The organism is Hoylesella buccalis ATCC 35310, from assembly GCF_000177075.1.
In the GTDB taxonomy this organism is placed as follows: domain Bacteria; phylum Bacteroidota; class Bacteroidia; order Bacteroidales; family Bacteroidaceae; genus Prevotella; species Prevotella buccalis.
The window spans coordinates 1-57671 of the sequence record NZ_ADEG01000042.1 but is presented as its reverse complement, the minus strand read 5'-3'; the positions used below and the strand labels follow the sequence as shown (position 1 = coordinate 57671).

Annotated in this window: 34 protein-coding genes, 1 pseudogene and 1 riboswitch (1 of these 36 running past the window's edge); of the genes and pseudogenes, 31 read left to right on the top strand and 4 right to left on the bottom strand. The window is 46.1% G+C overall.

The window, feature by feature from the left end:
* Positions 1-580, bottom strand: partial view of a site-specific integrase gene (locus tag HMPREF0650_RS04615; RefSeq protein ID WP_004348708.1) — the 5' portion only. 650 nt of this gene lie to the left of the window's left edge; 580 of the gene's 1230 nt are visible here — the first part of the coding sequence; the start codon lies at positions 578-580; its stop codon lies off the left edge, out of view.
* Positions 581-1124: 544 nt separating this feature from the next.
* Here HMPREF0650_RS04615 and HMPREF0650_RS13035 point away from each other — a divergent pair.
* The 7 genes from HMPREF0650_RS13035 to HMPREF0650_RS04585 all read left to right on the top strand — a co-directional run bounded on the left by HMPREF0650_RS13035 (position 1125) and on the right by HMPREF0650_RS04585 (position 10319).
* Positions 1125-1262 carry a hypothetical protein gene (locus tag HMPREF0650_RS13035; RefSeq protein ID WP_155813575.1) on the top strand — a complete coding sequence of 46 codons (138 nt, stop codon included), beginning with the start codon at positions 1125-1127 and terminating at the stop codon, positions 1260-1262.
* Positions 1263-1587: 325 nt separating this feature from the next.
* Entirely contained in the window at positions 1588-3081 is a 1494-nt protein-coding gene (locus tag HMPREF0650_RS04610; RefSeq protein WP_004348707.1) for a DUF2059 domain-containing protein, read from the top strand.
* Between the two features lie 67 nt (positions 3082-3148).
* On the top strand, positions 3149-3595 hold the full coding sequence (locus HMPREF0650_RS04605; protein WP_004348706.1) for a hypothetical protein: 447 nt from the start codon (positions 3149-3151) through the stop codon (positions 3593-3595).
* Between the two features lie 105 nt (positions 3596-3700).
* Positions 3701-5185: a hypothetical protein gene (locus HMPREF0650_RS04600; RefSeq protein ID WP_211205574.1), complete on the top strand. Its 1485-nt coding sequence runs from the start codon at positions 3701-3703 to the stop codon at positions 5183-5185.
* Positions 5186-5215: 30 nt separating this feature from the next.
* The gene (locus HMPREF0650_RS04595; protein ID WP_004348704.1) at positions 5216-8686 is read left to right on the top strand and encodes a hypothetical protein; all 3471 of its coding nucleotides are present in this window, start codon (positions 5216-5218) and stop codon (positions 8684-8686) included.
* Positions 8687-8708: 22 nt separating this feature from the next.
* Positions 8709-9281, top strand: coding sequence for a hypothetical protein (locus HMPREF0650_RS04590; RefSeq protein ID WP_004348702.1), 573 nt, complete (start codon positions 8709-8711; stop codon positions 9279-9281).
* 201 nt (positions 9282-9482) lie between these two features.
* Positions 9483-10319 carry a zinc ribbon domain-containing protein gene (locus HMPREF0650_RS04585; RefSeq protein WP_155813574.1) on the top strand — a complete coding sequence of 279 codons (837 nt, stop codon included), beginning with the start codon at positions 9483-9485 and terminating at the stop codon, positions 10317-10319.
* Between the two features lie 398 nt (positions 10320-10717).
* Here the strand turns inward: HMPREF0650_RS04585 and HMPREF0650_RS04580 are convergent, their stop codons facing one another.
* From HMPREF0650_RS04580 to HMPREF0650_RS04570, 3 genes are all read right to left on the bottom strand, one after another.
* Positions 10718-11662 carry an OmpA family protein gene (locus HMPREF0650_RS04580; protein ID WP_155813573.1) on the bottom strand — a complete coding sequence of 315 codons (945 nt, stop codon included), beginning with the start codon at positions 11660-11662 and terminating at the stop codon, positions 10718-10720.
* 11 nt (positions 11663-11673) lie between these two features.
* The gene (locus HMPREF0650_RS04575; protein WP_245543456.1) at positions 11674-14055 is read right to left on the bottom strand and encodes an outer membrane beta-barrel protein; all 2382 of its coding nucleotides are present in this window, start codon (positions 14053-14055) and stop codon (positions 11674-11676) included.
* 843 nt (positions 14056-14898) lie between these two features.
* Positions 14899-15636 (bottom strand): nitroreductase family protein, encoded by a 738-nt coding sequence (locus HMPREF0650_RS04570; protein ID WP_004348698.1) that lies wholly within the window; start codon positions 15634-15636, stop codon positions 14899-14901.
* 207 nt (positions 15637-15843) lie between these two features.
* Between HMPREF0650_RS04570 and HMPREF0650_RS04565 the strand changes: the two genes are divergently transcribed.
* The 24 genes and pseudogenes from HMPREF0650_RS04565 (at position 15844) to HMPREF0650_RS04445 (ending at position 56725) form a co-directional block, all read left to right on the top strand.
* Complete coding sequence (locus HMPREF0650_RS04565) at positions 15844-18429, top strand: adenosylcobalamin-dependent ribonucleoside-diphosphate reductase (RefSeq protein ID WP_004348697.1); 2586 nt, start codon at positions 15844-15846, stop codon at positions 18427-18429.
* A gap of 9 nt (positions 18430-18438) precedes the next feature.
* The gene (folB, locus tag HMPREF0650_RS04560; protein ID WP_004348695.1) at positions 18439-18819 is read left to right on the top strand and encodes a dihydroneopterin aldolase; all 381 of its coding nucleotides are present in this window, start codon (positions 18439-18441) and stop codon (positions 18817-18819) included.
* Between the two features lie 44 nt (positions 18820-18863).
* On the top strand, positions 18864-20249 hold the full coding sequence (locus HMPREF0650_RS04555) for an N-acetylmuramoyl-L-alanine amidase family protein (protein WP_004348694.1): 1386 nt from the start codon (positions 18864-18866) through the stop codon (positions 20247-20249).
* A gap of 26 nt (positions 20250-20275) precedes the next feature.
* Positions 20276-21178: an MlaD family protein gene (locus HMPREF0650_RS04550; RefSeq protein ID WP_004348693.1), complete on the top strand. Its 903-nt coding sequence runs from the start codon at positions 20276-20278 to the stop codon at positions 21176-21178.
* Between the two features lie 427 nt (positions 21179-21605).
* Entirely contained in the window at positions 21606-23018 is a 1413-nt protein-coding gene (gene dnaA, locus HMPREF0650_RS04545; protein WP_004348692.1) for a chromosomal replication initiator protein DnaA, read from the top strand.
* 194 nt (positions 23019-23212) lie between these two features.
* A riboswitch (TPP riboswitch) is annotated at positions 23213-23311 on the top strand.
* A 79-nt stretch (positions 23312-23390) separates the two neighbouring features.
* The gene (locus HMPREF0650_RS04540) at positions 23391-25697 is read left to right on the top strand and encodes a TonB-dependent receptor (RefSeq protein ID WP_004348691.1); all 2307 of its coding nucleotides are present in this window, start codon (positions 23391-23393) and stop codon (positions 25695-25697) included.
* A gap of 267 nt (positions 25698-25964) precedes the next feature.
* The gene (pnuC, locus tag HMPREF0650_RS04535; protein WP_004348690.1) at positions 25965-26549 is read left to right on the top strand and encodes a nicotinamide riboside transporter PnuC; all 585 of its coding nucleotides are present in this window, start codon (positions 25965-25967) and stop codon (positions 26547-26549) included.
* Positions 26546-27205: a thiamine diphosphokinase gene (locus HMPREF0650_RS04530; protein WP_004348689.1), complete on the top strand. Its 660-nt coding sequence runs from the start codon at positions 26546-26548 to the stop codon at positions 27203-27205. Before pnuC ends, HMPREF0650_RS04530 begins: the two co-directional genes overlap by 4 nt.
* An 844-nt stretch (positions 27206-28049) precedes the next feature.
* Entirely contained in the window at positions 28050-29930 is a 1881-nt protein-coding gene (locus HMPREF0650_RS04520) for an FAD-dependent oxidoreductase (RefSeq protein ID WP_040562471.1), read from the top strand.
* An 18-nt stretch (positions 29931-29948) separates the two neighbouring features.
* Entirely contained in the window at positions 29949-31142 is a 1194-nt protein-coding gene (locus tag HMPREF0650_RS04515; protein ID WP_004348685.1) for a n-acyl-d-glucosamine 2-epimerase, read from the top strand.
* Between the two features lie 8 nt (positions 31143-31150).
* Positions 31151-32221 (top strand): DUF4434 domain-containing protein, encoded by a 1071-nt coding sequence (locus HMPREF0650_RS04510; RefSeq protein WP_004348684.1) that lies wholly within the window; start codon positions 31151-31153, stop codon positions 32219-32221.
* Between the two features lie 29 nt (positions 32222-32250).
* Positions 32251-35391, top strand: a complete 3141-nt coding sequence (locus HMPREF0650_RS04505) for a SusC/RagA family TonB-linked outer membrane protein (protein ID WP_040562457.1) — start codon at positions 32251-32253, stop codon at positions 35389-35391.
* A 13-nt stretch (positions 35392-35404) separates the two neighbouring features.
* Positions 35405-37033 (top strand): RagB/SusD family nutrient uptake outer membrane protein, encoded by a 1629-nt coding sequence (locus HMPREF0650_RS04500; RefSeq protein WP_040562455.1) that lies wholly within the window; start codon positions 35405-35407, stop codon positions 37031-37033.
* Positions 37034-37055: 22 nt separating this feature from the next.
* Positions 37056-38729 (top strand): DUF5018 family protein, encoded by a 1674-nt coding sequence (locus HMPREF0650_RS04495; protein WP_004348680.1) that lies wholly within the window; start codon positions 37056-37058, stop codon positions 38727-38729.
* Positions 38730-38881: 152 nt separating this feature from the next.
* Complete coding sequence (locus HMPREF0650_RS04490; RefSeq protein ID WP_004348679.1) at positions 38882-40264, top strand: alpha amylase family protein; 1383 nt, start codon at positions 38882-38884, stop codon at positions 40262-40264.
* A 20-nt stretch (positions 40265-40284) separates the two neighbouring features.
* Positions 40285-42966 (top strand): calcineurin-like phosphoesterase C-terminal domain-containing protein, encoded by a 2682-nt coding sequence (locus tag HMPREF0650_RS04485; RefSeq protein WP_040562453.1) that lies wholly within the window; start codon positions 40285-40287, stop codon positions 42964-42966.
* Positions 42963-44387, top strand: a pseudogene (locus HMPREF0650_RS04480) (sialate O-acetylesterase); the annotation flags it as partial. The gene HMPREF0650_RS04485 and the pseudogene HMPREF0650_RS04480, both read left to right, overlap by 4 nt.
* Positions 44388-44463: 76 nt before the next feature.
* Positions 44464-45558, top strand: coding sequence for a DUF4434 domain-containing protein (locus HMPREF0650_RS04475; RefSeq protein ID WP_004348674.1), 1095 nt, complete (start codon positions 44464-44466; stop codon positions 45556-45558).
* Positions 45559-45576: 18 nt separating this feature from the next.
* A complete protein-coding gene (locus HMPREF0650_RS04470; RefSeq protein ID WP_004348673.1) occupies positions 45577-46974 on the top strand; it encodes a sugar porter family MFS transporter in 1398 nt (465 codons plus the stop codon).
* A gap of 55 nt (positions 46975-47029) precedes the next feature.
* Complete coding sequence (locus tag HMPREF0650_RS04465; RefSeq protein ID WP_050774840.1) at positions 47030-49024, top strand: beta-N-acetylhexosaminidase; 1995 nt, start codon at positions 47030-47032, stop codon at positions 49022-49024.
* 952 nt (positions 49025-49976) lie between these two features.
* On the top strand, positions 49977-51179 hold the full coding sequence (locus HMPREF0650_RS04460; protein ID WP_004348669.1) for an ROK family transcriptional regulator: 1203 nt from the start codon (positions 49977-49979) through the stop codon (positions 51177-51179).
* Between the two features lie 151 nt (positions 51180-51330).
* On the top strand, positions 51331-52899 hold the full coding sequence (locus HMPREF0650_RS04455) for a helicase HerA-like domain-containing protein (protein WP_004348667.1): 1569 nt from the start codon (positions 51331-51333) through the stop codon (positions 52897-52899).
* Positions 52900-53159: 260 nt separating this feature from the next.
* On the top strand, positions 53160-55226 hold the full coding sequence (locus HMPREF0650_RS04450) for a TonB-dependent receptor (protein WP_004348664.1): 2067 nt from the start codon (positions 53160-53162) through the stop codon (positions 55224-55226).
* Between the two features lie 752 nt (positions 55227-55978).
* Positions 55979-56725, top strand: coding sequence for a hypothetical protein (locus tag HMPREF0650_RS04445; protein WP_004348662.1), 747 nt, complete (start codon positions 55979-55981; stop codon positions 56723-56725).
* Positions 56726-57671 lie beyond the last annotated feature (946 nt).

The window sequence follows — 57671 nt, the reverse complement described above, 5'->3', positions numbered from 1 at the left end:
TTTTCAAATGGGTGGCAACATTGTAGAATGAGCTTTCCTGAAATCCACACTCCCCCAAGAAGTACTGCTGAAACTCATGGATGAAGTTCTCTGTTAGTTGTGAGAAGGCTAAATCAGAAACCTTATACTTCTTTTGGATGAACTCCTGCAAGTGGATTCTCGTGGAGTGATAGCTGGCTATTGACTCTTTTCTGATGTCTACACCGATATGACTTTCTTTCTCTTTGATGAGCATATCAAGCCTTTCGATGAGCATGCACCGTGTCTGCACACTTCCTTGAAACTGTTCCTTCACATCGGTTGCGTCAAATGGACAACCTCTTGCAAGCAAAGACTGATAGGCTGACTGGATGGACAGCAGCAAGTTCTCCAACCTGCCATTCACTTCCACCGCCTCACGACTTTTTCCGTCCATTCTGCTCTCACGGGGATTCCACAAGTCAGGATTGCAGGAGAGCTTGCAACTGAACTGCGCGATAGAACGTCCGATGGTTATCCGCCCCATAATCGGTGCCTTGCCCGACTTGTCCAGTCCGCTCTTTTTGAGGTAGAGCAACACCTTCATTTTTTCTGTTTTCATACGCTTTGATATTTTGTGGCAAAAATACCAATTTCAAAGCGTTCATCACTTATGCAGAAAACTGCCGACCGTAGCAACAGCCACACGAGCGAAAATAATTCAGTTACCGAACATTGCTCCATCGTTACCTATGACGAATTCGGGTAACGCTCTGGTAACTGAACTTCTGCCTAAATCTGCATATTATAACTCTTTTTGAAAAGAGCACTTCTATGCAAATTATTCCGTTTTCTGCTCATTATCAGTCTGTTTACACCAACTTCGATATTTCTTCATTTTCATTGATTAGTTGCAAGGTAAAAGCATGCATATTGAACTCCTAACTCAATGCTTTTAACGAAAAAAGAAGTTGAAAATAGGCCATAAACGACATGGGAAAAGTGTAATACGTTGTTTATCAGCCGCATACAAAAGAATCAAGTGCTTGGCATATTTGCTGCAAGATGCATCGTTGTTCGCAAATACGCCAGCTATGAAGAGGTTCGATGTCAAGAAAATTCATCATCATTGACGGTTGTGAGTTGCTCATCTCCAACAACGTTTCATGATGATGAATCCTATGTGCGCCGTGTCTTTTCAAACAGGCTTTGATGAAAGTTTACCTACATTCGGGATGGCATACCATGGCGACATGACCTATGTAGAGTCAACCAAGGGCTTGGGAACGGCAAAAAAGACTTAATTTATTTGTCGTTCCCACCGCTTTACATTATCTTTGCAAGGGATAGGCTTCGCTTCAACAAAGTAAGTGAATTTCCTTTGTCTTCGGCTCGCACTATCTTTGCATAAGATAGGCTTCGCCTTAACAAAGTAAGTAAACTTCCTTTGTATTCGGCTCGCACTATCTTTGCAAAAGATAGAGAGCGAAACGAAAACAAAGACAGTCAATTAGCTTCGTTGCATGGTTGGCTGTGCGGTTGGCTATCTGATGTATCAAAATCGTTCATGCTTATCGGCTCAGCGGTAGGGCATTGCAACTATCTCGGCCCATAAAACGTCTTAATGGAATGAAAAAAATATTTGGAAACCCTTTTTTAGTCGCTTTGATGCTCATTGCCTTCTTTGCGAGCAGCTGTGGCAACAGGGCTAAAAAAGATTTGAATCATCTGCTCATGGAGCTGGCGGGAACAGATCATACCATCGACCACGATGACTGGATGACCCTTGAAAACTATTTGGATGGGCAGAAAGCAAACTTCCCAGAGTTCTATGATGGGGGAAAACTTGACGCAGATGAGGTGCGCGAATACATTGAAGAATTTTTCAATCATCGCCGTGATGCCAAGAAAATCGACTTCTCGGGCATGGCGGTTGAGCCGCTCAAAGTGAATTTTTACCTTGAGCGTTCGGGCTCGATGATCGCTTACGACTCGCCAGCCGGTGACGGTTCGTTCAAGGCAGCCATTGTTCAGATGCTGAACAACCTGCCGGGAAACAACGCAGATCATAAGATTTATGTGGTTAACAACTCGATAAACGCCTATCCCAAGGGGGTCGACCAGTTTGTGAAAGACAGCAACATCTTCGAGGCTACCAAAGGAATTGGTGACCCGAGCTTCACTGATTTCGGTGCCATCTTCGACAAAATCCTCAACAATACCAAGGATGATGAGCTGAGTATCTTGGTGACCGACATGATTTATTCTACCAAGGACATGTCGGGTGTCAATCCACAGAAGGTGTTTGCTGAAGCGCAAGGCATGACCAACTCGGTTTTCAAGAGTGAGGTGAAGAAGAAGTCAATGCTCATTGTGAAGATGATGGGTTCGTATAACGGCCTGTATTATCCATACGATTCACCCGGCAAAGGGCTGGCTTACAATGGCAAACGACCCTATTACATCGTGATAGTGGGCAACAATGAGAACATTGCCCGACTGACGCAAGACGAGAACTATGAGGCATTTGCCCAGCTGTCTCGACTGCGGGGCTATGAGAACATGTATCTCTTTGAAACAGATGACGTGTACGAACCTTATTATTCTTTGCTGTTGAGTCATCCCCAGATACGCGGAAGGTTCCAACCCGAACGCGGACAGGGTACACAGGTGACGAAGTTGGAAGGCCTTAAGCAGGATCGCAACAGTGGAGATATCAGACTGGTGTTGGCGGTAGACCTGAGCAAGATGCTCATTGCGGACGAATATCTCACGGACGTGAACAACTATGTGGTTGACGCTGACGATGCGGTTACTATCAAAGAGATTCGTCCTATCACCAAGTCGGACGTCACGCCGGCTGAAAGAAAATACATCCAATCGGCCACCCATCTGTTCGTGTTGTCTGCGAACGAGCTGAAACATGATCAGGAAGTTGAAATCAAGTTGCTCAACAGGCTGCCTCAATGGATTGAGGCTTCGTCGAATGACAACGACACCAAGGTGGACGGCAGCACTACCTTCGGGTTGAAATATCTGCTGCAAGGCATTTACAACAGCTACCGGAAGAATTCGGATGGGGAGCCTTATTATTTTGAAATGGAATTGAAGTTTAGCAAATAGCATGCCTCGCACGAGTGCTAACCGGCTTGGTTGCAGCCTTTGTGCGGCATGACGATAGAACCACGTTATGAAAAAAAATACGATATTGTTGCTGGCAGGCGTCGTGATTACCCTGCTGTTCATCATTTTTGCCACATCTTTGTTTGAGTCACTGTTCTATGAAAGAGAGTTCTCTAATGAGATGTATTCGGCCAACCTTTATTTCATTGTAGCCATTGTGACAGCTTTGATAGCCTGGGTTTTCGCTGGTATATACTATTATGTCATCAACTCGGTGAGCTTCTCCCGGTGGTATCATTGGCTCATCGTGCTGATTGCTGCCATGATTGTGGCACCTGTCATCAACTACACCTATCCCAGTGGTGTCTTTTCGGCCGATGGACTCGATTTCAGTGCGCAGCTCTTCAGCTTCTGTTTGGTTGACGTTGCAGTGACAGCCGTGCTGTTTGTCATTGCCAGTTTCTCCATTCGTTGGTGGTCATCCAACTGCCGACACACGCCAATCCCAGAGTAGGGTGGTGAACATTGCATTATCAAGAATCATCAGAACATTACCATAGTGAGACTATTTTTATTTTTAGTGGGCGGAACAGGTTCGCGTGTCATGCGACCACTCATCATGCAGTTTGCTGCTGGCATTCATCCTTTGGACGAAGCGGGACAGCCCATGCCGCTCGAAGTGGTGCCTATCATCGTGGATCCCCACAAGGCCAACGAGGACCTCAAGCGCACCAGCAACCTGTTGCGGTGGTATAAGCAGATACGACAAGCACTGTATGGCGACCGTGTGGACGTGACCAAAGGCTTCTTTTCGGTCAAGATATCTACCCTGAGTGACATCTTGCCCAATGGCAGCAACCTGAGTGACACGTTCCTCTTCAACATGGGTTCCATCGCATCGAAGAAGTTCAGCGATTTCATCTCTTATTCCACGTTGGATACAGGCAATCAAGCCCTGTGCTCAATGATGTTTTCCAAGGATCAACTTGATACCAAGATGGACATCGGTTTTGTGGGATCACCCAACATAGGGTCGGTCGCATTGAACCAGTTTAAGGATTCGGAAGAGTTCAAGCAGTTCTCCAATGTGTTTCAAAAGAACGACCGCATCTTTGTCGTCAGCAGTATTTTTGGCGGAACGGGAGCCGCCGGCTATCCCATCATCGTGAAGAACATTCGTAATGCCGGCAATAACATCCAAATCAACAACCGTGGCGATTTGCGCGATGCCAGGATTGGTGCGCTCACCGTGTTGCCTTATTTCAACATCCAACAAGATGAGAACAGTCCGATTTCGCGGGCCGATTTCATTTCAAAAACCAAGTCGGCCTTGTTCTATTATCATGACAACCTTACGGGAATTCGGCAGAATGGGGTAGACTTGCCCATGTCGAAAGTAAACGCTTGCTATTATCTGGGTGACGAAATACCCAGCAATCCTTACTTCAACGACCCGGGTGGCAACGGACAGCGCAACGATGCACATGTCGTGGAATATGTGGGTGCGCTGGCAGTTCTTGATTTTCTTCAGATTCCTGACGACCAGTTGCTCACGGATAACGGCAACGCCGTGAACCCCATCTATAAAGAATATGGGTTGGCCAACGATAAGATGACCCTGTCACTGAAAGACTTTGGTACGTCAACACGCCTGCATGTGAACAAACAGTTGGCGAAGTTTCACTTGGCATATCTGTACATCACCCATCAATTGAAGAGCGATGTGGGACGCGGTTACACTGAGGACAAACCAGAAATAACCAGCGGTTTCCTCTCCACAAGTTTCTTCCACACCCTGACAAGCGATTTCTATGTGGCTTATCTTACCTGGTTGAAGGAACTGAAACTCAATCAGCGCAGCTTCGAACCCTTCCATCTGACAACCGACAAGCTGTCTGATGCGTTGAACGGCATTGCGCCCAAGAGCGGCTTGTTCAAGTCAACCATCGATTATAAGTCTTTGCTTTCTTCCCTCAACAAAATGAGTCAGCAGGCTGTCAAGACGCAGAAATACGGCACCGACCGTGTGGCTTACAAGCTGATGAACCTGTTGGATGAGACGCTGGACAAGCTGGTTGAAGAGAAATACAACTCAGTGGTTTAGCATCGTTGAACGTAAATACAAAGTCAATTCATGTCAAAGATATTATCCTATAATAAGAAAACATCCGGCGAAGATTGGATTCCGTTGAGCAGTCAATACAACGCTGACGAGATAGAGATGATCGCTGATCCCAATGCGGGATTGTCACAACAGCCTCGTACGGCCATTCCTTCACCGTTCGCGCAGATGGATTTGGTGAAGAACGCTTTCAAACGACTGTCCATGAATGCCCGTCTGCAAGGCGAAGCGATGGACGAGAAGTTGGTTTCCAATGCGCTGGACATTGCCCAATTGTTCTTTAATTACGCTGAATTGCGCAATCAATTGCAGATTGTGGAATGGAACCGAGCCACCGAGTTGGAGAAGTTGAAAGACTCACCACAGCATCGTTTGTTGGGCGAAACCATCGAGATGTTCTTGCATCAAGACCAAGAAGCCTTCAATTTCGACCAGTTGGATCGCTTGTATTTCTTGGTTTATGGCAACCAGGTCATTGGTTCTACCTCGCCAATCACGCTCTTCATGGCATCACCCAATGCGCAAGAAGGGCTCTGCGACATCCCCGTAGAGCAGAATGTGCAGCTCTTTAGCCTGTGGCGCCCGCTGTATATGCGCAGCGAACGTTTCGTCAAGTACATCTATGCCTTGTTCACAGCCTACCCAGAGTTGAAGCGTCGTTGCGGTGAGGTGAACAGTTACCTCATCGCCAATCTGCCTTTGTTGCCCGCTGCGCTGCAGAATGATATCCTGAAAGAGATAGGAAATCCTGCCGCTATGGATCTGGCTAACGCTGACCGGGCACACTCTTTCCTCGAAACCAACTTCATGCAGATGGAAGAAGGCGTACAAGCGTTGGGCGTTCCGTTCTACGGTGCCCGTCCTGAAGACGTTCAGGCGGCCATTGCAGCCAGTGACTTTAGGATGAAACCCTCACGACCTGTCGATGGCATCGTGCCGCTGGTGTTGCAGAATCATCTCAATGCAACACAGACAGACACCTTCACTTATATCACCGGAACATGGGATGACAACACTGTAATCAAACCGGAAGATTACGCAGTAGAGCCGGAAAAGCGTATCTTACCTGCCACCACGCATCAGTATCCGTGGCTGACTGACGATGATTTTTTCCAACCTGCGTTGATTAAACTCGATTATACCCTCGACCGTGATTGCTTCTTTGACGGCAATCTCACCAATGCAACGCGCGATGCCGATGACCACAATTTCATCTTACCCTTGAAACCTCTTTACTTCAAGTATTTCAACGTCAGTGACTTGTGGGGCACCATCAATGGCCGACCGCGTTTCGAAATGACGCATGGCATGCGGGGAAATGTCGAAACATTGACCGCTACGTTGCGCATTCCCGTGCAGAAAGAGCGTCATTACATCACGCTACAGCGCACCTATGTGTCGAGTCGAAATGTTGATTTGGCTTATGACAGGACAAACGACCACGGCTATTTCGTCACCGTACCGTTCGCATTGAGCATTTTCCCGTTCATGCGAACGCCGGGATTGAAACAATATAACGTGCAATTGGTTGACCGTGCGCTGGGTATGTTGGAGAACTTCCGCATTGATTTGTCATTCTATCATGACGGCTATCGCAATGGGATGAACCCTGATGACGTGGTCGTGCGCGACCGATCTTTAAAGGCTGAGAAGCGAGTTGGTTCCAAATATTATCGCTTGCAGGATGATTTCGACTACCTCAACGTCACCCTTACTGACGATCATGGCAACCTGGCGGCCGAAGGAGTGCTGTGTCCTCGATGGCCGGCGCACGTCCAAGGCAACGAGGCCTTTACGTTCTCAGTCGATTTTGGTACGACCAATACGCACGTTGAGTCGATGAAAAACGGCGACATGCCCGAGCCTTTGGGTGTCAGTGCCTCTGCTCGCGAACGGCTGTTGGCCACTTCGTATAACGGAGAGAGCATTCTGTATGACGTGATTATGAAGCAGGAGTTCCTGCCGAAGGTCATCGGTGAGAACTATGGATTCCCACAACGTACCGTCTTGTCAGAGTGTGAACGCCTTGATGCCATCAATGTCGACCGAATTGTGGCATTGGGCGATGCCAACATTCCCTTTATTTATGAGAAGGAGTCTATCGGCTATGGCAACCGAATTGTGCCCAACCTGAAATGGTCTACCGAGGTGGCTAACAGCAAACGGGTGCGCGCTTACTTGATGGAGCTGGCCTTGTTGATGCGCACCAAGGTGTTCTTAGAGAACGGTGATATGGCCAAGACGCGCTTAGTTTGGTTCTATCCGCTGTCCATGAAGGTGGGCAACGTGCGCAAATTGGGCGAGATGTGGGCCAAAACTTTCAGTGAAGTCTTTGGCATCCCCGTGACAGAGGACAATCTGATACAGATGCCCGAGAGCGTGGCTCCATATTATTTCTACAAAAGTTCAAGTCAGTTTAAAGGCGCAGCCAGCACCGTTGCCAGCATTGACATCGGTGGTGGATCCAGCGATGTGGTGGTATATGCGAGCAATGCACAGCAACCCACCATCCTCACGTCGTTCAGGTTTGCCGCCAACGTACTCTTCGGTGACGGCTTCTCCGATGTTCCTCACGGCGATACCAACCCCATGCTCGTGAAATATGTCGATTATTTCAAACGCTTGTTTGATGCCGACGATGACAAATATGGCGAGTTGAACGGCATCTTGGACGACATCACGGCCAAGCGTAAGTCTGAAGATATTAACGCATTCTTGTTCTCAGTGATTAATAATAAGGTGGTTGGCGACAACGATGTCTTCTCTTACAACATGCGACTTAACGAAGACGGACAGCGCAAAATCATCTTTATTTACTTCTTCGTGACGCTCATTTACTATGTGGCCAAGATGATGAAGCACCGCAATCTCGACATGCCTCGCAGCATCATGTTCTCTGGTACGGGTTCAAAGGTGCTGGACATCGTTGGCACGCAGCGCGACCTTGACCTCATTGCACAGACGGTTATTGAGCGAGTGTATGGCCAACGGTACGATGAGGACGGCTTCAGCATCGTCATGGAGAAGAAAGAACCAAAACAAATTACCTGCCGAGGCGCCTTGATGCAAGTGGCTGACAGTACCGGTTGCGAACATGTTCACCAATTGAACCGACTGTTGGACAGCTTTGACAGCTCCGTCAAATACAACTACACTATGCTCAGTCAGGAAACGCTGCGCTACGAAGACATGGACAAGGAGGAGGTTTGCGCCGCCATCGTTGAGCAGGTGCGCCAGTTCAATGACTTCTTCTGCCAGCTCTGCGAGGACATTCATGTGGTAGACCGGTTGTTGGTTGACAACCATAGTCTGCAAATGTTTAAGCAATTGGTTAACAAAGACTTGATGCATCACTTGGTGAATGGCTGGAACTTCGTTAACAAGAATCAAGATGACAAGAACGGCAGTGACCCCATTGAGGACACCTTGTTCTTCTATCCGATTATTGGCAGCATTCGAGATAACTTGATTGAGAACCTATAAAAACGTGGGAAGGTAAAGACTTATGTTTGAAGGACAGATTGAACGGCAGATACAACAGCAGCTCGAACCCTATGAGGAGCGCATCGCAAAGTTGGAGAAGCACCTTGTTGCGTTGCGGGATCAGGTAAAACATCTCACCGCTGCGCTGCAAGAAATGCAGGAACAACAGGAGCAAAAGTCCACGACGGAGCGTGACACTGCTGATTCACTGGAACCGCAGACGGATGTGGAGCTTCAGCGTGCACAGCCCCACCAGATGGGCACATCCTCGCCGTCAGCCAGTCGTGTCTGCTATTTGCCGGCGCCAAGCAGTGATGGCTGTTTCGACAGCGCATCGCCTACCGAGCAGATTGGCAAAAGCATCTACCAGCTGTCTACCACAGACGGTGTGAACGGCACGTTCATCATGTTGAACAGTCCGGATGCCATTGCCACGGCCATGATCAGCGTTTCGCAGTTTGTCAAGCCGGTGTGCAAGGTCGTTGGCAACGCCAGTGTCTATCCTCGTTCCATCGAAACGGTTGACGAAGGGTCGGCCGTGTTCGAGAATGGAATATGGCGTGTGGTGAACAAGGCGGTGGTGAAATTTGATTAGTGATTGACTCGTTTTTTCAAACTCTTATCTATTGGCGTCCAAACTCATTGCTATTGGATGCCAAACTCATTGCTATTGGACACCAAACTCATAGCTATTGGTTGCCAAACTCATTGCTATTGGACTCCAATTCAACAACTATTTGTTACTCCCTGACGCACAATTAGTTAGAAAACTCTTTTTGAAAGTAAACCCATTGATATGCAAGTAAAATGTCCCAAGTGTAGATTTCGGTACGACATCACAGCTCCAAGCGGTATGTCAGAGATAGCCTGTGTGTGTCCCAGATGCGGACAGCCATTCACGTATCTCATGGAAGATGCGGCTGACCAGCAGACTGAACCTTCGACATCTAATCAGGATGCAGTTGTTGAGGAATCGACAAGCGATGTTCCCGCTGCGCAGACGGACAAGCCAACCGATACTTCTGCGGTAGGGGCAACGCGCACTACAACAAAAAGACCTGCCGGTAGTTCTGAAAATCTTAGTTGGCAGCGAATGAATACATCTCGTGACAATGCTGTAAGAAAGAATCATCCGCCCATGACAGGCAACGGCAACGAGCAGAATCAAAAGCGAGGTGGTTTCTTCCGTTCGTGTTTCTTCCTGTTCTTTGTTATTCTTTTGGTACTGGTGTTGACTGTCAGAAGTTGTTGGAAATCATCTCGCACCGATCGGTTGGACAGCTCTTCCTTGGCCGATGATAATACGGAATACCGTCTTGATTCAGAACATGACGTGCCATCTTCACATGCAGAGGTTGACCCATTCGAAGAAATTCATCCTGGAAAGGCACCCAGCTGGATTCAAGGAACATGGACATACGGAACAGATTATGGGGTAATCAAGTTGACTATCAACGATAAAAAAATCACGGAGAGCATTGGCGATGAGACCGTCAGTGGAACGTTTTATTATGAAAACAGACGTTTGGTTTGTGATTTTGGCGATCCCAACAACATCACCATTTACCGACTTGACACCGAACGTCAGCAGATTGATGCTGGCAACGGCATGCTCATGGAGAAAGAACCGTAGACTGTTAGGGTTGCACGACAGTACAACTTTATCGCATCTGTTCCATCTCAGCAGGGGAAAGTGTTGGTTTCATGGATGGAATATCTTATCTGACATAGCGGAAAATGTAGCTCCTGGCATGATTGATTTGGCCTCCTGAACACGCCACCTGATGATGACCTATGCGGGAGTTGACATGTGCGTGCTAGACATCCTAATAAAACAACCGCTCGTAGTTTTGCATCTTCAGTTGTCGACGTTAGTTGGAATCATCCATCCTAACTGTCGATATTTGCAAAACCACGAGTGGTTGTTGGTTTATGTGAGATTTGTGCGGTTTGAATCAGGTGTTTGTTTCAGTTTTGTGAACAAGCCATGTCTGATTCACTTCACACTATCTATTTTATTTTCTTTACCTTTTAGAGTGATACGCACACCTCAACTCTGCGCGCATACGTGTTCATCTCCGAATGTTTGTCAATGCCGTAAGATAGCGCAGACACTTGATTGGCATGGACACCCTTCTTCAATAAGTAGGTTCTTACGCTGTTCATCCTGCGCATGGCAAGGTCACGATTGAACGCTTTCGGACCATCTTGACTGGAAAATCCTGTCAATTCGGCTTTCAACTTTCGATTGTTCTTCAGCGTTTCTGCCAAGCCATCGAGCGTGTGCTTCGCCTCTTTTGACAATGCATCTGACGATATTTCAAAGAATACCTGTCTGATATTGGTGTCAAATGGTGCAATCTTCGCTGTCTGTGCTGGCTGAACCAGTTCATGATTCTGAGCACTCTCTGTAGCAGTTTCCTCAAGAGGAGCAGCCATAATCACTGAGTCTTTTTGAACACGGAAGTTGTTGAGCTGCCGTGCCATGGAGTCTATCTGTTGCTTAACGGCAGGATCTTGAACAGTAGAGCTCAAAGTTTCAATTTGCTTTTGCAATTGATTAATCTGTTCTTGCAATTGCTCAGTTTGTGTTGAGTTCTCCGATTCTGCGTTCTCCGGCATCAGATTTTGTACCGGTGGATATGGCGGATAGATGGGTTGTGTACCATTCTGTGGCGCATACATTGGAATGTACTCCACTCTTTTGGCTGACGAGTTGTATACAGGAACCGTCTGTCCCGGCTGAGATGGACGGTAGTTGTATCCTCTCCGCTGTCGTCTTACATTTCTTTTCGGCCTGTATTGATTTCTCATTTCGCTGGCAGCCACGCCTCTCAGCACTTCCATCAGTTCGTTTCTGTCGACCACGATGGTGTCATCCGCAGCAGGTGCTGCACCCATAACGGGTGCTGCACTTGTGTAGGAGAAGGGTAGTGCAAGAAAGACAAGTGTTGCCAGACCGTACTTTTTCATCATATTTTCTTAGATTAGAATGTGAACGAATAGCCTAAGGCAACCTGATTTTGCTTGGCTAGGCTGCGTGCGGAGTAGTCTAAGAATACTCTTCCGCTGAACATGTCTACGCTTACACCAAGGATGATGTTAGATCCAAAGTGAGTGTCATCGCCATGGAATACGCCAAGACCCAGACCAGCGTATGGTATAAACTTGCCCAATGCATCGGACTTAAAGTTGTAGATAACGTTTCCTGAGATACCCATTCCGCTGTCGTTAGCCATTGCTGCGTATAGCTCTGGTACGAAGTCGAGGTTGGTAGAACCAATCTGCATGTATCCGCGAACGCCGAAGTTCCAGGCAGTCAGATCACCGAATCCCACACCTGTGATGATACCAAGGCGGTTCAACTTCAGACGTTTGCCTGTTGTAGGATGGTATCCGGCTGTTTCGCCATCTGCTGTTCCCGGTACGTATTGGTTGCCCATGGCACCATTACCTTCGTAAACAACTGTTGTTTCGCCTGCATTGCGTTGGCTGATAACCTTGTTCAGCTTCTCGTTCATGATGCGGAGCTCTTTTCTCAACTGCTCAGTTTCAGCGTTGTTTTGAACTGGTTGCATTCTTTGCATCGGTACAACGGTACGAGTTGGCTGTTGTGGCACTTCGTAGTTGTAGTTGTTGTAGTTATAGTCGTAGTCATAGCCATCGTCATAGCTGCGTGCACTCTGGCGAGCTTCTCTTGTGATGCGGCTCACCAAGTCGTTGAGTTGACTGCGAGTCATCTTTAACTTGCTACTACTGTTCTCACCCAGTTCGTTCACCAGCTTGCGCTTCATGGCCATCTCGTCGTTCTGAATACTCTCGAGTTCTTGCTGATGACGGTCTTTCATCCGTGCAATTTCAGCCACGCGAATGGTATCGTTTGCCTTGAGAGCTTTGTCCAAATCCTTGTCCAGTTTGTCGATACGTGCTTCGTATTCAGCTTTGAGCTTGTTAACGCGCTCATCGTATTTTGCAATTTGATCATCGTAGTCAGCAATCTTCTCGTCATAACTTGCGATTTGATCGTCGTAGTCAGAAATACGTTCGTCGTATTTTGATCTCAGCTCGTTCAGTCTCTCGTTAGAGGCTTCACGCTCATCATCCAATCTGCGGTTGAGATTTCTCTTGTATTTTCTTTCACCGTCTGCAGCCAGACCCAGATTGAATCTTAAGCCGGCATTGTACATTACACTGGTGTTGATGTGGTCAGGATTCTGGATATCTTCTTCTTCAATACCCTTTTGTGCAGTGAATACTGCGTTTGCCGAACCGAAGAGTGCTACATATCTCGACAAAGGAATCTCCACACCGGCACCTCCAAATGCGAATGCTGCACTCTCTGCATCAGTGTTTCCATGCTTGTCAGCATATTTATCACCCACGCGCATGTAACCTCCACCGAGTTGCAAGTAAGGATTGATGCCTCTTGGGAAGTTCAGGCGGGTGATGATGTTACCACCATACAGTGCCAGGTTCTTGTTGAACGATAGTGACAGCTTGTCGGCATCTTTGTTTGCCTGATAGTAGAATCCGCGTATACCTACAAGTGATGAGAAGTCAAATCCTGCGCTTCCACCGGCGAGATAGGTATCGGTCAAGGCCATGTCCTTGTCAAAATTCATATAGGCCATGGCAGGTTCTACCACAAACTTCATACCTTTGAAGCCGCTGGAGAACAGCTTGCGGTATTCGCGGCTGACAGCATTGTCGCTGTTTTCAGCCCTGCCACCCAAATAGAAGTCGAGTGTGGCGGCTGCTCCCCAATTGTACAAATGGTTGCCGCCATCCTCCTTGTTGTATTCCGGTCTCATCAGGTAGCTACCCTTGCTGGCGTTGAACATGGTGTTCTTCGCTTCAAGTGAGAGCACGGCGCGGCTGCTCAAATTAATCTTGGCGCCCACACCGAGTGATACAAAGAGTTGTTCGTCTTTCAACGGAACTTCCTTTATCTCTGCATCTCCGGTGAAGCTGTTGTACTTCATTTGCTGTACACCGGCACCAGCTGTGAGGAAAGGAGCGAAGTAACTGTTCTTGCCCAAATTAAGCCTCATCTCACCACCATATTTGGTGAGGTCCATTTTGGTGTCTCTTATGTGTCCGGCCCATCCCTCATCGGTAAGCCAGTTCTGGCCGCGTACTTTTGCGTTCACATTGTCACCGCGCAAGTAGAATGCGTGTAGCTCGAAGAGTGGGCCAAAGCCGAACCCTAACTTTCCACCGTACAGCGGCATGTTGTCTATGGAAAGATCTTTGTCCCACCAGATGTACTCTGCGGCTGGTGATGCGATGAACGACACGTCATGTACCTGTGCCGTCGACTTTAAACTTCCCAGCAGCATTAAGCCGGCCATGGAAAGTGTTTTCGTCATGTTTTTTTTCATTGTTGAATCATTTATTTATGTTAATAAAAAGAATCTATGTAAGATAGTGCAGCGCTCTATGTCAATGCGCGTCTATTATGTTGTCTGACGTTTTGTTTCTGACTCGTAAGAACCAAGAAACTTTTAAGAATCTTATAAAATTTTTACAAAGATAGCGATTTTTTTTTAGATATAGGAATCTTCCTTGTATTTTTTACAACATTAATTTTGCTCTTCACTCCTTGGAGGTGATGAATGTCGTTGGAGGTGCAGTCATCATCTTCCGTTCAACGTAAACGGCGAACCAGCAAAAATTGTAAGGTCTGACTCTATAATCGGAAAGGGTTGCCGCCTCATGAATTGTCTGATATTTTGATTGATTATACCCCCTAAAATGACACTTCAAAACTTTTAATCTAGAAAAAAATGATAGGCTCGCAGGGTGCAAAATTGAGATAACGATGGGATAAAAAGCAATTTTTTGCCTCAAAGCGATGCTTTTACGTGCTTAGATGCATCATTTTCGGGGCCAATATACATGAGATTGCACGGCAAAAGCATGCCTATTAGCGGCTTAAAGCATTGCTATTGGCTAGAAAAGTTCGAAAAACTGACGCACCACAGGATGTGTAAAAACATAATGAATTGTGTGATAAAAACTTATGAAAATCGTCCATATTTGGCGTATTTGCGCCCAACAGCATGGCTGTTTGAAAATACGCCAAATATGAAGCGATGAGTTGTCAAGATAATTCAGAAAGCTTGGCCAGCTTGATCACGCTGTTCGGACGGAAAGTTTTATGCACTTTCCGTTGCTTACCGATGGGTCAAACCACTCTTTAACCTCGGCTTCTACAAAAAGCCTTGTTGCTTAAGCGTGTCCAACAGGTTTTTAGACATGGCCTCATTGTCCTTTTTGGTGTATCGTATGTCCGTAAAAACTTGTGCCAAGGTTTCTTTCTCGTTCACTTGGCAGAACTGAATGTTCTCGGGCAGACTTTCTTTTTCGTGGTAAAATTGGTCAACCCGCTCGGGTGTGTAGTCTTGGTAGGTTTCGTCATGAATGATGGCCGAGAGCGGAAGACGGTCTGAAAGCTCGGGTGTTTCGTCTGGCCATCCCAGGGTGATGGTGGCTACGGGCATCACCAGTCGGGGCAGTTGGAGCGTGTCGATGATGCTCTTGGGGTTGTACAGCGTGGTGCCCAGGAAGCATAAGCCCAGTCCTGCTTCTTCGGCGAGGTTGCAGAAGGTTTGACAATATAATAAGGTGTCGGTGGCAGCGTTGATGAAACTCAAGAAATTGTCATAGCCAGGTTGCGCTTTTCTGCACTCCGCCCATGTGCTGGTTCGCCTAAAATCGGCACAAAAGGTCAGTACCACAGGCGCTTGCGTCACCATGGGTTGATGGAAATGTGCCGGTGCCAGTTTTCTTTTTTGTTCATCGCTGTGCGTGATAACGACCGAGTAAAGTTGCAAATTGCCCATTGTTTGCGTACGTTCAGATTCGGTCAATAGCTTGTTTATCAACTCGTTGTCTACCTCCTTGCATTGGTATTTACGAATACTTCTGCGTGTTGTTATTGTTTTCATCTTGGAAATTTATTGTTTGACAAAGATATAAATATTTTCAAAAAGAAACATTTTGTACAACAAGTTTTTCTTATAAATAACCCAAAAATTTTTTTTTATATCGAAAATAAGTTGTAGATTTGCAAAACAATTATCGTTTACGGATAGTTGTGCAAATAATACTGAATATTAAATCATAACCATATAACATTTTTTTTTAACTAAGAAATGGAGCAATCAAAAAACTTCGCTTTCGAAGAAGCTTTCGAGGAGGCGTTGAAATACTTTGCGGGTGACGAGTTGGCCGCACGAGTATGGGTGAACAAATATTCCATGAAAGACAGTTTCGGGAATATCTATGAAAAGTCACCAGAGGACATGCATTGTCGCATCGCCAATGAAATAGCGCGCATCGAGAAGAAGTATAAGAACCCGATGAGTGCGCGCGAAATCTTCGACCTGTTGGATCATTTCAAGTATGTCATCCCAGCAGGCAGTCCGATGACCGGCATTGGCAACAACCACCAGGTGGCCAGTTTGAGCAACTGCTTTGTGATTGGGCTGGATGGCGATGCTGACTCATACGGTGCCATCATGCGCATTGACGAAGAGCAGGTGCAGCTGATGAAGCGTAGGGGAGGCGTGGGTCACGACCTGAGCCACATCCGTCCGAAAGGTTCACCAGTTAACAACTCGGCACTCACCAGCACCGGCCTGGTGCCTTTCATGGAGCGTTACAGCAATTCCACCCGCGAGGTGGCGCAGGATGGCCGCCGTGGCGCGCTGATGCTGAGTGTGAGCATCAAGCATCCCGACAGCGAAGCGTTTATTGATGCCAAGATGACCGAAGGAAAGGTCACCGGCGCCAATGTATCGGTCAAGATAGACGACGCTTTTATGGAGGCTGCTACCAGTGATAAACCTTATGTACAGCAGTTCCCTGTGGATGGTGATGAGCCGCTTGTGAAACGGGAAATCTCCGCCAAGGCTTTGTGGGAGAAGATTGTTCACAATGCTTGGAAGAGTGCAGAACCTGGCGTACTGTTCTGGGATACCATCACCCGTGAAAGCATCCCCGATTGTTATGCCGACCTGGGTTTCCGCACCGTGAGCACCAATCCATGCGGCGAAATACCTTTGTGTCCTTATGATTCGTGCCGCTTGTTGAGCATCAACCTCTATTCTTACGTGGTTCATCCATTTACCAAGGATGCTTATTTTGACATGGACAAATTCAGAAAGCATGTTCAAATAGCACAGCGCATCATGGATGACATCGTGGATTTGGAACTGGAGAAGATCGATCGTATCATGCAGAAGATTCAACAAGATCCGCAAAGTGATGAGGTCAAGGGATCAGAATATCACCTTTGGGAGAAAATCAAGCACAAGAGCAGCCAGGGACGCCGTACAGGTGTAGGCATAACGGCCGAGGGTGACATGATTGCAGCCATGGGCTTGCGCTATGGAACGCCAGAAGCAACCGAGTTTTCTGTCAACGTTCACAAGAATTTAGCGTTGAGCGCCTACCGTTCTTCCGTAACCATGGCGCAAGAACGCGGTGCTTTCGCTGTATTTGATGCCAGTCGCGAGAAGAACAATCCCTTCTTGCTTCGCATCAAAGAAGCCGACCAACAGTTGTATGCCGACCTGCAGAAGTATGGTCGTCGCAATATCGCTTGTCTGACAATCGCGCCTACTGGCACCACCTCACTGATGACACAAACTACCAGTGGCATCGAACCCGTGTTCATGCCAGTGTATAAGCGTCGCCGAAAGGTAAATCCCAACGATACTGACGTGCATGTAGACTTTGTGGACGAGGTGGGTGATAGCTTTGAAGAATACATCGTGTACCACAAGAAATTCCTGGAGTGGATGAACGTTAACGGCATCGATTCGACTAAGAAATATACCCAGGAGGAGATTGATAAGCTGGTGGCGCAGTCGCCATATTATAAGGCTACGGCCAATGATGTGGATTGGTTAGAGAAGGTAAAGATGCAAGGTGCCATCCAAAAATGGGTAGACCATAGCATCAGTGTGACTGTTAACCTGCCCAACGACGTAGATGAGGCCTTGGTTAATCGCTTGTATGTAGAGGCGTGGAAGAGCGGATGCAAGGGCTGCACCATCTATCGAGACGGGTCCAGAGCAGGCGTTATGATTTCTGTTTCTAAGAGTGAAAAGAAACAGAAAGGCAAGGAACAAGCCAAAGACAACAGTGCTGGTCAGAACGCACTGCCTCCCTGCAAACAGCCCGAGGTGATAGAAGTGAGACCGAAGGTGCTGGAGTGCGATGTGGTTCGCTTCCAAAACAACAAGGAGAAGTGGGTGGCATTCGTCGGATTGCTTGATGGTTATCCTTACGAAATCTTCACTGGTTTGCAAGATGACGATGAGGGCATCGTACTGCCTAAGTCGGTTGTCAAAGGAAAAATCATCAAACAGAAGCAGGATGACGGCCCCAGCAGATACGACTTCCAGTTTGAAAACAAGCGTGGCTATAAGACTACGGTCGAGGGACTTAGTGAGAAGTTCAACCCAGAGTATTGGAATTACGCCAAACTCATTAGTGGTGTGCTGCGCTATCGCATGCCTATCGAACGTGTTATTAATCTGGTTAGTTCACTACAGTTAAAAGACGAGAGCATCAACACCTGGAAGAATGGTGTGGAGCGCGCGTTGAAGAAATACATAGACGATGGCACCGAGGCCAAAGGGAAGAAGTGCCCGGTGTGCGGACATGAAACCCTTGTGTATCAAGAGGGCTGTTTGATCTGCAAAAACTGTGGTGCCAGCCGTTGTGGATAATCGACCTTTATGATTAAACAATCAAGTTATATTTATTTAAGCAACCTGCGGTTTCGCGCCTATCACGGCGTGTTACCGCAGGAACGCGTTGAGGGCAACGACTTCATTGTGAACATTCGGCTGGCTTACGACTTTGGTAAAGCCATGGAAACCGACGATGTGGCCGACACCTTGAGTTATGCCGACGTGTATCAACTCGTTCAACAGGAAATGCAACAGCCTTCCAACTTGCTCGAGCATGTGGTGGGTAGGATAGGGAAGCGCTTGCTGGCGGAATTCCCGTTGATTAAGGCTATCGACTTAAAACTCACCAAGGTTAATCCCCCCATGGGTGCCGATTGTGACGGTGCCGGTGTGGAAATACATTTAATAAATGAAAAAACCGATTGAAAGATAAGGGCTTTTCCATCTAAAAGCATTACTTTTGCAACTATATGAATAAGAAGGTCTGGCACTGTTTGCTTTGTTTCTTGCTGTTTGCGTCAGTGGGTTTGGCTGCAAACAAAAAGTTTACGCTGGTCATCGACCCCGGACATGGTGGAAGAGACCATGGTGCGGCAGGCGTTTATTCAAAGGAAAAAGATCTTGTTCTGAAGTTCGCATTGGCTTTTGGGCAAATGGTTGAGCGTAATTGTCCCGACGTCAAGGTCATCTATACGCGTAAGACTGATGTCTTTATCCCGCTGGCCAGACGCGCTGAAATCGCCAATAAGAATCGTGCTGACTTGTTTATCTCTGTTCACATCAATGCCTTGTCGGGTGGACGCAGGGTGAGAGGATTGCAAACTTATACCCTTGGACGAGGACAGAACACCGGACAAAAAGGCATCTTGGAGAACTTGGAGGTGGCCAAACGCGAGAACTCGGTTATCTTTCTGGAGAAAGATTATAAGCAAAAGTATCAGGGCTTTGACCCTTCTTCGCCCGAAAGCAACATCATGTTTGAGTTCATTCAAGACAAAAACATGCAGCAGAGTGTGGAATTGGCGCGTTACATGCAGCACCATATTCGTGCTGCCACGGGGTTGAATGATATGGGTGCGCATCAAAATAATTTGGCAGTGTTGCGGCTGTCGTCCATGCCGGGATGCTTATTGGAATTGGGTTTCATCTCAACCCCCGAGGAAGAAAACTTCATGAATGCCGCCGGAGCTGCCGATATGTATGCCCGTGGCATCTTCAACGCATTCGTACAATACAAGAACAAATACCATCAAGGACTGGTTGTGCCTTACAAGGCCCCAGCCGTACCAGAGCCACAAGTGCCCGAAATTGTTCCGCAGGATTACAAGGAGCAGAGTAAAAAAGCCGAATCTTCGAAAAATGTTAAGACTCGTGAGGCATCTGTTGCCCCCAACGGTTCACAACCCAAGGTGGCTGAAACATCACCCATCAATCAGCAAACATCTCAGATGGTAGCCAATCAGCCAGGTGTACAGGCGGCTACAGCCACGCCTCAGCCGGCCGAAGCGGCTCCCAATGCGAGAAATGAGGCTGGAACTCCCGTTCAGACACCTACACCTCCCACCGCAAATGCCGCTCAGGAGGTTCCCATGTTCAAGATTCAAATCCTCACGACCCATCGAAAACTGGCATCAACTGATGCTGCTTTGAAAGGCCTCAAAGGGTGCGAGTGGTATGAAGCAGGTGGTGATTTGAAATACACTTACGGTTCGTCAGCCGATTACAACGAGATACGCCGACTTCGAAAAGAAATCATCGATCGTTTTCCCGATGCCTTCATCATTGCCTTCAAGAATGGACAGCGCATGGATGTGAACGAGGCGATCCGCACGTTTTTACAGAATAAAAAGATATAAGATTATTTTTTTAAGTTCCAACGGATATGATAAAAGTAAGAAATGAAATAAAAATTGCCCTCGTGGCGGTTGCCGGTATCGTGGCTTTGTTCATCGGAATGAACTTTTTGAAGGGCACACATCTGTTCACAGGCAGCAAGTCTTACCATTTTGCTTTCGATGACATCAGTGGTTTGACCAAGTCAAGTCCTATCTACGCCTCTGGTTATCAGGTGGGATTGGTTAAGGATATCATTTTCGATTACAGCCACAAGAACAAGACCAAGGTTATTGCAGAGATGGATAAGCAGATGAAAATCCCCACGGGAACCACGGCCTTTATCAGCAGTGACGTGCTGGGTAACATCAAAGTAACCTTGAACATCGCCCCCAATCGAGGCGAATTTATCCAGGAAGGCGGGCTCATCCCGGGAGACATCGATAGAGGACCCATGGGTGAAGTGACGTCTATGATACCTGCGGTGAAGCAGATGTTGCCTAAATTAGATTCCATTTTGCTGAGTCTTAATCTGCTTTTGGCCGACCCAGCCATCGCTAGTTCCGTGCACAATGTGCAAGACATGACGGCCAATCTCACCAAAACTTCTCGCGAACTGAATTCCGTCGTTGCAAAATTAAACCGTGAAATTCCGGGTGTGGTGACGAAAACAAACCGCATTTTGGATCATTCTGAAACGTTCACGGCCAATCTTTCGCAGGTAGATGTGGCCACGACCATGCGAAAAGTGGATGAGGCTATGGCTGATGTAAAGGCAGTTACGGCCAAAATCAACAGTAATGAAGGCACGCTGGGATTGTTGATGCGCGACCCATCTCTTTACAATCAGCTCAATACTGCCGTGCGCAGTGCTGATTCTCTCATGGTGAACATCCGCCAACATCCTAAACGTTATGTCCATTTCTCTATCTTCGGTAGGAAAGATAAGTAAGGTGTCATACATTATTTGACTGCGATGATGCTAAATTTCGACAATCATCATCTGTCGAATGTGATGTGTCTTTAATTAAAATTGGTATAAATAAGAAAATAGATTGTTTCACATTGGCCGAAATGGCATAATGCATTAACAGCGTAGCCGATAATAGATATTTCATTCATGTTTCACCGTTCAAGTAAGTATCTTGATGTTATTCAACCTAACTTACTTGTTCTCAAAGTTTTATGAACAAGCAACAACAAAAGCAATGAGATTTCTTTTAGAAAGTTGCTAATATGCGGGTAGTTAGGTACTTACGATTTTAATCCTGTTGAAGCATAGAAACATGCATTTGCTCAATCAACTTTTCTTTTATAAATTTGCAGTCGTTTGATCATCGAATTGATCGAAAGACATACGTAAAATACTACATGATTCAATGAATGTAAGTCCTAATCAAGCTTGGGGCCAAGCCCTTGCGCTCATCCGTGAGAATGTTTCCAAGCAACAATATGATACATGGTTTCAGCCCATCACCTACGAGTCGTTCGACGAAGCGACCCGCACATTGTTGATACAGGTACCCAGTCCGTTTGTGTATGAGTACTTGGAAGAGAATTATATCGACTTGTTGAGCAAGGTGCTCAGGCGTTCTTTTTGTGACAACATTCGTTTGAAATACCGTATCGTCACCGATCAGGAGCATCATCTGACACAGGATGTCGAGGCAGAACAGACCGATGTGACTGGCGTTAAGCCACAGAAGAAAACCCGTGCCAATCAACCTCCGTCGGCTCTTGACGCTGCCCAGCCGCAACAGTTGGACCCAAATTTGAATCCACACCTTACTTTCAATAATTATATTGAGGGCGACAGCAACAAGTTGCCGCGTTCGGTTGGCATGTCAATTGCCGAGCATCCCAACAAAACACAGTTCAATCCGATGTTCATCTACGGTCCGTCGGGCTGTGGCAAGACCCACTTGATCAACGCCATCGGCATGCTCTCCAAGCAGCTCTATCCGCAGAAAAGAGTGCTGTATGTAAGCGCACGCTTGTTTCAGGTGCAGTACACCAATGCTGTCTTGCAGAACTCTGTGAACGACTTTATCAACTTTTACCAGACTATTGACTTGTTGATTGTTGACGATATACAAGAGTGGATGACGGCAACGAAGACCCAAGATACCTTTTTCCATATCTTCAACCACCTGTTCCGCAATGGGAAGCGCATCATCTTGGCCAGTGATCGGCCACCAGTTGACTTGAAAGGAATGAACGAAAGGTTGCTGACACGGTTCGCATGCGGACTGATTGCCGAGTTGGAGAAGCCCAACTTGCAGCTTTGCATCGACATCCTGAACAGTAAGATTCAACGCGACGGTCTTCAAATTCCCGACGACGTGGTACAGTACATCGCACAGACAGCCAATGGAAGCGTGCGCGATTTGCAAGGAGTTATCAACTCGTTGCTGGCCTATTCGGTTGTCTACAACAGTGTGGTGGATATGCGTTTGGCCCAAAGAGTCATACAGCGTGCCGTGAAGATCGATGACAAACCGCTCACCATCGATGAGATTCTTGACACCGTTTGCCGGCATTTCAACGTCACCGTATCGGCAGTGAACAGCAAGAGTCGCAAGCAAGAGTTGGTGACGGCTCGTCAATTGTCCATGTACCTGGCGCAGAAGTACACCAAGATGCCTGCCTCTCGCATTGGAAAGCTGGTGGGCGGGCGCGATCACTCCACCGTTATTCATAGCTGTACGCGCATCGAACAGCGCCTAAAGCTGGACTCCATGTTCTCCAACGAGGTGATGAGCATTGAAAATTCGTTCAAGTTGAAGCAATAACCGGCAGTATCAATCCCTGTTTGTCGTCCACTTTAATATTTAAAATGAAATAGACATCTTGTCCAAGGCCCTCGAGCTTTGGACTTTTTTTTGCCTTGAGTCCATTTCCATCGAATTGCTTGACGTAGGATAGTTTTTGCGAATATTCTTTGCTGGTCTTGTTGAAAAGTCATACCTTTGCCGTCGGTTTACAAACAGTAAGCTAAGGGTGCTCACTTTATTCGTGGGCTGAGAACAAACCTTCTGACCTGATCTGGATAATACCAGCGTAGGAATTGACCAAGAAGCCAAGTGGGCGAAGTTCTTCAACAGTAAAACTTTGCACTTGCTCTCTCCCTTATTCATTTATTTTTTTGATCGCTAAAAAAAGCAATGAAAAAGTTTTTATGGGCAGTGTTTGCGATGACTGCCGCCAATGTGTATGCGGTGCAACCTATTGACACCTTGCATACTTACGAGTTACAGGATGTACAAGTAATTTCTACCCGTGCCAACAAGAAGACGCCTATGGCGCATTCAGACCTGTCACAAAAGCAAATCAAGCAGATGAACCATGGCAAGGACATTCCATTCTTGTTGTCTACGTTGCCATCGATTACCCTTACTTCCGATGCGGGTAATGGTATTGGGTACACCTCACTGCGTGTGCGTGGCATCGATCCCTCGCGTGTGAACATCACTGCCAACGGTATTCCGATGAACGATGCCGAGAGTGCAACCCTCTTTTGGGTGAACATGAGCGACTTTGCCTCGAGTGTGCAGAGCATGCAGTTGCAGCGAGGAGCTGGTACGTCTACCAATGGTGCCGGTGCTTTTGGCGCTACCTTGAACATGCAGACCGAGAACATTGGTACTAAACCATTCTTCGGTATCGACCTTTCGGGCGGCAGTTACGGTTCGCACAAGGAGACTTTACGCTTCGGAACGGGGCTCATTGGTGGCCATTGGGGCATACAAGGACGCCTTTCGGATATCGGTAGCGACGGCTATTTGGACCGTGCTTCCACCAAACTCAATTCGTATTTCATCCAAGCGGGCTACTTCTCGGACAACACCATGGTGAAGTTTGTCACCTTCAATGGTGTGGAACGTACTTATCACGCATGGAACTACGCTTCTAAATACGAGCAAAGTAAGTACGGACGCACCTACAATTCGTGCGGTAAGTATATCGATGCCGAGGGCCATGTGAAATATTACGACGGACAAACGGATAACTACCACCAGCAAAATTACCAGCTGCATTGGAATCAACTGCTTGGAGACCAATGGAAACTCAATGTTGCCTTGCACTATACCAAGGGCGACGGATACTACGAGCAGTACAAGGGAAAAGGCAATTGGTATCAATATCATCTATCTAAAGACACCAAGTTGTTGGGCGATTTGGTGCGTCAAAAGAAGATGGATAACGATTTTTATGGTGCTGTAGGTTCCATTAACTATGACAACAATCGTGGATTGACTGCCAACATCGGTGGCGGTTGGAACAAATATGTTGGCGGCCACTTTGGAAAAGTCATTTGGACGGGTGCACCTTTCTATCAGATAGAAGATGCCAACGGCAATAAGAAGAAGGTGTATCAAATGGGACCCTCCACATTGGAGCCTGATAACGAGTATTACAACAACGATACTAAGAAGGTGGACGGCAATGTTTACGGAAAGGTAAACTGGGAGTTTGTAAAGGGTTTGAGTGCCTTTGCCGACTTACAATATCGTCATGTGGGCATCAAGATGACGGGTCCTTCCGACGCATGGGACGACAATAACAAGCAAATTGTCTTCAATCTCGATCAAAAGTTCAACTTCTTCAATCCTAAGTTTGGACTCAATTATCAGGCTGATGACAACAATCGTGTGTATGCATCGTATGCCATTGCGCACAAAGAGCCTACCCGTAACAGTTTTGAGCAGAACCTTGACACCAAGTTGGAGGCAGAGAAATTAGGCGATTTGGAAATAGGTTACCAGTTTGCCAGTGCCAAGTACAGTGCAGGTGTCAACCTATATTATATGAATTATAGCAACGAATTTGTGCTCACTGGCGAACTGGATGCCATTGGTGAGATGAAGACAAAGAATGCAGGTCGTAGCTATCGTATGGGAATTGAGTTGGAATCGGCTTGGCAACCTGTTGATTGGTTCACTTGGAATGTCAATGCTACGTTCAGCAAGAACCGTGTTAAGGACTGGATGGTGAAGTTGGAAGATGGGAAGAACGCTTCTTTGGGCGACACACCTACCAGCTTTTCTCCTGAACTTATATTCAACAACATCTTCTCATTCAACTACAAAGGTTTGTCTGCCAATGTTCATACGCAGTATATCGGTGAGCAGTATCTCACCAATACGGGACTGAAGAACTATCAAACCAAAGACGGCAACGGTCAAGATATTGATGTGAGCATGATGTTGGGCAGCATCTTTACCACCAACCTCAATGTGGCTTACACCTTCGCCTGTCACAAGTTGGGCTTGAAAGAGGCTACCGTTGGCTGCACCGTCTACAACCTTTTCAGTGCCAAATACGACAATAACGGCTGGGCAGCACCTGGTTTTAAGAAAGATGCACAAGGCAACGTCGTAGCTACTGATGCTGGTAAGGGGCAGTATCAGGCTGGCTTTGCGCCACAGGCTCCTATCAACTTCATGGCAAACTTGTCATTGACGTTCTGATAAAAGTTGACGGGAGAGGAGTAGGAGTTTATGGAAGTTATAAGGGAGAAAAGGGAGGTTGATTAGGAGTTAAGGGGAGTTAAGGGCGAGTTACGTAGGGAGTTAACGGACATTACCTTATTGATAGAGATAGAAAAAAGCCAATTTCTGCCTTCCATTGCAAAGCATTTGTCCGATAACTCCCATTAACTCCCCTTGTAACTCCTGTTAACTCCTGACCTAATTCCCCATTCACTCCCTTTAACTCCCATTCTAACAAATAACAACATGACATTCGATTGGTTGGATATAGTCACCACCATTTTGGGACTTGTCTATATCTATTTGGAATATAAAGCCAGCATTTGGCTGTGGATAGTGGGCATTGTAATGCCGGCCATGGACGTGTTTTTGTATTGGAGACACGGCTTGTACGGCGATGCGGGCATGGCGGTATATTACACGTTGGCTGCCATTTACGGTTATATTGCGTGGAAGTGGGGCAGCAAACTCTTCAATCAAAAAAAGCAAGAACTGCCCATTACGCACATGCCCGGCAAGCATTATCTGCCCACTTTCTTGTTTTTCGCCTTAGCATGGGGCGCTACTTATTATGTGTTGGTGCGCTTTACCAACAGCAACGTACCCTTGTTAGACAGCTTCACCAATGCACTCAGCTTTGTGGGCTTATGGGCTTTGGCGCGCAAGTATGTGGAGCAATGGCTCTTTTGGATTGCGGTCGACGTGGTTTGCACCGCTCTGTATGTGTACAAAGGCATTCCTTTCAAGGCAGGACTGTACGGACTTTATGTCGTTATTGCCGTGTTAGGGTACTTTAAGTGGAAGTCGATGATGAAACAAGCAGCGTCATGAACTATCAGCTCATCAACTCATCAACCAATTTTGACGTGGTGGTTTTGGCGAGCGGAGATTATCCGCAACATGCTATTCCCACCCAAATCTTGCAGCAAGCACCACGCATTGTGTGTTGCGACAGCGCCATCGAGTTGCTGCATCCATCGTTATATTATAAGGTGGAAGCCGTGGTTGGCGACGGTGATTCGATGTCTGAGGCTGCCAAACGACAATTTCATGACGTGCTGCATGTTGAGCATGAGCAGGCAGACAACGACCTTACAAAGGCTACCCGTTATTGTGTCAGTCGCAACTACAGCCGCATCGCCTATTTGGGAGCGACGGGCAAGCGTGAGGATCATACCTTGGGAAACATCTCCTTATTGCTGCGTTATTTTCAAATCTACGGTGTGCAGCCTGTCATGGTGACCGATTACGGCACGTTTGTGCCTTGCCATGGCGATTGCACCTTCGAGTCGTTTGCCAAACAGCAAGTAAGTATTTTCAATTTTTCATGCCACCGTATGGAAAATAAGGGCTTGCGCTGGCCTTCACATGCGTATCAAAGTTGGTGGGAAGGCACGCTCAACGAGTCGCTTGCCGATGTCTTTTCCCTTTATGCCGATGGTCATTACCTGGTTTATCGCACACACGAAGCAAAATTGGCCATGTAATAACGCCGTGTTTCTATTCGGTAATAATGCGCACTTCTGAGCTTTCAAGCAACGATACTTGTATATGTTAACAAACCTTTCGTTTGTTAATTCGTTTCTTTTTATTTGACAAAATAAAATTGCAAAATAGATAAAACAAGGGGATTTTTAAGGTGTTTAAAACCTTAAAAACACCATCTTTTACCACATTCACATACAACAAAGCCGCAATCAACATGCTATTGATGCCCAACATGTATGCCTTTAACTCCTTATTACCATGTTTTATCTGTCCAATATGCATCATATAGCAGACCTTTTTTGCACGAAAAAGGGATTTTTCGTTCCAAACACATGTTTTTTTAGTTTGCATTTTAGGCTCAAAAAACCTATAAGCTACTAATAATCAACTTGATAATAAAAACCATCTCATATTTCGCATATTTCCGTGACATGAACAGGTTGGTTGTAAAAACGTCCGGCATTTGTGTTAAAAAAGACGTTGCAGCAGAAGAAATCTTATCGAAGAACGTTCCGTTTGAACTTGAAAATGCAAATTATCATTCTTCATTAAAAGAGCTGTGGTTGTAGGCATCAGTCTTCCGTTCGCCCAGCGATGAACCCATACAGCATGTACAGTTGCTGTCTGTACGATAAACATTATAATAATTGATGCATGATTAAATAAAAAACTTATTAAATAACCAACAAATAATTATTAAATATTTTATAATTAAAAAGATATATAAATATAATTATTTATTTGGTTATTCTTAAATATATATTTACCTTTGTCACGGTTCAATACGAACTGTACTTTTTAAATATTAAACCTAACCTAATGAATCGTATATCTAACCGACAAATGAAAGAAAAACGATCTTATTTTTTGATACTGGTTTTGTTTCTCTTCTTTTTGCCCAAATCGCTTTTTGGTGGCAATCTACATCCAGACGTAGTCGTGGCAGGAGGTGGTGCCAGTGGCGTATCTGCCGCCTTGCAATCAGCTCGTATGGGAATGCGTGTACTCGTGATTGAGGAAAGTACATGGCTGGGTGGTATGTTGACAGGCGCAGGTGTCAGTGCCATCGATGGAAACTTCAATATGCCCGCTGGCATATTTGGTGAATTTAGGAATCGTCTTGCCCAACACTATGGTAGTCTTGAAGCCTTGAACACCGGGTGGGTAAGCCGAGTTCTCTTCGAACCCTCGGTAGGCAACCAGGTCTTGAACGACATGGTGGCGCAAGAGAAAAATATCGAAGTGTGGAAAGAGAGCAGCATCAGACGCATTAGCAAAAAGCAAGGCGAATGGAACTTGAAGATTAAAAAGCAAGGTAAAAGCGTGATCGTTAAAACACCAATGGTCATTGATGCTACTGAATTGGGAGATGTGGCAGCCAAATGTGGGATAGCCTATGATGTTGGCATGGATAGTCGCCATGATACGCAGGAGGACATAGCTTTGGAAAAAGGCAACAATGTTGTCCAGGACCTTACCTATGTCGCTATCTTGAAGGATTATAAAAAGGATGTTTCCATGCGAAAGCCAAAGGGTTATGACCCTTCAGTCTTCGCCTGTTGCTGCATCAACCCGATGTGCATATCCAGCAATGAGCCAAAAAGAATGTGGCCGGCCGACAAGATGATGAGCTATGGACAGCTTCCCAATGGGAAGATTATGCTGAATTGGCCTATCAACGGAAATGATTATTACGTCAATTTGGTGGAAATGTCTGACAAGCAACGCAGACAAGCCTTGAAGAAAGCGAAAGAACATACCTTGTGTTTTCTTTATTTTATTCAGCATGAATTAGGATTCCGTCATATAGGACTTGCCGACGACGAATATCCCACAAAAGATCTTCTGCCTTTCATTCCTTATCATCGTGAATCCAGACGAATTCATGGAGCGGTTCGGTTTACACTCAATCACATGGTGTCACCTTACAATCAAGCGGCTCCTTTGTACCGAACCAGCATCGCTGTTGGCGACTATCCAGTAGACCATCATCACATGCGCTACAAAGAAAGCCACACGCTTCCAGACATACACTTCTACCCAGTTCCGTCATTTGGGCTGCCGTTAGGAACACTCATTCCACAAGGAGTTGAGGGCTTGATAGTAGCAGAGAAATCCATATCCGTGTCTAATATTGCCAATGGTGCAACACGTTTGCAACCCGTGGTGATGCAGATAGGTCAGGCAGCTGGTGCATTGGCGGCCCTCTCGCTCAAGAAAAGAACGGCTTTATCGGGCGTATCTGTGAGGGATGTGCAAGATGAGATATTGAAGGCAGGCGGATATTTGCTTCCTTATTTGGATGTTCAGAAACACGATTCTCGATTCATTCCTTATCAACACATTGGCTCAACGGGTATTTTGAAAGGCGTTGGCAAAAATGTAGATTGGAAAAATGAAACATGGCTGAGGGCCGACCAACCATTAAAAGGACAGGAGCTGGAAGGTATGCGTGACATTTTTCCGCGGTGGAAGCAAACAGGTGCCATGTTGCCCGACTCGGTTATGACATTGGGGGACGCATTGCGTGTCATTCAAAGCGTAGCTGAGTCAGAGCAAATGCCCATCAAAGCAAATTGGGAGCCACTGTTAAAGAAATATCATTTTAAGGCAACTGATAAGACGCACGTCATTACACGAGGTGAAATGGCCGTACTGATAGACCAGATGCTGGATCCCTTTCACTGGAAAGAAGTTGACATACAGGGAAATTTCATCAAATAATATTTAAATCATATAGCTATGGATATAGATCAATTGAAAGAATTAGCTGACTTGTACAAAAGTGAATTGCTACAGAGAGTGGTTCCTTTTTGGCTTGAGAAGTCACAAGACGAAGAGTATGGTGGGTACTTCACATGCTTGGATCGCAAAGGAAATGTTTTTGACACCGACAAATTTATTTGGTTGCAGTGCCGTGAGGTATGGTTGTTCGCCATGCTATATAACAAGGTAGAGAAAAACGAGGAATGGTTGAACAGTGCCATCCAAGGTGCTGAGTTCTTGAAAAAGCATGGACACGACGGCCAGTACAACTGGTATTTCTCGTTGGACAGGACGGGCAAACCATTGGTAGAGCCTTACAATATCTTCTCGTACACCTTTGCCGCCATGGCCTTTGGACAGCTAAGTTTGGCTACAGGCAACGACGAATACGCCACCATCGCCAAGAAAACGTTTGACATCATTCTATCGAAGGTAGACAATCCCAAAGGCAAGTGGAACAAGATACATCCGGGAACACGCAACATGAAAAACTTCGCACTGCCCATGATACTCTGCAACTTAGCCTTAGAGATAGAGCATCTTCTTGACGAAAACTATCTACTAAAGACCATGGAAACGTGCATCCATGAAGTGATGGACGTGTTTTACCGACCAGACCTTGGCGGCATCATCGTGGAAAACGTAGGTGCCGACGGCAACTTGGTAGACTGCTTCGAAGGCAGACAGGTAACTCCGGGACATGCCATAGAGGCTATGTGGTTTATCATGGACTTGGGCAAACGCCTGAATAGACCCGAACTGATAGAAAAAGCCAAGGACACCGCACTTACCATGTTAGACTACGGATGGGACAAAGAGTTTGGCGGTCTGTATTATTTCATGGATCGCAATGGCTGTCCTCCTCAGCAATTAGAATGGGATCAGAAGCTGTGGTGGGTACACATCGAAACTCTTATCTCCATGCTCAAGGGCTATCAGCTCACGGGAGACAAGAGGTGTATGGAATGGTTTAAGAAGGTACACGAATATACTTGGACACATTTCAGAGATGACGAGTATGCTGAATGGTACGGATACCTCAACAGGCGCGGCGAAGTGCTGTTGCCATTGAAGGGTGGAAAATGGAAAGGATGCTTCCATGTACCCAGAGGTATGTATCAATGCTGGACCACGTTAGAAGAAATAGTCAAGGCAAACGATAGCAAATAAAGCGAACCATGACAAACAGGAGAAACTTTATCAAGCAAATAATGGGCGCCTCAACGCTTGTGATGGGTAGCAAGATACTGTCTTCCTACACCAAGGTGGACAACACTTTTGCCCAGCACGAGGACGGTGAGACTTTTGCTACGCCGCACGCCATGAAGGGCATGCCTATTAAAGCTACATTTCTGGATGAGATAAGTTGGGACATTCCACACCAAAACTGGGGCAAGAAAGAATGGGATCAAGACTTCAAAGCCATGAAAAAGATGGGCATCAACACTATTGTTCTCATCCGTGCCGGACTGGGAAAGTGGATTGCCGCACCGTTCTCAACTCTCATCGGAAAAGAAGATGTATATTATCCGCCAGTTGATTTGGTAGAAATGTTCTTGACACTCGCCGACAAGTATCGCATGAATTTCTTCTTCGGCATGTATGATTCCGGCAAGTATTGGCAAGAGGGACTGTTCCAAAAAGAGATAGACCTGAACCTAAGCTTGATAGATGAGGTGTGGGCCAAATATGGCAAGCATCCCTCTTTCAAGGGATGGTATCTGTCACAAGAAATCAGTCGCCGAACAAAGAACATGTCACGCATATATGCAGAGGTGGGTAAACATGCCAAAGCCGTGTCGGGTAACCTCACGACAATGGTTTCTCCCTATATTCACGGCGTGAAAACCGACCAAGTGATGAGTGGTGACAAGGCTCTCACCGTGAGAGAACATGAAGAGGAATGGAACGAGATTTTGGGCAACGTCAAGGGAGCCGTGGATATCTTGGCATTCCAAGACGGCCAGGTAGACTATGGCGAACTGTACGATTATCTTGTGGTGAACAAAAAATTGGCAGACAGATACGGCATGAAATGCTGGACAAACATCGAATCGTTTGACCGCGACATGCCCATCCGCTTCCTGCCAATCAAATGGGAGAAACTGCTGTTGAAACTTGAAGCTGCGCGGAAAGCCGGAATGGAAAACGCCATTACCTTTAAGTTTTCACACTTCATGAGTCCCAATTCCGCATATTTGCAAGCTGGCCACTTGTATCGTAGATACTGTGAGCATTTTAATATTTAAATTTTTCACTAACCTAAAATTCATAATTAATGGAAAAAATTAGATGGTGTATCAGGAGGCTTGTTGTGTCCTTGATCCTAACAGTCACATGTGTGGCAGCAAGCTATGCGCAAAATGTGATAACAGGAACAGTCAGCGACACGAACGGTGAGCCTTTGGTAGGAGTGTCTATCGTTGTGAAAGGAACGACGAGAGGACAGGTTACTAACATTGATGGACGGTACCAAATCGAGGCTAAAGCTAATGACATATTGACTTTTGCAAGTGTCGGCATGGTATCGCAAGAAGTGAAGGTGGGCAATCGCAAGACGATTGACATTACGATGAAGGAGGATGTAGCCGCCTTAAGCGAAGTCGTAGTAGTGGGCTATGGCACACAAAAACGAGGAAGCATTACGGGCGCTATCTCCACAGTTTCTGACAAAGAGATACTCAAGGCACCGACCATGAGTATCAGTAATATCATCGGACCGCGCATTGCGGGTGTGGCAGCCGTGCAATCAAGCGGACAGCCCGGTAGTGATAACGCTGCGCTCACCATGCGCGGACAAGGGGGTATCATCTACGTTATTGATGGTATTCGACGCACCTCAGCCGACTTTAACGGATTGGATCCGAATGAAATTGAATCGGTGTCTATCTTGAAAGACGCATCCGCCGTGTCTGTCTATGGTCTTGATGCTAACGGAGCGTTTATCGTAACCACGAAAAAAGGTAGCAAAAACAAGACGTCCATCTCCTACACGGGAGCTTTCGGAATTAGCGAGAACGCACAAAATCAGGTGTGGCTTGACGGCCCCGGGTACGCTTATTGGTACAACAAAGCACGCGAATTGCAGGGCGATGCCCCCGTCTTTACAGATGAAATGGTACAAAAGATGCGTGACGGAGTTGACGGTTGGGGCAACACCAACTGGTACAAAAAATTGTTTGGAACCGGAAACCGTATGCACCACAATGTGTCTGCCTCGGGTGGAAACGACAAGGTGAAGTTTTTCGCATCGATGGGTTATTTGAAAGAAAACGGCAATATTGACAATTTCGATTATGACCGTCTGAACCTTCGTTCAAACATCGACGCGAAAATAACCGACAATCTTACTTTTACACTGGGCATAGCTGGGCGTATAGAGAAGCGCAACGCACCCAGATACTCTGCCGACCCAAACGCTTGGCATAACATTCCACAGCAGATCATTAGGGCTATGCCATACGTTCCGGAAACTATGGAATATCAGGGAAAAACTTATGCGGTGTCTACACCAACTGCATCGTCACCAGTTGCGCCATTGGCATCCATCAATGAGTCAGGATACAGCAAGTCTAATCGTTCGTTTGTCCAGACCAATTTCAGTTTGAAATATGACGCGCCTTGGCTGAAAGGCTTAAGCGTGAAGTTTCAAGGAGCTTATGATGCTAATTTCTATTTCAACAAAGTGCTAAGCAATCCTTTCGAGGTGATGCAGATGAGTCTGCCCACCTCCGCATCCAAGACGTTGAATTATTATAAGGCTTTCGATGCCCAAGGAAACAGCGTGTCACTGAGTGAGGCAGCCAGCAGGGGTTACAACTTTACCACACAAACCAGTGTGACATACGACAACAGGTTTGACAAGCACACCGTGGGCGTGTTGTTATTGGCCGAGACGCGCGAAAACAAGAGCAACGCTCTGAGTGCAACCGGTACGGGTTTGGACTTCTTGCAGCTTGACGAGCTTAGCAAGATTACCAACTTGACTGGCGACGGCAAAGAAAAGATGCCTACGATAGGTGGTTATAGCGGATTTACGCGGGTGGCTGGATTTGTCGGCAGGCTCAATTACAACTATGATGACAAGTACTACTTAGAGGCTTCGGCACGTTATGATGGTAGTTATCTTTTTGGTGGTATGAATAACAGATGGGTGTTTTTGCCCAGTTTGTCGTTGGGTTGGCGTATCAATAACGAAAAATGGTTTGACGCCGACTGGGTGAATAACCTGAAACTGCGTGCTGGCGTTGGTAAAACAGGAACAAGTAGCGGATTGAACGCATTTCAATGGCGCAACGCGATGACATTGGTGAAAAACGCATTGGTGCTGGGTGGCGGAAGTCAGTCGATGATGTACGCCAGCGTTTTAGGCAATCCTGACCTGCGGTGGGCACAATGCATGAACTACAACCTTGGTGTAGACGCAACCTTATGGAATGGCCTTTTAGGCATCGAGTTTGACGTGTTCTATAAATATGAGTATGACAAAATTTCGTCTGTCGTGGGTGCGTTCCCACCATCACGAGGTGGATACTATCACAACTCAGCCAATATAAACAAGGCTGATTACAAGGGATTTGAGGTGGCTTTAACCCATCGTAACCACATTGGAAATTTTAATTATGGTGGAAAATTGATATGGTCGTACGCTTATGGTCGTTGGCTGAAATACGCCGGCGACACGGACAATGCTCCAGAATACCAACGCGTCACTGGCAAACAAATTGGTGCCAAATATGGTTTCATGGACGCAGGACTTTTCAAGGATGAGGCAGATATAGCCAATTCACCGACTGTCGTTGGTTATAAAGCACTGCCGGGCTATATAAAATATGTGGACCGGAATGGTGATGGTGTGATAACCGCTGCGCAAGACCAAGGCTATGTAGGTAAAAGCTCAACCCCAACACACACAGGTTCGTTCAACTTGTTTGGCGATTGGAAGGGATTCGACTTTGACTTGCTGTTCTCTTGGGGCTTGGACAATGTTGTGGCCTTAACTGGACAATATAGCGGTTCGGGCATCCAAGACAACACGGCCTATACAAAGCCATTCTACCACGGTGGTAACTCGCCAACTTATTTGGTAGAGAAATCGTGGACACCTGATAACCCCAACGCAGAGTTCCCACGTCTTGAGATTTCAGGTCCGAGCAACAACAACGGCTTCTCTTCCACGTTCTGGTATCGCTCTGGCAACTACATGCGGTTAAAGACAGCGCAAATTGGCTACAACTTCCCCAAACAATGGCTAACTAACATAGGCATTGAGGGTGCAAGACTATATGTGGAGGGTTTCAACCTGTTGACATTCAGCAGTCTGACCAAATACAACATAGACCCTGAGTCTCCTTCTGTAAACAATGGTTACTACCCGCAGCAGAGGACGTATACCATGGGAATAAAACTAACATTCTAAAAGATTTGACAGTATGAAAAATATATGTTTTAACATAGCGGTGGCATTTTGCGCAGTCTTGCCCTTGACATCGTGTAACGACTGGCTGGATGGCGTTACTCAAACAGCGACCGTAAGTGATGAGATTGTTTGGCAAGACGCAAAGCACGTTGATAAAAACGTGAATGCTTTTTATACCGCTTTGCACAGATACGGCCAGTTTGGAGAGACGCAGTTTGGCGGTAGCCTGACAGAAAGCCTTACCGATGCCTTCAAATATGGATCGGTTTCATTGGGCCATCGTGCAGGGCACCCCAATGTTTATGTTACCGACCCATCCGTGGTGACACCCGATGGCTGTCTATATAATGTATGGAGCGAGAGTGCTGCTTACGGAAGTATCAGGCAGATAAACCAGTTTTTAGCCATGCAGAAACAATATTCTAAGTTTTCTGAGGAGCAAAACGCACGCTGGGAGGCTCAGGCTCGCTTCTTCCGCGCATACCTATACTTCCAGTTGGCCAAACGGCATGGTAGCGTAATTATCTATGAAAACTTGCCGGAAAGCAACGACAAAGCACTAAGTTCGGCTGAAGAAACTTGGAAATTTATCGCTGATGATCTTGACTTTGCGGCAGCTAACCTTCCTAAGGAGTGGGCAGACCCCAACGCAAAAGGCAGGGTAACTCAAGGAGCAGCCTACGCCCTGAAGTCACGAGCCATGCTTTACGCAGAACAATGGCAGGCTGCATACGATGCGGCTGACAAGGTAGAGAAGCTCGGGCTGTACGATTTGGCATCCAATTACGCTGACGCATGGAGTGGTAACAACAACGAATGCATATTGGCGTTCAGGTACAACAAGGACAGTGGACCCTACCACAGCTTTGACCAATACTATGTGCCACAGTGCGACGGATACGATTTTGGTGCTACGGGTACACCCACGCAGGAAATGGTGGAGTGCTATGAGACCAAGGACGGTAAAATCGTGGACTGGACTCCATGGCATGAAACAACCAACCAAAAGCCTCCTTACGACCAGCTTGAACCTCGATTTGCCGCAACCATCATATATGCGGGAAGCGAATGGAAGGGACGCAAGATGGATTGCAGCGTAGGAGGTAAGAACGGAGAGTTCATGGCTTATCGTGAGCAAGCCTACTCTTTCGGCAAAACCACCACGGGATATTTTCTTCGTAAACTGCTCGACGAAAAGCTAACGGACATCAAGGGACAACACAGCTCGCAACCATGGGTAGAAATACGCTTTGCCGAGGTGTTGTTGAACAAAGCCGAGGCTGCTTTCAGATTGGGCAAAACCAGTGAGGCACAGACGCTCATGAACCGCGTGCGAGCACGTGTTGGACTGCCTTCGAAAACCTCTACCGGTGACGCTTGGTTTAAGGATTACCGCAACGAGCGTAAGGTGGAATTAGCTTACGAAGGACATCTGTTCTGGGATATGCGCAGGTGGAAACTGGCTCATATTGAGTATAACAACTACCGCTGTCACGGTATGAAGATTACCAACGGCACATACGAGTATGTTGATTGTGACGGTCAAGACCGTAAGTTCTCGTCAAAACTCTACAGGCTGCCTGTTCCTACATCCGAATTGAAGAACAATAAGTTGGCCAAACAGTTTGATGAATGGAAATAACAACCTTTAAGTATTGACAAATATGAAAACCAAAATATTAACATTAGCCTGCAACCTGCTGCTTATTTTTACATGGGTGGGTTGCCAAGAGCCCGAGGAGTTTCACCCTAATATAGAGCGAAACGGCATTACAAATCTCACTGCACGGTTTATTGATGATGACAGGGATGAAAACAACTTCACGAGTGAGATAGACTATCAAAATAAAGTGATTACTGTTGTGTTTCCCTACAACTATCCACGGTTGTCTGACAATGTTCTCGACAAGTCGTCACTCAAAAAGATGCGGGTGTTCGCAAGTCTCGAAAACAACGTGTATGTGACACCTAAGCTGTACTTTATGGATCTGACGAAGGAAAACACGATTACCGTAACCGACCAGAATGGGGGGAAGGCAGACTATAAAGTAGTGGCTGAAATAAGAAAAAGCAACGAGTGCGCCATCACTAAGTTTGACCTCCCGAATGCTAACTTAAGTGGCCTTGTGAAGGAAGCAGACAAGGTTATCTCCCTTGTCTCCGCTGACGAGATTGGCAAACAACTTGCTACGGTGAGTATCTCTCACGGAGCCACCATTTCACCAGACCCAACAATCGTAGCCCTCGATTATGACCAGGAACAACAATTCAAGGTTACGGCGCAAGACGGCGTTACCTCGATGGTGTATACAGTGAAAAAAGAAATTCCACAAAAAATCAACAATGGGTTGCGCGCCAGCAGCGCTCAACTATTGTGGGTAAAGAAACTTGTGGACATCGGACTAACCCAAAACCACATGACCACTGGTATCGCAGCCCTTAACAACTATGTTGTCGTGAACGAGAGAGGCAATGGACAAGCTGTATATCTCAACGCCAAAACCGGAGAGATAGCGGGTCATATCGACATCAGCGAATTTGCGGGGAGTCTGACAAACATGTATGCCACGGCCGATGATAACGATAATATATTGTTCTGTAACTTGAACAACCAAAAAGATGGAAAGTTCATCATCTGGAGAGTAAAGGGTGTCAAAGGCAAGCCTGAAAAGTATTTGGAATACACCACAAGCGCACAGATGGGACGTAAACTATCTGTTATTGGTAGCTTGGACGGTGATGCTATCATTACGGCACCTATACATGGTACCGCAGGACAGTTTGCACGCTGGCAGGTGAAAGGCGGAAAGCTGGTTTCTACCACGCCAGTCATGGTTCAAGCCCAAGGCTTAGGCAACTGGGGTAATAATGCGGATGTAATATACAGCAATCCAGCTGACCCCACAAGCGACTATTTCGCTGCATACTATGCCGCACCAAGGCATGCTTCAATGTTTGACGGGAAAACCAATTCTATCAAAGCCAAGGGACCAGAAATATCTTCCAACTGGCTTCAGAATGCGGTAGACTATACCGTATTTAACAAAGCACACTACTTCATTTCTAACTCTGTGAACCTTTGGACATGGGGTACAGACGATTGCATCTACTTGTTCGACACAGGTGGTGGCAATTTGGACACGCAGGTGCTTGACTTCTCTTCAAAAGGCTTGGACATAAATGGCAAGTATGGAGGCAAGGCATTAGGAAAACAAAACGCAAATGGAACAGGCGACGTCGCACTGAGAGTATCGAACGACGGATACTATCTGTACATCTACTTCATGTTTACCAACGGATATGTTGGTTGCGTGCGCTGCGACTGTTTGGATTTATAATCTTTCATTCAACCATCTCAATGCTTTGACCATGTCACTGCATTGAGATGGCTATTATCGTTCACGGTTGATAAAAAACATATCCATTTTGTTGGATGATGAAAAAAGAACCGTAAATTTAATGACAATAATAAAATAATAAAGGACAACGGATGAAGCAACAACATTGTACTATCAGCCTTTTATTCCTGACTCTACTTGTTTTTGTAGCATGTGGATCAAAAGATCCAATAGATTATTGGGGACAAAACAAACAAAAGGAAGAACAGGAAAATAACAAAGAAATAGAAAATAAGACCGACAAACCGAGATATATCTGGATTGACGCGGCAGCGAATTTTCCTGACTTCGCCAATAGTAAAGAGGCCATAACAAGAGATTTGACCCTTGCTAAAGACGCAGGTTTCACGGATATCGTGGTAGACGTGCGCCCAACATGTGGTGACGTGTTGTTCAAGACCTCTACAGTAGAACAAGTGAAATATCAATACGCATGGACATCTACAGGCTATACAAAGATAGACCGCACGGCCACGTGGGACTATTTGCAAGCGTTCATAGATGCCGCACGAAAATTGGGTTTGAAAGTTCATGCAGGCATTAACACGTTTGTGGGAGGAAACACCATGAACAACGGAACGGGCATGGTGTATCGTGACGAGAGCAAAAGGGCATGGACAACACAAATGAGCACAGCTCAGGGAATTGTCAGTATCATGGACGAGGCTGAGCCTACCAAGTTTCTAAATCCAGCCAATCCGGAAGTGCAAACTTTTCTTTGCAACTTGTTGCGAGATCTTGCGAAATATGACCTTGATGGTATCGTGTTGGATCGAGGCAGATATTTGGATTTGCGTGCTGATTTCTCTGATCTTTCTCGCAAAAAATTTGAAACATATATGGGAAGCAAAGTCTCTAATTTCCCAGAAGACATCCTTCCCAAAGGCGCGACAAAGCTATCGGGGAAATCTTCTGATTACACAAAGAAATGGTTGGAGTTTAGAGCAAAAACCATTCGCGACTTTATGGAAAAGGCACGAAACGCAGTCAAGAGCGTCAATTCAAAAATACAATTTGGCGTGTATGTTGGTGGTTGGTACTCTACCTATTACACTGTGGGTGTGAATTGGGGCTCTCCTAATTTTAAAACCTCTGATTATTATAGATGGGCAACTAAAAACTATCACTCCTTCGGATACGCTGACTTGATGGATCAAATGCTCATTGGTGCGTACGCCTCGCCATTGCTTGTTTATGGCAATACGGAATGGACCATGCAGGGATTCTGCCAACAGGCCATGTCAAAGATAAAAGGGGCTTGCCCCAAAGTAGTGGGAGGACCTGATGTCGGTAATTGGGACACGGCCAACAAAGCCACCCAAGAGCAGGAAAACCAAGCCATCGTGCAATCTGTCAAGGCATGCATGGATGCTTGTAACGGTTATTTTCTGTTCGACATGATTCATCTTAAGAAAGCCAATCAATGGAAATATGCCAAGGAAGGTATTGCTAAAGCCATCGACAAAACAAAGTAATAACATATAATATACGACTTATGAAAAGAGCCTGTCTCACACTACTCCTATTGTGCACCACCTTACTGACTTTTGCCACAATCAAACCCAAGGTCATGTGGTTGGATTGTTCGGCCAACTTCGAGCGATTCAGCTATCCTGACTCCATCAGGTATTACGTTGGCAAATGTCATGAGGCCGGTATCACACATTTAGTATTAGACATCAAGGATAACACCGGCGAGGTGCTTTACGACAGTAAGTACACATCGAGGAAAAGAACGTGGAAGGGATTTACACGTCCTGATTTTGATTTTATCAACACGTTCATCTCTGAAGCTCACAAGCGAGGCATGATTATCTTTGCCGGCATGAACATCTTCGCTGACGGAAGCAAAGCGCACGGCCAGTTAAGAGGAGCTGTCTTTGGGAAAAACAAGAAATGGCAATCCATCAATTACGTTCCCGGAAAAGGACTCATCCCCGTGACAGAACTAAATGGAAAAACGTCCATGTTCTTAAATCCGGCCTTGAAAGACGTGCAACGACATGAAATCAACATCGTGAAAGAGGTGGTAAAACGCTTCAAGTTTGACGGTATCATGTTGGACAGGGCGCGTTATGATTGCATCGAATCAGACTTTTCGGAAGCATCGCGCACCTTGTTTGAAAAATACATCGGTCAAAAACTAAACAGATATCCAGAAGACATCTATGAATGGAAAGCCAACGACAAAGGCTCGTTCGACAGGATTCCCGGTCCGTATTACAAGAAATGGATAGAGTGGCGTGCCTCTGTCATCTATGGTTTTATAAAGGATGTCAGATCCGCAATAAAAAAAATAGATTCCCAATGTATACTGGCCTCATACACGGGGGCATGGTACCCTACCTATTATGAGGTGGGTGTGAACTGGGCAAGCAACAAGTATGATCCTTCAAAGGATTTCCCATGGGCCACGCCTGAGTATCGTCAATATGGCTATGCAGAACTGATAGACTTCTACACCAACGGTAATTATTATAAAAATGTAACCATAGACGATTATTACAAGTCGTCAGGATTGTACAAAAACGAGACCGACAGCGAAGTCTCGTCAGGCGAATACCTCTGCGTGGAAGGCGGTTGCAAATACACAAGGCAGCTGTTGCAAGGCGCCAAGCCATTCTATGGAGGCCTGTATGTAGAAGACTACCGTAAAAACCCCTTGCAGTTTCAGAAAGCTGTCAGCATGAACCTCAAAGAGTCTGACGGAGTCATGATATTCGACATCGTGCACATCATCCTCTATGATTGGTGGAAAGAGCTGAAAGAAGCGTTGGACGAAGACCATGTGCCTAATCCACACGAGCTGTATGGATCGGTCACTTGCGAAGGCAAGGGCGTACCCAATGTTGTGGTGACAGATGGGAAACGCTGTGTAACGACAGATAAGAACGGCGTATATCGCATCCCAAACGTGGGTGACACGCGGTTTGTGTACATATCCACGCCTGCCGGATATCTCACCGAAACCAATAGGGGAATACCCCTGTTTTATCAAGAAACTGACCATCAGAAACAACAGATGGAATACAATTTCAAACTCAAGAAAAATCCCAAGGACGACACAAAACATATCGCCATCGTAGAGGCCGACGTGCAAGCCAACTCCAAAGAGCACTGGTTGAAATACGGCCCAGTAGTGGACGACTATCGCAAGTTGTTGGCCTCAACCCCTGACAAAGATGCGTTTGGGTTATCATGCGGTGACATCTGTTGGGATACGCCGACAACATTCTTTGAGGATTACATGCGACAGGCACAGCGCATCGACCTTCCTTTTTATCGAGTGATTGGAAATCACGATATGGACTACAATGGCCGAACGCACGAAACATCCTACCGATCGTTTGAAACGCATTTCGGACCATCATGCTATTCTTTCAACAAAGGCAACGCACACTATATCGTTATCAATAATTGCTTTTACGTTGGACGACAATACTTCTATGTAGGATACATCGATGAGAATACCTTCAAGTGGTTGGAGCAAGACCTTTCCTATGTTCCCAAAGGCACCGTAGTGTTTGTAGCGGCGCATATTCCTTTCAGATCTACGGTGAAAGAACAACCGTTTGTTTACACCTACGAATACTTAGGAGGCGAAACCATCAACGCAGAGTCGCTCTTCAAACTGCTTGATGGCTACGAATCGCATTTCCTCACAGGGCACATGCATACCAATTCGAACGTCATTTTCAACAACCATCAGATGGAACACAACATCGGAGCCGTATGTGGAACATGGTGGCACGCTCCATTATGCCTTGACGGTACGCCGCAGGGATGTCAGGTCTTTGAGATGGATGGCAAGAAGGTAAGCTGGTATTACAATAGTACGGGCTATCCCAAGACATACCAGTTCAGGGCGTATGCACCTGGCACGGTGAAAGAATATCCCAAGGATATCATCGCCAATGTGTGGAATTATGACGACCAATGGAAAGTGGAGTGGTTGGAAAACGGTAAGCCGATGGGTGTGATGACGCAATACACCGGTCTGGACCCAGCAGCCGTAAAAATGGTTAAGGACCATCGCAAGACCATGCAAAGCTGGATTGCGCCCCTGCCCACCAAACACATGTTCCGTGCCACGCCTCGCAATTCCAAATCTAAATTGGCCGTGCGAGTGACCGACCGTTTCGGAAATGTTTACCAAGAAGAAATAACACGAAAATGAAACAATTCTTTTTATCTTGTGCCGCACTCCTTGTAGCTTGTGTAACACCAAGCAACACTACTGCCAAGGTGACCTTGACCTCAATATGGGGAGACAACATGGTGCTACAACAACAGGCGGATGTCAGGTTCACAGGCACTGCCAAGAAAAACAGTAAAATAACGATTAAAGCATCGTGGAGTGACAAACGCATCATGACGCAAAGCGACAGTAACGGCCGTTGGCAAGCCACGTTGCATACCACTTCGGCAGGAGGCCCATACTCCATCACATTCTCTGATGGCGAGGTGTTAACCCTGAGAAATATCCTCCTTGGCGAGGTTTGGTTCTGTTCCGGACAGTCCAACATGGAAATGCCCGTGCGCGGATTCAAGGGTCAACCCGTTTATGGTTGCCAGCCTTACATTGTATCGGCTAACCCACGTAGGCAGCTGCGACTCTACACCGTTCAACGCGATTGGAGTACCACACCCAAGACCGAGGGTGTGAAAGGACAATGGATGGAATTGTCATCACAGGCGGTAGGCGACTTCAGCGCAACGGCCTATTTCTTCGGAGATTTGTTGCAACGCTCCATCAACGTACCGGTAGGATTAATTCACAGCTCGTGGAGCGCATCCAAAATCGAGGCATGGATGAGTCGACAGACTCTACAACAATTCAGTGAGGTAAAATTGCCTGATGTCAACCAGTCCAAGTTTGGATGGGAAGCTGGTACACCTACACTGCTGTGGAATGCCATGGTAAACCCTTGGAAAGGATTCCCCGTACGAGGCGTGATATGGTATCAAGGTGAGGCCAACGTTTCCAATCCAGCCCTATACAAACGTCTTTTTCCAGCGATGGTGCAACAATGGAGAACCTTTTTTGAAAATAAAGACATGCCCATCTATTACGTGCAGATAGCACCCTATCAGGCGGGCGGCAAGGATAAACTCGAATGGGCATGGTTTCGCCAGTGCCAATTGGAGCTGATGAGCGAGGTGCCCAATGTGGGAATGGTGACTACAACCGATGCCGGCAGTGAGCTGTTTATACACCCACCATATAAAATAAAGGTGGGCGAGCGACTCGCCTATTGGGCGCTGACAAAGACATACGGTCGCAGTGGCTTTCTTTATTCTGGGCCGATTTACAAGTCGTGTACGCTTAAGGATGGCATTGTGGAAGTTACATTTGAGCACGGACAAGAGGGCATGATTCCTGAAAATCAAGAAATACGTGGCTTCGAGCTTGTTGACGCAAGTGGAAAAATACATCCTGCCAATGCAAGAATCATCAATAGTACTGCCAAAGTTAAAGTGTGGAACGACTCTGTGCGTCAGCCTACCGAGGTGCGTTATTGTTTCCGCAACTATATGCAGGCTGATTTGTGCAACAATGCAGGACTTCCGGCCTCTCCCTTCAGAGCTGAAATAAAATAATCCGAAATCAAGGTGCCAGTGGTTCGGCATCATTCATTAACTTTGCCTTATATTCATAAAAAATCAAATAACAATGGTCAATAGAAGAGAATTTATCAAAAAGACGGCACTCGCAGGAGCAGCTATAACGATGGCCCCGATAGCAAAGGGAGCCAACCAACTGACAAAAACAGAGAATCTGCTCAATACGCAAGGAAAAGGCGTTAGTGGCTCTCTCATCGTTCCGAAGAACAACGGACTGAAGATAACTGGTACTTTTTTGGATGAGATTTCCCATGACATTCCTCACCAAAACTGGGGAGAAAAAGAATGGGATCAGGATTTCAAGTACATGAAGGCTATCGGCATTGATACCGTGATTGTCATCCGCTGTGGGTACCGTAAGTTCATGACCTATCCCTCCGAGTATCTTGTTAAGAAGCATGGATGTTACATGCCTTCTGTCGATTTGATAGACATGTATCTCCGCCTGGCCGATCGATACGGCATGAAGTTCTACTTTGGCCTTTACGATTCTGGTCGATACTGGGACACGGGTGACATGTCTTGGGAGATTGAGGACAACAAATATGTCATCGATGAAGTGTGGAAGCGTTATGGTCACCACAAGAGCTTTAAGGGATGGTACATCAGCACCGAAATTAGTAGACAGACCAAAGGTGCCATTCCCACGTTCCATGCCCTAGGCAAGCAGTGTAAGGATGTTTCTGATGGTTTACCTGTATTTATCTCTCCATGGATAGACGGAAAGAAAGCGGTGATGGGTACGCAGCAGCTCAGCAAAGCCCAAGCGGTTTCCGTGGAGGAACATGAGCGTGAATGGAACGAGATTTTTGATGGCATACACGACGTGGTTGATGCCTGTGCTTTCCAAGACGGACACATCGACTATGATGAGCTGGATGCTTTCTTCTCGGTGAACAAAAAGTTGGCCGACAGGTATGGTATGCAATGTTGGACCAATGCCGAATCGTTCGACCGTGACATGCCCATCAGGTTCTTGCCAATTAAATTTGACAAGCTGAGAATGAAGCTGGAAGCTGCCAAGCGGTGTCATTACGATAAAGCCATTACTTTCGAATTCTCCCACTTTATGAGTCCACAGTCGGCCTACATCCAGGCACATCACTTGTACGATCGTTATAAAGAATATTTCAATATCAGGTAATCTATAGTTTTCCATATCATGAATGATTCTTCCGTAAAACTGGGATATGTGTTTTATTTGGCGCTGGCTGCGGCATTGGGCGGACTGCTCTTTGGGTATGACACGGCCGTCATATCAGGCACCATAGACCAGGTCACGAGTCAGTTTTCGCTTAGTGTTTTACAACAGGGGTGGTATGTAGGTTGTGCCTTGATCGGTTCTATCATAGGCGTGGCTTTCGCCGGTTGGTTAAGTGACGAGATTGGACGCAAGCCTGCCATGTTCCTGTCCGCCATCTTGTTCACCGTTTCAGCCATCGGGTGTGCCATCACCCCTACGTTCAATTGGTTAGTGATTTATCGTATAGTGGGCGGCGTTGGCATCGGCGTAGTATCAATAGTTGCACCCATGTACATATCAGAGGTTTCCGTTTCGCAATATCGAGGCAGAATGGTGTCCCTCTATCAGTTGGCCATAACAGTTGGTTTCCTGGCTGCCTATCTGGTCAACTTCTTGCTCTTGGGTGTTTCTCAAAGCCATTCTTTCGCATCTTCACAATTCCAACTGATATTTGTGGATGAGGTGTGGCGAGGGATGCTGGGCATGGAAACGATACCAGCATTGTTCTTTTTCATCCTTTTGTTTTTCATTCCAGAGAGTCCGAGGTGGCTGGTTGTTCGTAACAAAAGTGCTCAAGCTACCCGCATTCTTGAAAAATTCTTTTCCGAAAAGAAAGAAGTGGATGCTGTTGTCAGTCAGGTACAATCCAATCTGGCCTCGCAAGTTAAGACCGACTGGCATCAACTTCTGCGCCCGGGAATCTTCACTGCTGTCGTTGTCGGAGTGTGCATCGCCATTCTCGGACAGTTCATGGGCGTGAATGCTGTGTTGTATTATGGCCCTTCTATCTTCAAGGATGCAGGTATGACCGATCCCTTGTTCTGCCAAGTTCTGGTGGGCATCGTCAATTGTGTCACAACTATCCTGGCCATGAGTATTATCGACAAGGTAGGAAGAAAAAAACTCATCTATTATGGTGTGTCTGGCATGATACTGTCGTTACTGATGATTGCTTTCTATTTCGCATTCACAGAGGCGTTGAACCTTTCGGTCTATTTCATGCTTTCATTCTTTCTCTTCTATGTGTTTTGCTGCGCCATCTCTATCAGTGCGGTGGTTTGGGTACTGCTTTCCGAGATGTATCCCAACAGTGTCAGAGGCGTTGCCATGTCCATCGCCGGTTTCGCATTATGGATAGGAACCTATCTTGTGGGACAGCTCACACCATGGATGCTCACATCGCTGACACCTGCCGGTACGTTTATATTCTTTGCCATCATGTGTCTGCCCTACATGTTCATCATGTGGAAATACATTCCGGAAACCGCCGGCATGTCATTGGAAGAAATAGAACGCTACTGGACCAAACGCAAATAACCAGTTTGTTCAAGTGAAATTCATGGATTATACCCAAATAATGTATCATAGCAACATGAAAAAGATTTTGTTACTGTTACTGTTGTCGTGCTCGCTTTCGATACATGCAGCCAACCCTAAGCCTTTCACGATTCCCGAACTCAAGACTTGGTACGGTGGCAAAGGCTCTTTTGTGCCTACAAAAGCATCGCGCATTGTGTATACTGGCAATGACAAGCGTGTGACAATGGCTCTCGAGGTGTTTGCCGCCGACTACCAGAAGATGTTCAATACCTCGCTGCCCATCGTGAAAGACAAGGCTCGGGCAGGGGATTTCGCATTTGCCGTTAGCACCAAAAAGGGGGCCAAGGCAAACGCAGGCGACGAGGCTTACAAAATTAATATCGGGCGTGTCGCCCGTGTGGAAGCTGCCACGCCCCAAGGCATCCACTGGGCAACGCGTACCATTCTGCAACTGTGTAGGCAGAACGAAGGGTGTACCATGCCTCAAGGCACCATCATTGACGCTCCTGCTTATCCCACCCGAGGGTTCATGCTCGACTGTGGTCGAAAGTTTTTCACCATGCGTGTGCTCAGACAATATGTGCAAATGTTGTCTTATTACAAAATGAACACACTGCACATTCATCTAAACGATAATGGGCACCGCCAATTTTTCAACGACGATTTCGACAGCACGCCAGCGGCGTTTAGGTTGGAATGCGACACCTATCCAGGCTTGACGGCGCGCGACGGACACTATACTAAAGAAGAATTTAGAAGCCTGCAACGATATGCCGACAGTCTTGGGGTTGAGATTATACCCGAGATTGATTTCCCAGCACACTCGCTCGCCTTCACCCGTTACAAGCCGGAATTGGGCAGCAAGAAATACGGGAAAGACCACTTGGATTTGTTCAACCCCGAAACATACACTTTCCTGGATGCGTTGCTCAAAGAGTATCTTGGCGGTGACGAACCTGTTTTCAGCGGAAAATACATGCACATTGGCACCGATGAATATGCCAACGAGGACAAGCAAGTGGTGGAGAAGTTCAGGTACCTTACGGATAGATACATTAACTATGTGGAAAAATTCGGCAAGAAGGCTATGATATGGGGACAGCAAACACATGCCAAAGGCACCACGCCCATCAAAGTTAAAGATGTTACCATGCAGATTTGGAACAACAACTACGCCAATCCTCACTCCATGGACAGCTTGGGGTACGACATCATCAGCATTCCCGACTGGCAAGTGTACATCGTACCCAAGGCTGGTTACTACCAGGATTATCTTGACATCAAGAAATTGTACCAGAATTGGACACCAGCCCATATAGGCGACGTGGTGTTCCCCGAAGGACATCGAAGCATCAAAGGTGGAATGTTTGCTGTTTGGAACGACCACATCGGCAATGGCATCAGCGCGCAAGACGTGCACTACAGGTTCTTCCCTGCCTTGCAAACGCTTTCCACTAAAACATGGTCGGGTACAAGCACCTCGTTCTCGTTTGAGCAATTTGACTCTCTGCGCAAGACCTTAGATGAAGCTCCAGGACTGAACGTGGCCGGCCACTATCCACAGGGTACCATCTTGAAACGGGCGCAAGTGAACCGTGGAGACCGCATGCCCATAGACCAAGTGGGCTGGGATTACGAGGTGGCATTCGACATTGACTACGCACCCGAAGAAAAGGGAACCGTATTGTTCAGCTCCGATGATGCCACTTTCTATCTGTCAGACCCCATCAACGGACTTGTCGGGTTCAGTAGGGACGGCTATCTCTACAACTTCGGCTACCAACTATTGCCAGGCGAGAAGGTCAATATGAAAATTCGGGGCGACCGAACCGAGACCTCATTGTGGGTTAACGGGAAAATAGTGAGCAGACTCAACGTGCTGAAATTGAGAAACGTGGATTATAATCAGATGCATTATTTCCGCACCTTAGTCTTTCCGTTGATGAAAGCGGGAAGCTCTTTTAAAAGCAAGGTAACCAATCTGTTGGTAACTAGCCAACCCTTACCAACCAAACCCCAGACTATGGCTGCATCTTCAAAGCCATGAGAATATTCATGACCATGTGTATCGCACATGTCACCAAATTGTTTGGAACTATGTCTTATACACAAGCTGGGTAACAGCAAGGCGGAGTAGACACATTGAACAACATTAGTCAACAACGGAGGCAAGCATCTGTCATGGGTGTTTGCCTTCTTTCTTTTTGTACTTGACTATGCTATTGCATCTTCTTGGCTTTGCCCACACCGCGGTTGTACTTATAGATGTGGAGCAAAGTATATAGGGTAGGAGAGAGTCTGTTGTGTTGGTCAGTTGGTACTTTTGTCCGTATAAATGACAATAAAAAGCTACTTCCAAAAGTGCAGAATAGAGAAAATCGATAGGCAAATGCGCTACATTTATCTCTTTCTGAATTCAGAAAATAGGCATGAAAGTCCAATAGCATGGAGTTGTGTGCTTAAAAGATAAGATATTCGTGCTCAAGTAACATGCATTTACACCTTTAAAGCATACCAATTATACGGTTAAAAGCATGCTTTAACCATGCAAAAGCACGAAACACAAGTTCAAAGATTCGGCTTAAAACACTTAACGTGTTGAACAACAGAAAGATATGGTGATTGCGTATATTTTCAAAATTTGCGAGAACCTCGAGGCATGGTGGAAAATAAGCGAATTATAGCGAGGTGATTGTCAAGTAAAATGACAGATTATTTTCAAACGAAATCCTACGCTGAAAAGTCCCTGTTTGTTGTATATAGCCTATTTTAAGGTCATCTGGACGCACGGTAGACTGTTTCTCTACGAATGGTCATATTACTGACATGATATCAAGCCGCACACGTCTGCATTATTTTCTATTTACTTTCAAGCAGAATATACTACAAAAATGTTTCAAGTTTTCGATTTTAATTTGTATCTTTGCCTTATAAAGTGCTTTGATTTGAAACTCAACACATCTTTGCTTTCATTTATATAGGTTAAATCAACATCAAAAATGAAGACCATACTAAAATTAGAATACTTGCACCGAAAGCCTGACAATTATAAAACAATTCTCAAGTATCTGATGCTTCATGATGGCTGTACGATACCGGAAATATCGAAACATATCGGTATCAGCGTTCCAACTACGACAAAAATCATCACAAATCTGATGAGCAAGGGGTTTGTGGTTTCAAAAGGAAAACGCGACCAGACGCACGGTAGGCTTCCTACGGTTTATGGTCTGTCTACCGATTCTGGCTATTTTTTAGGCATCGACCCCAGTTATGACTCTTTAGCCATGGCGCTTTGTGACTTCAGTGGAAACATTGTCTTTGAGAAAAATAAGATTCCCTTTCAATTAGAAAACACACAGCAATGCCTTGACACCTTGCTCGATCTTGTGAATGAATATATTGGCTCTCTTGACATACAAAAGGAATCTATCTTGCATGCTTCTATGAACGTGTCGGGCAGAGTGAATCCGTTCACCGGAGTTAGTTATAGTATATTCGATTTCTTGAATCAGCCATTAGCCAAGTATATTTCAGATCAGATTGGCATTCCAACGTGCATTGAAAATGATACCCGAGCCATGACTTTTGGCGAATATTTGGTAGGTTGCTGCAAAAGTGCCAAGAATGTGCTGTTTGTCAATGCGAGTTGGGGCATAGCAATCGGCATTATTGTAGGTGGTAAAATATATTATGGGAAATCAGGCTTCTCGGGTGAGTTCGGTCATGTGAAAGCTTATGATAATGAAGTGTTGTGTCGCTGTGGGAAGAAAGGCTGCCTGGAGACAGAGGTTTCAGGCATGGCTCTGCTGCGCGAAACGGTGAAAAACGTGTTGAAGGGCAAACGTTCCATCCTTTCTGACAAAGTGCTCAAAGAGAATAAAGAACTCACACTATCAGACGTTCTGTACGCAATTCAGAAGGAGGACACGCTGTGTATTGAAACTTTGCAGAAGATAGCTGACCAGTTAGGGCGCAATTTGGCAGGTATGATTAACATCTTCAACCCAGACATGCTGATTATCGGTGGCGACTTGTCGCAGACCGGAGATTACATTACACAGCCGGTTCAGATGGCTATCAAGAAATATTCACTGAACATCGTTAATGAAGATTCGGAAGTTGTAACCTCAACATTGCGCGAGAGAGCAGGCGTCGTAGGTGCTTGCATGGTTGCCAGGTATCAAGTTGTTAGAGATTAATGCGCTTGATGGATGCCTCTTCATCATCTGAATCATCCACATAATGGTTCTGAAATCACGATAGTGATTTGCTCGTGTTTTGAGTGTTTGCATCTACCTTTCAAATAAAAAGTGAACTCTTTACCCGGAATAATTTTATCAGTAACACATCATGTATACGCAAGAACAAGGATTATACATTGCACATGGGCAACAAGGCCCTATTGTGATGAATGGCAAAATGGCTAATCGACACGGATTGGTGGCAGGAGCAACGGGAACAGGAAAAACCGTTAGCCTGCAGGTGATGGCAGAATCGTTCTGTCAGGCGGGCGTTCCCTGCTTCATGGCTGACATGAAAGGCGATTTGTCGGGTATCAGTCAGACGGGCCATCTCACAGGTTTTATTGAGAAACGAATGGCAGAATTTGGCATCACCAATCCGCAGTTCCAGTCTTGTCCGGTGCGGTTCTTCGACGTTTATGGGGAGCAAGGGCATCCCATGCGTGCTACCATTTCGGAGATGGGGCCTGAACTGCTGACGCGTCTCCTTGAACTCAACGATACGCAGGCGGGCATTCTTAACATCGTGTTCCGTGTGGCTGACGACCGTGGATTGTTGATTATCGACATGAAGGATTTGCGTTCCATGCTCGACTATGTAGGACAGCATGCCAAAGAGTATACCACGAGATATGGAAATATCTCCTCTGCTTCTATCGGAGCTATCCAGCGTGCACTGCTCCAGTTGGAAAGTCAGGGTGCCGACTTGTTCTTTGGTGAACCCTCTTTCGATATTCATGACCTGTTGCAGACCGAAGGAGGGAAGGGAATCATGAATGTGTTGGCCGCCGATAAACTGATGATGCAACCGAAACTCTATTCCACTTTTTTGCTTTGGTTAATCTCTGAACTCTATGCGACGTTGCCCGAAGTGGGCGATCAGCCACTGCCCAAGCTGGTATTCTTCTTCGATGAGGCGCACATGTTGTTTGAGGGTACGTCAAAAGCCTTGATTGATAAGATTGAACAGGTGATACGCCTCATCCGAAGCAAGGGTGTGGGTATCTACTTGATCACCCAAAGTCCTACGGACATCCCACTCAACATTCTTGGACAGTTGGGCAATCGGGTGCAGCATGCGCTTCGTGCTTACACGCCAAAAGATCAGAAAGCGGTGAAAAGTGCTGCGGAAACATTCCGCACGAACCCTGCCTTTAAAACCGAAGAGGCCATTACAAACCTTGAAACAGGCGAGGCTTTGGTGTCGTTTTTGGATGAGAAAGGGGCGCCACAGATGGTTGAACGGGCTAAAATGCTGTTTCCATTGAGTCAAATTGGAGCCATCACGGACGAACAGCGCAAAGCCATTATCGCTCAATCGAGCTTGGGAAGAAAATACGACCAGCCCATTGATCGTGAAAGTGCTTATGAGCAACTCCTCGAAATGGAACAGCAGGCACGGCAAAACACGCCTGTAGAAGAAGAAAAATCAGCACCGAAAGCCGCAGCCGGTAATGGCAACAGCCTTTTCAGTAAAGTGTTGAAATCGGTCATCACCGCCCTCACAGCCACTTTTGCCTCGGTATTAGGAACGGTAGTTTCTAACCAGGTGACGGGTAAGAAATCGCGTTCTCGCAAGACAGCCACTGAGCGTGCTGTTAAAAATGCCACTTCGGCTGCTACTCGTACCATGACGCGTGAAATCACTCGCAGCATCTTGGGCAATATTGTTAAGTAGGAAGGAGTATGTCTTTCAGCTTGAACGCCACTAAGTTTCAAAGTGATTGTTATGACTCTGACCTGTAGCGGACAGGTTATAGTGTATCTGGATTCTAAGTGTTATGTGCACAATGGCTTGAAAGATGCGATGAGATATGATTCAATAATTTTGAAACAATCCAACAACAAAAGCCCCACTTTTCTCTTATTTTGTACCCTTTGAAAAGTGGGGTTGTGTCTCTTTTTCATTAACTTTGCCGTGATTTTTAATTTACAAACATGGTAAAAGAACAGTTTAACAAGCGCAATCCGCTGTGGTTCAAGCATTTTAACCGCAAAGGATATTCGCTCTTCGCTGCTCTTGGCAAAGAAGTTTTGATTAGTGTCCTCAGCGTAAGCACATTGACTTACGCCAAGGCCGATGGCGTAAGTGTGCGCCACGACTTGGAAGGAGACAGCCTTGCACGCCAGGAAGTGAAGCTCGAAGAGGTGGTCGTCACCGGCTCGCGCGCTCCGCTGACCGTCAGTCAGCAATCGAGAATGGTAACTGTACTGAGCCGAAAGGATATTGAATCGGCTCCGGTACAAAGTGTTAATGACCTATTGAAATTAGCAATAGGGGTAGATGTCCGCCAGAAAGGTCCCTTGGGCGCATTGACCGATGTGGGTATCCGTGGCGGAAATTCGGAGCAGATCACCATTCTGTTGAATGGTATCAATATCTGCGATGCGCAAACTGCGCACAATGCGTTCGACATTCCTGTCGATTTGAGTGAAATCGAACGCATAGAAGTTTTGGAAGGCCCGGCAGGTAGGGTTTATGGCACATCTTCTTTGTTAGGTGCTATCAATATTGTCACCAAGGCGGCAGCCCGCACTTCACTCACAGCTCGCATGGAAAGTGGCTCGTATGGCTATTTCTCCACAGGTCTAAGGGGCAACATCGCCCGCGACAAGTGGAACAACCAGCTTTCCCTCTCAGCCACTCGAAGCGATGGTTATTCACGCAGCAAGGCAGGAAACCTGAATGCTGATTACCGTACGTTCAAGTCGTTTTATCAAGGAAGCTATCAAGACAGTTGGGTTGATGTAAGGTGGCATGCCGGCATGAGCTTGAAAGATTTTGGCGCAAACACCTTCTATGGCGTGAAATGGGACAACCAGTTTGAGCATACTTTCAAGACGTTTACAGCCATACAAGCCGAGAACAAGCAAGGTAAGTTTCACCTTCGCCCGTCTGTTTATTGGAACCGGGGCATGGATAGGTTCGAGTTGTTTCGTGGCGAGTCTAACAAATATCCCTTCAACTACCACCGTACCGACGTGTATGGCGTCAATCTGAATGCCTACTTTGATTGGGTTGGGGGTAGAACAGCCTTTGGTGCTGAGCTGAGACACGAAGACTTGATGAGTGGAAACCTTGGGGAGAAACTCGAGAACCCACAGCCCATTCATGGCACTGATCGTCAGTACACCAACGGATTGCAGCGCACCAATACGCAATTTGTATTTGAACATAACGTGCTGCTCAATAGGTTTACCCTTTCGGCGGGCTTGATTGCCGTGAAAAACAGTCAGGCGAACATGAACATGCGTGTGTATCCGGGGGTAGATATGAGCTATCGCATCGGTGATGCCTTTAAGCTTTATGCCTCGTACAACACCTCGCTGCGCATGCCGTCCATGACAGAATTGTTCTATTCTGTAGGTGGTCACAAGGCAGACAAACACCTCAAACCGGAGGAACTGTCCGCCCTCGAAGGAGGTATCAAGTTTGGCAACCCTTACATCAACGCCAAGACAGCCGTGTACTACAATCATCACAAGAATCTGATAGACTGGATACAAGACGGTACACGCAATGAAAAAAATGAATTGGTGTGGAAGAGTGTCAACTTTGGCGTGATCAATTCGCTGGGTGTTGAGAGCAGTTTCGACTTTAATTTCTTGCGCATTCTGCCGTCACAGCGTTTCTTAAAGAAAGTGTCTTTGGGTTATTCCTTTATCAATCAAGACCACAAGGAGGAAAAAGGCATTGTAAGCAAATATGTCTTGGAATATCTCAAACACAAGTTTGTGGCTGATGCACAGCTGCATCTCATTGGCAAATTGGACTTAGGTTTGTCTTGTCGTTACCTCGACCGTATGGGAAGCTACAAGGACAGAGAGGGTGTGGCTCACTCGTACAAGCCTTATAGCGTGGTGGACGCACGTCTGACGTGGAACGAAAGTAACTGGAAGGCGTACCTCAATGCCAACAACATTTTGAACAAGACTTACATGGACGCAGGCAATGTGCCACAACCGGGAATTTGGGTAGTGGCCGGTGCTGCCATCACACTGTAGACTTTAACGGCTGTAATCATCAATATGACCATCGCTACTGATGGTATAAAGACCGCACTACCATCATCTACAATCTCGCAGATGTGTTAATCGCACTGCGAGATTGTATGTTGAAAGTAAATGAATGAACCTTCTATCATTCTCGCTTTTAGCCCATATTCGGGACATTCAACCATAAAACACAGCTCTTGCGAGGACAATTAAAAACTTGGGGGCTACCAATCGGTAACCCCCAACCAACACAAAAACTAAACTAGACTTAACTAAACTAATTAGAGATTTTCACAAACCTCCAGATAGTCGTTTGCAAATATAGTAAAGTTTTATAGAAAACCATAGAAAAAACGTTTTTTTATTTTGGTAGATTCAATATTGAAATATTGAGTGCCCATTTCTCTGAAATTGGCGTGGTTAGGGAATACTCGCACAATCTCTCGAGTATGGAACTTTCAAACTTTATGAGAAAACTTTACCCTGATGATGACCAAGATGAACACATGTCACAGCGTGATAGTCACATATTAATATAAGGTAAAGCTGAACAAGTGTAATAGACGGTCGTGCAAGCTGTGCATGCGGGTAAAATGGTCTTCACAGGATACACAGTTGTGAATATTTATGTTGACAAATGTGTCTGTTTATCGATTTTTTGTTATCTTTGTGGTTGAACGATGTTCGCCGCTATGATTCTGTTGGCCTAATGTTTAGCTCTAGGTTTTCCGATTCAAAGTGTGGCAAAAAACGATTGAACGATGGAAAATCAGGAAAATAAAGAAGTGACAAGGTGGAGCAAACTCATGTTTGCCATCTTGAATATCCCAGGGGCCAAGGTTGATAGAGTTGAATTTTTAGTGGAGGCTTTGCGTCCTCATTGCACCGACGAGGAAATCAAAAAGGCTGCCTTACAGCGTCCGATTGATGTCGTTTCGGAAAAATTAATCGCAAAAATAGCTGGTGATTGCATAGTCAAAGAGGCCAAGATGGCAACCCTTGTCTCGACGGTAACAGGTATACCTGGTGGGGCAGCAGTGTTCGTCGCCATACCCATTGACCTGTTGCAGTATTACTACCACACTTTAATCATTGCTCAAAAGTTGGCCTATCTATACGGCTATCCAGACCTGAGAGAGCGAGACGGAAAGATGAAGGATTCGGCTTACGATTTATTGACCATCTTCTTAGGAGCGATGCTGGGGTCGGATGTTGCTAATCAAGCTGTCAAGGAGGTTGCACGCGCACTTTCTGAGGACATGGCGTCTCATTTACCACAGGTCAATGTGCCTACCAATGTTTGGCTTCCCTTTGTAAAAAGCATGTCGAAATGGGTGCGTGGGAAAGTTACCAAAGGCTCTTTGACCAAGCGTTTGAGCAAGGTTGTCCCCTTGGTGGGTGGTGCTGTGGCTGGCTATTTAACCTACGTGTCGTTCAAACCGAATGCTAAGCAGTTACAGAAGGTCATGGCCGAAGATGCGCTTTTATTTAAAACCAGCCACGAATAATGAGGCTCGGACGACATGTCAGGCTGGCGTGCCATTCAATTTTTTCTGCAGATCAAATGGCGTAGACCCTTCTTTTCTTGCTGGTTCTGGGTTTGTTACAATTGTAATATCCTTTTGCCGTCATGAAGTAGAAGTGCTGATTGAATATGATTTTTATTTAACAACAAGATGTTGAATCCTTGGCTTGTAGACAAACAGATACGTTGCTGTGTGCAAATTAGCCAAATATGAACAAGTGTAGTATATTATTTATTTATAGGTAGTTACAGTATTCTCTTGTCGTTTTCCATCTCATTCCTTCACTATTTGAGAGCAAAAGCATTGAGTTAAGCCTGTAATATGCATGTTTTTGACGTGTAATTGCCAGTAAATTGCGCGCCAAAAGGATGTAGGTGGAACGAATACCTCATTGCTTTTACATCAAAATCGGCTTTTTCTTACCCGTTCATCTCTTGTTTGCTCCCTCTGTGCCTATTGATTTTTTCTATATTGTAAGTTTTGAAGAGCCGTTTTTAGGGCTGTTTTCATGATAAAAAATGTACATTTTGTACATAATTCCCTCGGTTCGTAATACATTACGTTTCACTCTAATATTCTCATAAATGACTATATATAAAAGGTGAAATTATAAACAAACGTTAAATACTTGTTGTTTTTCAAACTTTTTTGCTCATTTGTTTGGAGGGTATCACTTTTCGTATTACCTTTGCACTCGCTTTCGCACTAAAAGTTGCGTTAGCGACACAAAGAAGCGATCTTTGAAAAGATTTACATAAAGACAGAAGTAGTACAAGAAGCATGAGTATTGTTAAAGATGCTCATGGGTGAACATTTACGAACCGTTCAATTCTTACTAGAAACGAACAAAGGTGAGAATACTTTTAAATTCTGGAGTTTCGTTCTGAACAGAGAAAACGAAGTTGGTATGATATGCGTGTTCTGGCTT

Coding starts and splice junctions, on each gene's coding strand:
- HMPREF0650_RS13035 (WP_155813575.1), top strand. CDS start 1,125: ATGATGATGAATCCTATGTGCGCCGTGTCTTTTCAAACAGGCTTTGAT.
- HMPREF0650_RS04610 (WP_004348707.1), top strand. CDS start 1,588: ATGAAAAAAATATTTGGAAACCCTTTTTTAGTCGCTTTGATGCTCATT.
- HMPREF0650_RS04605 (WP_004348706.1), top strand. CDS start 3,149: ATGAAAAAAAATACGATATTGTTGCTGGCAGGCGTCGTGATTACCCTG.
- HMPREF0650_RS04600 (WP_211205574.1), top strand. CDS start 3,701: ATGCAGTTTGCTGCTGGCATTCATCCTTTGGACGAAGCGGGACAGCCC.
- HMPREF0650_RS04595 (WP_004348704.1), top strand. CDS start 5,216: ATGTCAAAGATATTATCCTATAATAAGAAAACATCCGGCGAAGATTGG.
- HMPREF0650_RS04590 (WP_004348702.1), top strand. CDS start 8,709: ATGTTTGAAGGACAGATTGAACGGCAGATACAACAGCAGCTCGAACCC.
- HMPREF0650_RS04585 (WP_155813574.1), top strand. CDS start 9,483: ATGCAAGTAAAATGTCCCAAGTGTAGATTTCGGTACGACATCACAGCT.
- HMPREF0650_RS04580 (WP_155813573.1), bottom strand. CDS start 11,662: ATGATGAAAAAGTACGGTCTGGCAACACTTGTCTTTCTTGCACTACCC.
- HMPREF0650_RS04575 (WP_245543456.1), bottom strand. CDS start 14,055: ATGACGAAAACACTTTCCATGGCCGGCTTAATGCTGCTGGGAAGTTTA.
- HMPREF0650_RS04570 (WP_004348698.1), bottom strand. CDS start 15,636: ATGAAAACAATAACAACACGCAGAAGTATTCGTAAATACCAATGCAAG.
- HMPREF0650_RS04565 (WP_004348697.1), top strand. CDS start 15,844: ATGGAGCAATCAAAAAACTTCGCTTTCGAAGAAGCTTTCGAGGAGGCG.
- folB (WP_004348695.1), top strand. CDS start 18,439: ATGATTAAACAATCAAGTTATATTTATTTAAGCAACCTGCGGTTTCGC.
- HMPREF0650_RS04555 (WP_004348694.1), top strand. CDS start 18,864: ATGAATAAGAAGGTCTGGCACTGTTTGCTTTGTTTCTTGCTGTTTGCG.
- HMPREF0650_RS04550 (WP_004348693.1), top strand. CDS start 20,276: ATGATAAAAGTAAGAAATGAAATAAAAATTGCCCTCGTGGCGGTTGCC.
- dnaA (WP_004348692.1), top strand. CDS start 21,606: ATGAATGTAAGTCCTAATCAAGCTTGGGGCCAAGCCCTTGCGCTCATC.
- HMPREF0650_RS04540 (WP_004348691.1), top strand. CDS start 23,391: ATGAAAAAGTTTTTATGGGCAGTGTTTGCGATGACTGCCGCCAATGTG.
- pnuC (WP_004348690.1), top strand. CDS start 25,965: ATGACATTCGATTGGTTGGATATAGTCACCACCATTTTGGGACTTGTC.
- HMPREF0650_RS04530 (WP_004348689.1), top strand. CDS start 26,546: ATGAACTATCAGCTCATCAACTCATCAACCAATTTTGACGTGGTGGTT.
- HMPREF0650_RS04520 (WP_040562471.1), top strand. CDS start 28,050: ATGAAAGAAAAACGATCTTATTTTTTGATACTGGTTTTGTTTCTCTTC.
- HMPREF0650_RS04515 (WP_004348685.1), top strand. CDS start 29,949: ATGGATATAGATCAATTGAAAGAATTAGCTGACTTGTACAAAAGTGAA.
- HMPREF0650_RS04510 (WP_004348684.1), top strand. CDS start 31,151: ATGACAAACAGGAGAAACTTTATCAAGCAAATAATGGGCGCCTCAACG.
- HMPREF0650_RS04505 (WP_040562457.1), top strand. CDS start 32,251: ATGGAAAAAATTAGATGGTGTATCAGGAGGCTTGTTGTGTCCTTGATC.
- HMPREF0650_RS04500 (WP_040562455.1), top strand. CDS start 35,405: ATGAAAAATATATGTTTTAACATAGCGGTGGCATTTTGCGCAGTCTTG.
- HMPREF0650_RS04495 (WP_004348680.1), top strand. CDS start 37,056: ATGAAAACCAAAATATTAACATTAGCCTGCAACCTGCTGCTTATTTTT.
- HMPREF0650_RS04490 (WP_004348679.1), top strand. CDS start 38,882: ATGAAGCAACAACATTGTACTATCAGCCTTTTATTCCTGACTCTACTT.
- HMPREF0650_RS04485 (WP_040562453.1), top strand. CDS start 40,285: ATGAAAAGAGCCTGTCTCACACTACTCCTATTGTGCACCACCTTACTG.
- HMPREF0650_RS04475 (WP_004348674.1), top strand. CDS start 44,464: ATGGTCAATAGAAGAGAATTTATCAAAAAGACGGCACTCGCAGGAGCA.
- HMPREF0650_RS04470 (WP_004348673.1), top strand. CDS start 45,577: ATGAATGATTCTTCCGTAAAACTGGGATATGTGTTTTATTTGGCGCTG.
- HMPREF0650_RS04465 (WP_050774840.1), top strand. CDS start 47,030: ATGAAAAAGATTTTGTTACTGTTACTGTTGTCGTGCTCGCTTTCGATA.
- HMPREF0650_RS04460 (WP_004348669.1), top strand. CDS start 49,977: ATGAAGACCATACTAAAATTAGAATACTTGCACCGAAAGCCTGACAAT.
- HMPREF0650_RS04455 (WP_004348667.1), top strand. CDS start 51,331: ATGTATACGCAAGAACAAGGATTATACATTGCACATGGGCAACAAGGC.
- HMPREF0650_RS04450 (WP_004348664.1), top strand. CDS start 53,160: ATGGTAAAAGAACAGTTTAACAAGCGCAATCCGCTGTGGTTCAAGCAT.
- HMPREF0650_RS04445 (WP_004348662.1), top strand. CDS start 55,979: ATGGAAAATCAGGAAAATAAAGAAGTGACAAGGTGGAGCAAACTCATG.